Origin of the sequence: Nonomuraea sp. NPDC049607 (assembly GCF_040675375.1) — a bacterium.
GTDB lineage: Bacteria > Actinomycetota > Actinomycetes > Streptosporangiales > Streptosporangiaceae > Nonomuraea.
In genome coordinates this window covers 57672-115342 of sequence record NZ_JBFAOV010000015.1, presented here as the reverse complement: position 1 = coordinate 115342, position 57671 = coordinate 57672, and the positions used below count along the sequence as shown (strand labels likewise).

The following is a 57671-nucleotide window of genomic DNA, read 5'->3' as shown; positions in this document are numbered from 1 at the left end:
GGGGTCGGCCGCGCGCCGAGGACGCCACGCTGGATGTCGTCCAGTTCGAGCGGGACCCGAGACTCTTCGCTCACCGGAGTGCGCCTTCCTGCCGTGCTACTTCGCTGTGACGAGGTTGTTCCAGAAGGCGCGCAGGCTGTCGTCCACGCCGAACAGCGAGCTGAAGATCGTGGAGTCGGCGAGGATCACGTCCCCGGCCCGGTCACCGCGCGGAGGCAGCCACAGGAACATGTTGAACTCGGTGTTCCCGGCCTCGACGAACGGGTGCGGCGGCCTGGTCAGGTCGACCGGCTGCCGGCCCAGCACCCGGACGGCGTCCGGGTCGTCGGTGGTCACGGCGTAGTGGGGAAGGTGCATGTGGAAGTTGAAGTGGGACACCCCGTCCAGCCACCCCCGGCTGTCCAGGTCCCTGGCGATGGTCAGCGGGGCGTTCGTGCCCGCGTCCGTCACCGCGGGACGCAGGCCGTATCGGTTCTCCACCGGCACGCCCAGCCCTTCCATCAGCGACCGGGTGTACCTGCCGAAGCGCTGCTGGCGGGGCACGAGCGCGTCGCCGTGATGGTGGTACTCCAGGTCGCGCACCGCCAGGTCGTCGGTCGCGCCGACGTCGTGATGCGGCCCCAGAGCCAGACACGTCCCTTCACGCGTGAGGAACTCGCGCAGCGCCTCGATCTCCGCCGGCGTGGCCTCCTGTCCCGTGATCATGTGGTCCAGCCCCCACACGAACAGGGTGTCGGTGTCGGCCAGCACCCGTTCGTCCAGCGGAGTGTGGAATCCGGCCTGGTCGACGCGCTGATACACGGGCACCGGGTACCCGGTGGCCTCCCGGACGAACCGCTGGAAGGGCAGCCAGCCCCAGAAGAACAGTTCCAGCCCGCCCGCGATGCCCTGCTGGAAGCGCATGGGGTCCGACCACTGCGGGTCCTCGTAGGCCGGCCACTGCACGCGGCGCACCTCGGTCATCGTGGAGAACCGGTTGTCCAGCACGGTCACGTCCCGGCCCGCTTCGGCCGGGTAGCTCCATGCGACGTAGATGCTCACCCGTCGCCGGCCGGGGGCGTACGGGCGCGGCACGTGGTCCTGGTTGTAGGTGCGCGCCGTCTTCGACTCACTCATCTGATCTCCTGCGCCGTGCGAGGCCGTCACTGCAACTGGTCGAGCATCTCCGACAGAGCGCCCTTGATCCGCAGGGCCTTCTTGATCTCGTCGGCGGTGACGTACGGGTACTCGCCGTACTCGATGAAGCTCGGGCAGTGATGCGCACGGACGAACCTGACGAACGCCTCGGGGTTGGTCTTCCAGTCCTCCGGGAAGCCTTCGAGGTTCTCGAAGACCGTGCTCACCCCCGCCCGGGTGAACAGCGCGATGGCGTCCTCGGTGTACTTGTCGAAGTCGGTGTCGAAGATCCCCTGGTACATGAAGCGGGTGTCGTCGTCGAACAGCACCCAGCGCAGGTAGTGCAGTTTCAGGGGGGCCAGCAGGGTCGGGTCGTCCCGCAGCGCCTCGGCGAGCGTGTCGCCGTAGCTCCGGATCGCGTCGGCCCGGCCGGGCTTGACGCCGGCGATGATGGTGAAGCCGTAACACGCGGGGCCGCGCGGGAAGACGGGCCCGTACTTGCCCTGTTCCAGGTGGCCGGTCTCCTTCGGGATGACGACCGCCTGCGGCCTGATCTCCATGGCCGTCCTCTCCAACGTCGTGCTCGTGGGAGGAGGGCTGAAGCGACCTGACTGGCTCCATCGTCCCATAAGGGTGCGCCGCGTCGCGGTATCACACGCGAACGCCGGCCGCCGGATCAGCGCGAGGAGTCGGGGAGGTGCTCGGCGCGGCGGGCCGCGAGGCGGTCGGGGGCCGGCCAGCGCACGCCTTGGGCCCAGCCCGCCCGCTCGAACCAGCGGATCAGCCGCGCGCTGGGGTCGAGCTGGCCCCTGAGCACGCCGTGCCGGGCGCAGGCGGGCTCCACGTGGTGCCAGTTGTGCCACCCCTCGCCGAGCGTCAGCATCGCCACCCACCACACGTTGGACGAACGGTCCCGGGTGCGGAACGGGCGGTCGCCGAAGGTGTGCGCGATCGAGTTCACCGACCAGGTGACGTGGTGCACCACGGCGTACCGGACCAGGCCGCCCCACAGGAGCCCGCTCCACGCGCCCGACCACGACATCGACCACAGCCCGCCGGCCGCGGCCGGGAGCGCGAACGACAGCAGGACGACCCAGGGGTAGGCGGCGTCGAAGCGGCGCACGTCCGGGTCGGCCAGCAGGTCCGGCACCCAGTGCCGTCGGCTGGAGCGCTGACGGGCCGTGTAGAACCAGCCGATGTGGGCGTGCAGCATGCCGCGCAGCAGCGCCGGGCCGCTGTCGCCGTAGCGCCACGGCGAGTGCGGGTCGCCCTCGCGGTCGGCGTACTTGTGGTGGCGGCGGTGCTCGGCGGCCCACAGCGTGAGGGGGCCCTCGACGGCCATGCCGCCGGCCAGCATGAGCGCGATCCGCAGCCCCCGGTTGGCCTTGAAGGCGCGGTGGGTGAACAGGCGGTGGTAGCCGATGGCGATCCCGAAGATGCTCACCAGGTACATCACGACCGCGATCACCAGGTCGCCGGGGCCGATGCCCCAGCCCCAGGCGGCCGGCACCGCGAGGGCCAGCAGCAGCACGGGCAGGACGACCAGGACGACCAGATAGGCGGTGCGGCGGCCGGTGGGGACCGTCACCGTCTCCGCCGTGCCCGGCTGCGGCATGGGTGACGTCACGTTTCCTCCGATGAGCGGCACGGGGCGATCAGGCTCCTTATTCAATGACCAGGCCCATGGACTGCGGCAATGTCCTGACAGTGACGGAGTAGTTACCGTGAGGCACCAAACAATGCACTCCCTCGTCATGAAGAAAGGCTGTGACGCCTCCCTAGATTGTGATTGCGCATCGTGATCATCCCTGTGCGCTCCGACATCAGGTGGAAGGTCCGCGGAATGGGTGCTGTCGATCAGGCGACGACGGGCGGCTATCTGGAGAGGTACGACGAGGCCCTGGCCAGGGACCCGATATCCGCGTTCGGCCTGGTCCGGGAGTGGATGCGGACCGACTGGCGGAGCCTGTTCGCCGAGTTGCGCGAGCGGCGTCCCGTCTTCGTCACCCCCGCCTTCACGGTCGTGACCCGCTTCGCCGACGTCGCCGAGGTGCTCTCCCACGAGCGGGTCTTCTCCGTACGCGCCTTCGGCCCGCGCCTGGACGCCGCGCTGGGCGCCCCGTTCATGCTCGGCAGGGACGCCACGCCGATGAACTGGCGGGAGAAGGGCCTGATGCGGCTCCTGCTCGCCCCCGAGGACGCGGCCGACGTGCGCGAGCTGACCGGCCGCCTCGCCGATGACCTGCTCGACGCCGCCCGGCCCGGCGGACGCCTGGAAGCGGTCCACGGGCTGTTCCGCCCGATCGCCCTCGGCGTGTGCGCGCGGTACTTCGGCGTGCCCGGCCCCGACCCGCGGACCCTGGGCCGGTGGACGCGGGCGATCGTCGCCGACGGCTTCGCCAACTTCGCCGGCGATCCCGAGCTCCAGGCGGCCTCCGTCAAGGCGGGCGCCGAGTTGGTCGGACACGTGCGCGACCGCCTCGCCGAGCACCGCGCCACGCTGAGCGCCGGAGGCGAACTCCCCGACGACGTCTTCGCCCGGCTCGTCCGCACGTGCCTGCCCGCCGGGTCCGCCGTGACCGACGACCGCATCGTGGTCAACATGGCGGGGCTGCCGCTGGGCTTCGTGGAGAGCGCGCCCGGGGCCATGGTCGAGGCGGTCGAGCAGCTTCTGCTGCGCCCGCGGGTGCTCGCCGAGGCCATGGCCGTCGCCGCCGACCCCGGGCGGTTCGATCCGTACGTCTGGGAGGCGCTGCGGTTCAGCCCGTTCTTCAAGCTGCTTCCCCGGCTGTGCGAGCGCGACCACGTCCTGGCAGCCGGCACCCCGCGCGCCACGACGATCCCGGCGGGCACGTTCGTGCTGGCGGCGCCGGCCTCGGCCATGTTCGACGACGCCGTGGTGCCGGAGCCCGGCGAGTTCCGCCTCGACCGTCCCGGCCATCATCGGCTGTTCTTCGGGTCCGGTCATCACGCCTGCCTCGGCGTGCACGTGGCCGACGTGGTGATCGCCGAGACCGTGCGCCGCCTGCTGCTGCGTCCCGGGGTGCGGCTGCTCCCGCCGCCGGCGGGCCGCGTCGAGCGCACGCTCGGCATCTTCCCCGACGCCTTCACCCTCGGCTTCGGCCCCGAACGCAAGGACGGCTGACGATGGCCCCCCGAGCACGCAGCATCGCCACGGACGGCCTGTCCAACCGGCTCAGGTTCCTGGCCCTGACCAGCGGCCGGCCGATCTGGGACCTGCTGCAGAGCAGCCGCCCGGTCCGCCGCCGGATCAACGCCTCGCTGATCGACCACGCGATCCGCGAGATGCCGCCGCGTCCCGAGCCGCTGAGCACCATGGCCGACTACACCTCATGGGCCTCCCTGACCGACCGCACCTACAGCGGCCGGCACCTGCCCCCGGTCGCCGTCGCCGAGGGGAGGCTGCCCGGCGCCGAAAGGGCCGCCGACCTGTTCACCCGCGGCGAGTCGATGATCCCCTGCCCGCGTTCCACGGTGCTGTTCGCGTACTTCGCCCAGTGGTTCACCGACGGATTCCTGCGCGGCGACACCAACGTCCCGCGCGATCCGCGCAAGAACAGCTCCAACCACCACATCGACCTCAACCAGGTGTACGGCCTCGACGAGGCGGCGACCGCCGCGCTGCGCGCGTTCGACGGCGGGCTGCTCAAGAGCCAGATCCTCAACGGCGGCGAGTTCCCGCCCTACCTGTGCGAGAACGGCAAGATCAAGCCGGAGTTCGCCCCGCTGAGGGTCGTCCGCTTCGACCACCTGTCGGACGCGCGGCGCGACACGCTGTTCGCCACCGGCAGCGACCGGGGCAACGGCCAGGTCGGCTTCACCATGCTCACGGTGCTGTTCCTGCGCGAGCACAACAGGGTGGCGCGGCTGCTGGCCCGGGAGAATCCGCGCTGGGACGACGAGCGGCTGTTCCAGACGGCCCGCAACATCCTCATCGTGCTGCTGATCAAGCTGGTCGTCGAGGAGTACATCAACCACATCACCCCCTACCACTTCCGGTTCACCCTCGACCCGTGGCTGCCGGCGCGCCTCGACCACGCGGCCTGGCACCGGCAGAACTGGGCCTCGGTGGAGTTCAACCTCGTCTACCGCTGGCACAGCCTGGTCCCGTCCCGCCTGTCGGTGGGCGGGCGCGAGCTGCCGATGGCCGAGACCTTCTTCGCCGGCGACCTGATCCCCGAGCCCGGCCTCGGGCGGCTGTTCGAGGACGCCTCCCGCCAGCGCGCCGGCCGCATCGGCCTGTTCAACACCGACCCCGTGCTGCGCGAGATCGACGTGGCCAGCATCGCCGACTCGCGGGCGCTCGGGCTGGCGCCGTACAACGGCTACCGGGAGCACTGCCGGTTCCCCGCCGTGCCCACGTTCGAGCAGATCACCGGCGACCGGCGGGTCAGCGGCGCGCTGCGCGAGCTCTACCGCGACGTCGACGACGTCGACCTGTACGTCGGGCTGTTCGCCGAGGAACCCGGCTCCCCCGAGGCGATCCTGCCGCCGCTGCTGACCAAGATCATCGCCATCGACGCGTTCTCCCAGGCGCTCACCAATCCGCTGCTGGCCCCGCGCATCTTCAACGCCGCCACGTTCTCCCCGCAGGGCCTGCGGATCATCGCGGCCACCCGCACGCTGTCGGACGTCCTGCGCCGCAACACGCCGGAGGACCCGGCCCCCCGCCAGGTCGGCATGTCGCGGCGGCCCCGGCCATGACCGAGCGGGACGATCCGGCCGCCGGGCCACTGCGCGACCTGGCCCGCGAGCTGGTGGACGTCGCGGTCACGATCCAGGACGCGGCGGCGCACGCCACGGCCGCGCTCACCGACGACGCGCTGCTGCGCGCCCTGCCGCGCGCTCCCGGGGCGGCCCGGCCCGCCTACCGCGCGCTGCTCCGGGCCACGACGAACCGCCGGGGCCTCGGCTACTCCTTCGCCGGCGGCCGGGTGGCCACCGCGGCCGCCAAGGCCGGCGCCATGCTGGGGGCCGAGAGCCTGGCCGTACGGGTGCTGGCCACGTCGCTGCGGCTGCGCGTGGCGGCCGTGGCGGTCACCCATCCGGAGCTGACCGGGGACCCCATGCTCGCCCGGCTCATCGACGCGGCCGCCGCCGACCGCGACCTGGAGGCCGTCCGGGCCCTGCGCGCGCTGTTCAAGGACCGTGGCGCGGTGCGCGCGCTCAGTCAGCTCGCGCCGGTCTTCGGCGAGGTCCTCGCGCTGCGCGCGCTGCTGGACGAGAACCCGCTCAACGACGCCACCGCCTGGCTCATCGCGACGGGGAGGGGCTTCGCCACCGCCGATCCGGTCATCGGCCTGAGCAACAGGGCGATCGCCGTCCTCGACGTCGGGAAGGGCGCCGCGCGCCGGGCCGAGCTGACCGCGGCCGAGTCCGCCCGGCTGTGCACGCGCGGGTCGCTGCTCGGCTTCCTGGCCAACATCAGCACGATCGGCACCACCGGGCGGGCCCTCATCCAGAGCGTCGAAGGCCCCGACGGCGTGATCCGTCACGTCCTCCACGCGCCGGGCATGCGCATCGGACGTCCCGACGGCGAGTCGCCCCAGGACCTGCTCGGCGCGTTCAGCAGCGCCGTCCTGGCCGCCAGCCCCTACAGCCGCGCCCTGGCCCTGGCCGTCGCCGACTACGGGACGCCGCCGGGCGCCGAACTGGCGCTCGTCGGTCACAGCGCGGGCGGCGCGGCGATCATGAACCTGGCGCAGGACCCCGCCTTCTGCGCCCGGCACACGGTCACGCACGCCGTCGCCGTCGGCTCGCCCGTCGACTTCAAACGGCCGGCCGACCAGCGCACCTGGGTGGCCAGCATCACCAACCAGCACGACATCATCCCCACCCTCGACGGGCAGGGCGCCGGCACCTGCTTCGACCTGCACCCCGACTGGTACGTGGTGGACTACTGCGATTCCACCCACCTGTTCCCGCAATGCCACAGCATCGAGCGCTACCTCGCCAACATCGCCGACGACCTGCCCGAGGCCCGCGACCTCATCGAGGAGCGGCTCGCGCCGTTCCGGGGGCGGGTCGTGCGTTCCCAGGCGTACCTGCTGTTCGACCGGCCGCCCGACCCGGCGGAGTTCCCCTTCCCTGCCGTGCCCGCCCACGCCGTGGACGGTCCTGGGGGCACCGCCGGCCTGCCTGTCAGGTGTCACGACGGCGACGCCCTCTCGGCGTACTTCGCCGTGAGCCCGGTGGCGGCGGCCGGCCTGCTGGAGGGGACGGGGCTGGGCCCCGCCGTCCAGGTGGGGGGCCGCGCGCTGGTCGCCGTGCACGCCGCGTGGAACCGGCGGACCAGCGCGGGGGGTTACGCGGAGATGCAGGTCGGCGTGGTCGTCCGCGGCCCGTTCCGCGCCCGTCCTGGGGGGTTCCGCGCTTCCGCGCGGTCCGGGCCGCCCGGCCTGATTCGGCGGGGTTCCGGCTGGCCCGGCGGGCTTGACCTGCTGCGGGAGGCCGGACACCGGCGCTCGGGAAGCCTTCTCGTCGGTTCCATGGTCGACTCCCCGGCCGTGCACGCGTTCGGCCCGCGGCTCTGGGGCGGCGAGACGTACCTGACGCCCCTGGAGCTTCGGCTCGGTGCCCGGACCGCCCATCTCGCCGCCGCGCAGGTCCTCACCCTGCGCGGACGGCTCGGCCCGGGGCTGTCCGTACGCGACCCCGGCCTGGTCGGTTACTCCGGCACGGCCGGTGACGTCCTGCGGTCCTGCGTACGTGCCCGCGGGCGGGCCCGGCTGCACGTGGCGCCGTCACTGCGGCTGACCGTCGAGCCCGGCTCGGACCATCCACTGGCCGGACGGCTCCGCGAGCTGGCCCTCGACGGCGCCCGCCCGCTGCTGTGCCTGTCGGCCACCACCCGCCGGACGCTCCGGGACGCCGCCGTCCCGGTGCCGCCGGGCTGACGGAGGAGCCATGTCCGCCCGGATCGCCGCGATCATCGCCCACGCCGAAGTCCTGCGTGCCGACGCCCGTGCCCTCACCGCCTGCGCCGAGCGCCTGCGCACGATCGAGGCGGGGCTGAAGGCCGGTGACGGGACGCCGCCCTGGCTGCGCGCGGCCGTGACCGCCCACCTGACGTCCTGCGTCACGGCCGCCGCCGACCTGGAAGCCTCCGCCCAGCACCTGCTCCGCTACGCCGACCGGGCAGCAGCCGCCGACCGGCGTGACCCGGGACGCCGCCCGTGGTCCCCTCACACCTGAACCTCGGCCCGCTGGTCACGACGATCCGGGGTCACGGTTCCGCGCCGCCGACGCGGGCGGCGTACCGCCGGACCTGGATCACGAAGCAGACCAGCGGCGCGATCAGCACCGCCATCGGCCCGCTGAGCTGCAGGACGGCCTGCCCGGCACGCAGTAGGCCACATGCCCGGCCACCGCCCCAGCGTCACCGGCAGCAGCGCCACCCCGGCGACGACGAACCAGGCGATCATCACTCCGGTCCGTCCTGTCCTTCCAGCGCCGCGCGCATGGCCTCGGCGACGAAGGCGTCCTTGCCCGCGGTCGCCTTGTAGAGATGGGCCCGCCCGACGCGCTCACGGGCCACCATGCCCTTGTTCGCCAGGCGCATCAGCACGGTCAGCACCGTCGTGACGGCGGGACCGGAGGGCGGGCCGGCCGCGAGGTCGTGCGCGAACATGCCCTCAGGATGCCGCCACAGGGCTCCCATGATCGAACGTTCGAGGTTGCCGAGCTGCACCCTCGCACCCTCACCTTCTACCTGGAGTAGAAGGTTACCGTGACCGCGACCGGCCCGGCCGGGACGACTGATCCCGGCTCGGGCGTCCGTTCGTCAGAGGGCGCGGCGCGGGCCCGCCTGGGCGCGGATGGCGGTGGTCGCGGCGTTCAGTTCCTGCTCGTCCTTGATGGTGCGGTTCTCCTCGTACGTGACCCCGGGCGGCGGGGCGTCGTGGCCGAGCGGGTCGGCGTCCCAGAAGTTGCCCCGGTAGACGACGTTCTCCAGCGGCGGGCCCACGTGCAGCACCGCCGTGTTGTCGGCGCGCGCGACGACGTTCTCCTCCACCCGCACCCAGGAGGCGCCGTAGTCGGTGTAGAGCCCGAAGTTGTACGGCGTGCGGGTGTCCTCGATGACGTTGCCCAGCACCAGCGCCCCGTCGTCATGGGAAGCGCCCTGCGGCCCCGACACGTACACGCCGCCGCCGTCGGCCAGCACCTGCATGGTGTCGGCGGTCCGGTTGCGGACGATCCGGGTGCCCTCGCCGGGCCCGGCGGTGATCCCGCAGTGCGGCACGTCCCTGACCTCGTTGTGCGCGACGACGCAGCCGGACGTCCCCATCACCGCGATGCCCGGTGAACCCGGATATTCGAGCCCGACGCCGCGTACCAGGTTGTCCTCGATCACCGTGCCCCGGCTGCCCGTCACCACGACGGCCCCCGCCGAGAGCGTGTCGAAGTCGCAGCCGCGCACGACCTGTTCCTCGCCGCCGGACACTCCCAGCCCGAACGCCCCCAGCCTGGTGAACCGGCACCCCTCGATCACCACGTCCGAGCAGTCCTCGAACGTGACGCAGGCGGGAATCGTCACGGAAGCCGTGGGATACGTCACGGACGCCCCCTCGCCCAGCTCCGCCACGCCGACGCCGCCGCCCTCGTAGAAGCCGCTGCCGTGATAGTGCACGAAGCCCTCGGGACGGCTCGGGCGCAACCAGGTCGCCTCGGCGAACGTCAGCCCGCGGAAGGTCACCCGCCGCGCGCCGGACCCGCGTACCAGGGTCTCCAGCTCCGGGGCGACCACCCGCGTACGCTCCGGGTCCTCGCCGGGAAGGGGCAGGTAGCGCAGCACGTGGTGGCCCGGCCGGGAGCGGTCGAGCACGAACGTGCCCGGCTCGCGCAGGAAGCTCGGGTCGTTCTCGATCCTGGTGGGCAGGCCGGGCCCGGCGGAGGTGGTGCCCTCCCAGGTGGAGTTGTACAGCTCGGCGGCCCATCCGAAGGCGGGCGCCGCCATGGTGATCACGGTCCGGTCGCCGTCCTGGGCGACGTCCGCGACGGGCAGGCGGCCCTCGGTCCACGGGTACACGCCGCGGTGGACGAACTCCACGTCGCGCGGGCTGGTCCAGGCCAGCGGCGCGGCGCTGTCGGTGACGTAGCCGGTGGCGGTCGCGGCCGGGGACGAACCGGGCAGTTCCTCGATCGCGGCCCGGGCGGCGCGGCGGCCGTCCACGTAGAGCTGGCGGGTCTCCAGGTCGCCGACGTCGGCCAGCCAGACGCCGTCGCTCACCTGCCAGCCGGTGATCGTCCGGCCGCCGCTCAGCACGGCGTCCTCCTGGTCGGGGGTGCCGTGGCCGTACGCCTGGTAGACGGTGCCCGAGTCGGCGTCGGTGAGCTCCAGCGGCTCGCTCAGCACGTGGACGCCACCCCTGAGGTGGACGACGGACTCCCCGCCGGACTCCCTGGCGGCCTCGCGGGCGCGTTCAAGGGTGGCGAAGGGGCGTTCGAGGGAGCCGGGCCAGGAGTCGTCCCCGCCGGGTGCGACATGGAAGTGGAACACAGGTTTCCCCTTTGCTGTTTATGGCGTACACGGAGTAATACACCATAAACGAGGGAGGTGCCAATGGCACGAGGTGTGGCGGGGGACCCGGACCACGGGGTCGAGCTGCTGTGGCGGGACGCGGAACGGGAGCCGCGGCCCGGCCTCAGCCTGGGCCGGATCGTGCGGGCCGCGGTCGAGCTGGCCGACGCCGAGGGCCTGGAAGGGTTGTCGATGCGCAAGGTCGCCGACCGGCTGGGCTTCACGACCATGTCCCTCTACCGCCACGTCCCCGGCCGCGACCAGCTCGTGGACCTGATGCGCGACGAGGTGCTGGGCGAAGCCCTCGTCGCCGCCCCGGACGCCGGCCCAGAATCCGCCCCGGACGCCGCCCCGGACGCCGGCCCGGACGCCGCCCCGGACGCCGACGGCGGCTGGCGGGGGCGGCTGGAGGAGGCGGCCCGGCGGGCGTGGGAACTCCGCATCCGCCACCCGTGGCTGGCCGAGGTGCGCGGCTCCCGCCACCTGCCGGGCCCGAACGCGGTCGCCCACTACGACCACATGCTCGGCGCGCTGACCGGCACCGCGCTGCGGCCGTCCGAGGTGGTCGCGGTGGTCGGCCTGCTCGGCCGGTTCGTGGACGCCGAGGCGCTGCTCCTGGCCGAGACCCGGCGCGAGGAACGCCGCAGCGGCGTGTCCGAGCAGGAGTGGTGGGGCGCCCGCGACTCCCTGTACGAACGCCTCGACCGCTATCCCGCCCTCTCGCGCCTGTGGGAGACGGGCGGCTGGGACGACCCGGAGGACTCCTTCACGTTCGGCCTGCGCCGCCTCCTGGACGGCGTCGAGGTGCTGATCCGAGAGCGTGACGAAAACCGTGACGAAAAGTGCCCCGAGTGCGGCACACCACTGGAAACCGCCCCCTCGGGCCGCCCCCGCGTCTACTGCTCGCGGGCCTGCCAACAACGCGCCTACCGCAAGCGCAGGTCCACCGGCTGACCCAGCCCGGCGGCCGTCCCCGCCGACCTGCGACCAGGCCGCCACCCGGAGGCCTGGATCTCAGTCGTCGCCGGAGGTTTAGCGATCTCCGTGCATGTCAGGGGAAAGGACATGACGGACGACTTACAGCCCATGCCCGATGACTGGACCAGAGCCCTGGCCGTCGTGGCCCACCCCGACGACATGGAGTTCGGCAGCGCCGGCGCCGTGGCCGCCTGGACCGGGGCCGGCAAGCAGGTCGGCTACCTCCTGCTCACCCGCGGCGAGGCGGGCATCGACTCGATGCCGCCGGAGCAGGCGCGGAAGGTGCGGGAGGAGGAGCAGCACGCGAGCGCCGCCATCGTCGGCGTCTCGTCGGTGGAGTTCCTCGACCATCCGGACGGCGCGATCGAACGTTCCCCCCGGCTCCGGCACGATCTGGTGGCGGCGCTGCGCAGGCACCGGCCCGAGCTGGTGATCACGTTCAACCACCACGACCTCACCTTCACCGGCAAGTGGAACAGCCCCGACCACCGCGTCACCGGACGGGCCGTGCTGGACGCGGTCCTCGACGCGGGCAACCGCTGGATCCTGCCCGACGCCGGCGCCGAACCGTGGGACGGCGTCAAGTACGTGGCGATCGCCGGTTCCGTCCGGCCGACGCACGCCGTGGACGTGACCGGGTACCTGGACGCGGCGCTGGCCTCGGTCGAGGCGCACGCGGCGTACCTGTCGGCGCTCGGGGTGCCGCCGGGCGGGGCGCGGGTGCCGCTGGAGGGGTTCGTGAACGCCGCCGGTCAGCGGTTCGGCGGCCGTCCGGCAGTGCCGTTCGAGCTGATCGCCTGCTGAGCGGCCCCCCGGCCCGGCTTGTCACCGCCGGGCCGGGGGCGGACCCGTCAGCCGACCTCGTCGACGTATTCGGCCAGGCGTTCTTCGTTCACGACCAGGAACGGGTCCGAGGTCGGCAGGACCAGGCCGGCGTCCTTGAAGCGTTTGAGAAAGAATCCGACGCGCGACCGGGTGGTGCCGACCATGCCGGACAGTTCTTCCTGGGTGATGCGTTCCTCGATGGCCCGCACATTCGGGGCACGGTGCTTACCGATCTTTCTGGATAAGCGCAGAAGAACGGAGGCGAGGCGCTGCTCGCTGTCCATCGTGACCATTGTCGCGATCACTTCCTGCTGTTCTCGCAGGCGTAACGCGAGATAGTCGATGAACCCGTCCATGAGCTCGTTCTCGGCCATGGCGGCGCGGAAGCGGGCGGCCGGGATGCGGCGAACCCAGGTGGTCCGCATGGCGGTGGCGGTCTCGCTGCGATCGGCCCCGAGCAGGGAGGACTCGCCGAAGATGTCGCCGGCGGTGAAGATCGACAGCAGACACTCCTTGCCGCAGCGGGCGTACATCTGGGTCTTGATCTGACCGCTCTCGATCACGTAGATGTTGCTGTCGCGCTGGCCGCAGTTGTAGATGTTGGCGCGTCTCGGCACCCGGATCGAGCAACCGCCGGACGTTTCCTGCGAGACGAGGGAGCGCAGTCCGGATCTAAGTCGCGCGACGTCGGATGACTTCATTTTTCCGCCCCTCGGCTTTATTTCATGTCGCCGTTGCCTCTACCCATCAATCGACTGATTAACAAGGCGTACCACAATTCTCTGACATGTCCGGAGAATTGCCTGGAGGCGGATTTCGGTCTTTATCGGGCCGTCGCGGAATCAATAAAGTCGCGCGCCATATCCATCAACTCCGGGTCACCCTTGAACAGCGAGATGTGATCGCCGTGCGCCCGGAGATGCAGGACGGCGTCCGGCAGCGCGGCCGCCACCGCCTTCGACCCCGCGGGGTGGGCGGTCTCGTCGTCATGGCTGGAGACCACCAGGACGGGCTGGTCGATCGCGCCCAGCCAGGGGCTCACGTCCGTCGTCATGATCTCGCCGTTCAGGCGGCAGTAGCGGTGCAGCAGCTCGGGCGTCGCGTACGGATAGACCACCAGGTGCGCCAGGTCGGGCGGCACCGAGGCGAGCATCGTCTGGCAGAGCACAGGATGGATGGCGGCGGCCCGGTCGGGGCCGGTCGCGGCCATCTCCATGAGCGCCACCAGGTTCTGCTGGTGGTGGGTGCGGTCGGCGCCCTTCACCGCGGCGAAGTCGCCGTGCCAGAGGCTGAGGGACTCGACGCGGCCGGGGTCGAGGTGCGCGGCGGCCAGGCCGATGACGGCTCCGCCGCACAGGCACATCACGTGAGCGCGGCGGACGCCGAAATGGTCCATGACCGCGAACAGGTCACCGGCCTGCGCCGTCACCCCCACGTCGGGGACATCCGCCGACGGGGCCTGCCCGAACAACGCGCGGGTCTCCCAGGTCAGCACGCGATGGGTGCGGGACAGGAAACGCATCCACTGCTCGCACAGGCGGGCCGGCATGCCGCAGGCGGCCACGATCACGACCGCCGGGGCCGCCGGGTCGCCGGCCGCGTAGGCGGCCAGCGGCGGGCCTCCGTCCGCCGGTGCGACCTCGTCGCGGACGCACAACCCCTCGAAGCCGTCCCGCGCCGCCTCGTCCACGACCTCGTCGGCGACGGCCGGCGGCAGGTCCTCACCCATGCCGTCGCGCAGCGCGAGATGGTCGCTGACCAGGCGCTCGAAGGTGTCGAGCGAACCGCGGTCGTCCAGTGCGAACTCCGGTGCGCCCAGCCGTCGGGTCACACGGCCCAAGAGGGAGGCGAGGCCGGGCGGGCCGGCCAGGCGCACCGGATGCCGCAGGACGTCCACCAGCGGGCGCGCCTCCTGCACGGCCCGGGTCAGACGTCTCAGTTCGGCGGCCACGAGATGATCACCGCATTCCGTGGGTCGGGGAAGGCCGCGCGGTCGCCGCGCGACGGGGACAGAGACGGGGAGAGACCACCGGGGGCCTCATCGGGTGGTGAAGGGGTGGCCGGTGGTGGTCGCCGTGGCGATCCGGTTGCCCGGGTTGGTGTTCCGGCCGGTGACCAGGACGGCGCCGTACCGGTCCAGGCTGACCCGGCCGCCGTACTCCTCGATCTCGTCGGTGTCGGGGTAGACGTCGACCTTGGTCGGGACGTACCGCGCGGCGAAGCCCAGGCGCATCTCGTCGGTCAGGCCCTTGTGCGGCAGCGAGGCGTGCATGAGCGTCGACCAGAACAGGATGGCCTCGCCCGGCCGCATCACCATGGAGACGGCCTGCGACTCGTCGGGCTTCCAGTCGGGGTCGATCTGCAGGTCGCGGTAGTCGTAGCCGAAGAAGCCGCGCCGGACGCCGTCCTTGTCCTCCTGGTTGATCTTGTTAGGGTCGTAGTGCATGCGCTTGGTCTCGTCGTAGAACATCGTCTCGTGGGTGCCGGGGATGAACTGCAGGCACCCGGTGTCCTCGTTCGCCTCGGTGAAGGCGGTCCAGACGGTGATCGTGCCGCCGAACTCCTCCGCCTGCGGCCAGACGATCTGCGGCTTGCCGGAGGCGTTGGCGAAGGTGTCGGCCTGGTGCCAGTCGGTGCCCTCGTCCCCGGGGTACTTGGGGAAGAACTCGGTGCGCCAGCAGAGCACGTCCGGGCCGAGCACGCTGACCACGCGGTCCACGATCTGCGGCCGGCTGATGTGGTCGGCCAGGAAGGCCGAGTCCAGGTGGCGGTCGTAGTTGGAGATGTTGGTGTTGCCCGAGGCGGCGTCGTCGCGGTAGACGGCGTTGCTCCGGTCCATGAGCCGCATCCGCTCGCGCCGCCAGTTCTGGCGCATCTCGTCGATCTCGTAGACCTTGAACGGGCCGAAGTAGCCCTGGGTGTGGAAGGTCTTCAGCTCCTCGGGGGTCATCGAGTGCTCGCCCCGGAGTGTGGTCTCGTGCATGGTCTATCCCCTCACGGTCAGTCGTTCCTCGACGCAGGAGGCCAGGGCGGCGACCGACGCCTCCTCCTCCAGCTCGCGTCCCGTCAGCTCCAGCCCGAAGCGCTCGTTCACCTGGGCGATGATGCGGGTCATCGCCAGCGAGGTGGCGCCCAGGTCGAACAGGTCCACCTGTGGTGGCACCTCGTCGCGTTCGAGCACGTCCTCGGCGATGCGCTGCACGACCTTGGCGGCCGACGATGCCTGCGCGGACCTGGCCAGAGCGGCGCGGTCCGCCTTTCCCTGCGGCGTCATGGGGATCTCCGACACGATGTGGTAGGTGGACGGGCGGGCGTGCGCCGGCAGCCGGCTCGCGGCCCGCTCGGTGAGCTGCTCGATCAGGTCCGGCCCCGCCTCGCCGTCGGGGACGACGAAGGCCAGCAGCCGGACGTCGCCCTCTCCGTAGTCGCGGTGGGCCACCACCGCGTGGGCGACCCGCGGATGGCCCAGGAGGCACAGCTCGATCTCCCTGGGCTCCAGGCGGAACCCGCGGACCTTGATCTGGTCGTCGGACCGCCCGAGGTAGGCGTACTCGCCGCCGGGCAGCCGGGTGACCACGTCGCCCGAGTCGTAGCGGCGCCCGCCGTCCGGCAGGGCCCTGAAGCGCTCGGCGGTCAGCTCGGGCCGGTCGAGGTAGCCGCGGGCGAGCCCGGGGCCGGAGACGTGCAGGTTGCCGGTGGTGGCCGGGCGTCCGTGCTCGTCGAGCACGTCGAGACGCAGGTCCGGGATGGGCACGCCGATCGGGCTCAGCTCCGGGTGGTCGAGGTCGGCCGCGCGGACGCGGCGGTAGGTGACGTGGACGGTGGTCTCGGTGATGCCGTACATGTTGACGAGGTGCGGGCGGTCGTCGCCGTAGCGGTCGATCCACGGGGCGAGCAGGTCGACGTCCAGCCGCTCGCCGCCGAAGACGACCCGGCGCAGCCGGTACGGCGAAGGCCGCTCCTGCCGGGCGTCGGCGGCCACCAGGTGCCGGAACGCGGAGGGCGTCTGGTTCAGCACGGTGACGCCCTCGTCCAGCAGCAGCCGCCGCAGCGACTCGGGCGACCTGGCCACCTCGGCCGGGACGATCACCAGCCGGCCGCCGTACAGCAGCGCGCCCCACAGCTCCCACACCGAGAAGTCGAAGCTGACGGAGTGGAAGAGCGTCCAGACGTCGTCGTCGGTGAAGCCGAACCACTGCTCGGTCCGCTCCAGCAGGCGCACGACGTTGCGGTGCTCGACCAGCACCCCCTTGGGCGCGCCGGTCGAGCCCGAGGTGTAGATGACGTAGGCCAGGTCCTCGTCGCCGGCCGTGGCCGCGGGACGGCCCTGCGGCGGCTCGGCGTCGGCCAGCACGACCTCGCCGGGCAGGACGCCGCCGAGCCGGGCGGCCACGCCGGACGTGGTGACCACCGTGCACACCCCGCTGTCCTCCAGCAGGTACGCGATCCGCCCGGCCGGGTAGCCGGGGTCGATCGGCACGTACGCGCCGCCCGCCTTGAGTATCGCGAGCAGCCCCGCCACCAGGTCGATGCCGCGGTCCGCGCACAGCCCCACCAGCACGCCGGGGCCGGTGCCCGCGGCCTGGAGGAGGCAGGCCAGCCGGTCGGCCCGGTCGTCCAGGTCCGCGTAGGTGATCTCCTCGGTGCCGCAGGTCACGGCGATCCGGTCGGGGGCCTTCGCGGCGCGCTCGGCGAAGATCTCGTGCAGGCAGCGGCCGCTCATGTCGCGTACATCCCCCAGTGGTGCGGGGTGAGGCCGGTGTCGGTCATGCTGCCGGGCACGAACATCCTGGCCCAGGTGCCGCCGCCGCGCTCGGGCGCGATGCGCTGCTGGAAGTACAGGTCCCGCACCTTCTCGTCCTTCACGTGCAGCGCCAGGACCTTGTAGTAGGTGCTCAGCGACTTCATGTGGATCAGCCAGTGGATGCGGTCGGCCGCGCCGAAGGCCTCCTCGTAGACGAAGACGGTCGCCTCGCCGGGCAGGTTCTCGTTGATGGACTCGGCGGCCTCGCGGGCGAACGTGCGCCCCTCGGACCGGAAGTCGTAGTCGAGCTGGGCGGTCCGGTGCAGCAGCAGGCCGCAGTTGCCCGAGTGCACGAGCTGCTCGTAGGGCTGCGGCACCTGCTCGCGGGCACCGGGCAGCCCGGTGATCTCGCCCTCCTGGAGGTAGACCGTGGACTGCTTCTCGCGCTCGCCGTCGACCGCGGTGCCGTACATGCCCCAGAACTGCGGCAGCAGGACGGTCTCGGTCATGCTGCCGTCCACGAAGATCTCGTCCCAGCCGCTGTCGGCGGTGTTGTCGCGGTACTCGCCGTCGGAGGTGCCCATGTGCACCATCTGCTCGTACGCGTGCAGCGAGCTGAGGTGGATCAGCCAGTGCAGCCGGTCCTTGGTCCCGAACGTCTCCTCGTACAGGAAGACGCTGGCGACGCCGACCTGCTTGGCGGTCACCATCTCCGCCATCATGCGGGCGAACTTGCGCCCCTTGGCGTGGGAGCCGTTCCTGACCTGCGCGGTCCGCTCGACGATCACGCCGGCCGTGGCCGAGTTGATCAGATCCGCCGCGGGTACCGAGGTCTGCTGCTCGGCCGGCGGGATGACGGGATTCGGGTTGGTCATCGTTCCACTCCGTCTGTCGGCTTGTTCGTCACGCTAATGAGGGGCCGCCGTGCTGCCTGCTCAATAGTGAGCAGGGGCTTCACAGCGGGATGTTGGTGTGGTCGCCGCGCAGCGGCACGGCCTTGAGCAGGGCTTCGGCGAGCCTCAGCCGGGTGCCGGCGGGCTCGATCACCTCGTCCACGACGCCGATCTCCACGGCCTTGCCGACGCCGCCGGCCTCCCGTTCGTGCTCGGCGACGAGCCGGCGGCGCAGTTCCTCGCGGCCGTCCTCGGGGCCGTCGCGCAGCTTCCTGCGGTGCAGGATGTCCACGGCGGCCTCGGCGCCCATGACGGCCACCTCGGCGGTGGGCCAGGCATAGACCGCGGAGGCGCCCAGGGCTCGGGAGTTCATGGCGACGTACGCGCCGCCGTAGGACTTGCGCAGCACCAGCGTCACCCGGGGCACGACGGCCTCGGCGAAGGCGTGCAGCAGCTTGGCGCCGCGCCGGACCACGCCGTCCCACTCCTGACGGACGCCGGGCAGGTAGCCGGGCACGTCCACGAGCACCACGAGGGGCACGCCGAGCGAGTCGCACATGCGGACGAACCGCGCGGCCTTCTCGGCCGCCGCCGCGTCGAGGCAGCCGCCCTTGCGCAGCGGGTTGTTGGCGATGACGCCGACGGTCCTGCCGGTCAGCCGGCCGAGCGTGGTGACGAGGTTGGGCGCCCACTTCGGGTGCAGCTCCTCGCCGGGGCCGTCGAGCAGGCGGGCGACGATGGGGTGCACGTCGTAGGCGCGGTTGGCGCGTTCGGGGAGCAGGTCGCCGAGCCCGGGGTCGGCGCGGGCCTCCCAGGGGCGCAGCTCGCCCTGGCCGCCGAGCAGGGCGGTGATCCGGCGGGCGGAGCCGATGGCGCCCTCGTCGTCCGGGGCGGTGAGGTGGGCCAGGCCGCTGCGCCTGCTGTGCGGGACGGGGCCGCCGAGTTGCTCCATGTCGACGTCCTCGCCGGTGACCTTGCGGACGACGTCCGGGCCGGTGACGAAGACGCGGCCGCTCTCGCTCATGATCACCACGTCGGTGAGCGCCGGTCCGTAGGCCGCGCCGCCGGCGGCCGGGCCGAGCACGACGGAGATCTGCGGGACGACGCCGGAGGCCCGGACCATCGCGGCGAACACCTGCCCGACGCCGTCGAGCGCGGTGACGCCCTCGCCCAGCCGGGCGCCGCCGGAGTGCCAGAGGCCGACGACGGGCGCCCGCTCCCGGACGCCGAGGTCGATCGCCCGGACGATGCCGGCGCAGCCCTCCGCGCCCATCGCGCCGCCCATGCGGCCGGGGTCGGTGGCGTAGGCGACGGCCGGGCCGCCGCCGATGCTGCCCCGGGCGGCGAGCACGCCGCAGCCGTCGTCGCCGGGCAGCGGCCGGACGGTGCCCGGGTCGAAGAGCGCGCGGACCCGGTCCCGCGGGTCGCGGCTCATCCCCAGGTCACCGGGAGCGCGTGGACGCCGTACACGAACATGTCGGAGCGGAAGGGCACCTCCTCCAGCGGCACCGCGAGGCGCAGCCCCGGGAGCCGGGCGAACAGCGTGGACCAGGCGACCTCCAGCTGGGCGCGGGCCAGGAGCTGGCCCATGCACTGGTGGATGCCGAAGCCGAAGGACAGATGCTCCTGCCGATCGGCGACGTCGCCGAAGCGGCCGAAGTCGAGCCGGTCCGGGTCGGCCCAGACCTCCTCGTCGCGGTTGGCCGCGGCCAGCACCACGACCACGCCCTCGCCCTTCCTGACGAGCCGGCCGCCGACCTCGACGTCGGCGGTGGCCGCGCGGCGGGCGCCGTAGTCGATGACGGTCTGGTGGCGGATGATCTCCTCGATCGCGGCGGGCAGCGCCTCTGGGCGTTCGCGCAGCTCGGCCAGACGGGCGGGGTTCTCCAGCAGCGCGACGGTGCCCACGCCGATCTGGTTGGCGATGGTCTCGTAGCCGGCCACCATCAGCAGCGTCGCGATGCCGACGACCTCCTCCCGGCTGACCTTGGCCGCCTCGCGGTGGGCGCCGAGGCGGCTGAGCAGGTCGTCGGCGGGCCGCTGCTCGCGCTCGGCGACCAGCCGCTCCAGGTAGTGGCGCAGGTCCTCGCGGACCTTCATGCGCTGCTCGGGCTCCACGTTGCGGTCGCCGATGACCTTGGTCGTCTCGTGGAAGTAGTCGCGGTCCTCGTACGGCACCCCGAGCAGCTCGGTGATGACCTGGGACGGCAGCGGCAGGGCCAGCGTCTGGACCAGGTCGGCCGGCGGGCCCTGGGCGGCCATCTCGTCGACGAGCGTTTCGGTGATGCGCCGGATTGCCGGGCGCAGCGCCTCGACGCGCCTGCGGTTGAACTCCGGCAGCAGCAGGCGGCGCAGCCGCGAGTGGTCGGGCGGGTCCATCCTGATGAAGGTGCCCGGCCCCGGGGGCTGCGAGGTGAGCCGGGCCGGGAAGCCGGGGGTGGCGAAGTCGGAGCTGAAGCGGGCGTCGCCGAGCACGGCGCGGGCGTCCTCGTACCGCGTCACCAGCCAGACCTCGCTGCCGTCGAAGTCCAGCCGGACGCGCGTGATGGGCCGCCCCGCCTGAAGGTCCCGGTACTCGGACGGCGGGTCCAGCGGGCACGTCCTGGGGAGGGGGTAGGAGTCCATGCCAGCAGCCTCGCCCGCGCGCCCGCGCCCGTCTGCTCAACTGTGAGCAGGCCCGTACGAGCGGGCCCGTACGAGCGGACATGGCGATGGCGGGGCCGCGCACGGCCCCGCCACCCGGTGGACCGGGGTCACGCCCTGGCGGCACGCCCCTGGTTGCGCGCGGCCTGCTGGTCCGCCTTGCCCGCCTTCGACCTGCCCATGGACATGTCGCGCAGCGGGACCTCCTTCAGGAACAGGCTGGCCACCAGGCCGATGCCCACCGCGATCGCGCAGGCGAGGAACAGGTCGCCCAGCGCGTCGGCGAGCACCGCCGGCGCGACGCCCTCGCCGCCCTGACCGGCCACGCCGAGCCGGGACGACATGATCGAGCCGAGGATCGCCAGCGAGACCGGCCCGGCGATCATCCGCCAGAACTGGATCTGGCTGGTGCCGACGCCCACCTGCTCCATCGGGATCGCGCTCTGCGTGACGGCCGTGGCCATCGGGAACGCGATGCCGATGCCGACGCCGATGAGCACCATGGCGACGATCGGCAGGCCCTGGCCGCTGTCCGGCCCGACGGCCGACAGGATCAGCAGCCCGGCGACGATGGCGGCCATGGCGAACACGCCGAGCAGCCGGTAGCGCGGCATGGCCGTCATCGCCTTGCCGGCGATCGGGGCCATGAGCATCAGGCCGAGCATCATCGGGATCAGCAGCGTGCCGGAGTGGGTCGCGCTCACGCCGAGCACGCCCTGGTAGAGCAGCGGCACGTAGAAGGCCGTGCCCATCATGGCGAACGCCGAGAAGAAGGCGATCACGGCCATGACGGACACCTGGTTGCTGCGGAACAGCGCGAACGGCACCAGCGGGTTCTTGGCCACCCGCGTCTCGACGAAGTAGAACACGACGAGCAGCACGGCGCCGCCGACCAGCAGCGCGAGCACCTCGGGCGAGGTCCAGGCGTGACCGTCGCCGGTGAGCGTGAGCCCGACCAGGATCGGGACGAGCCCGGCCACGAGCGTGACGACACCGGCGAAGTCGATGTCGCGCCAGCTCGCGCCGCTGCGCACGAACGGCACGCCGATCAGCACGGCGGCGATCGCCAGCAGCCCGACGGGCACGTTGACGTAGAAGACCCAGCGCCAGCTCCAGTTGTCGGTGATGAGCCCGCCGAGCGGCGGCCCGATCACCATGCTGAGACCGGAGAAGCCGAAGAAGACGCCCTGCATCTGGGTGCGGCGCTCCGGGGTGTAGACGTCGGCGAGCAGCGTGAAGACGTTGGCCATCAGCACGCCGCCGAACAGCCCCGCCAGCCCTCTCGCCCCGACGAGCTGGGGCATCGTCTGGGCCGCGCCGCACAACCACGACGCCACCAGGAAGCCCGTCAGGCCGACGAGGAGCACCGGTTTGCGGCCGAACATGTCGCCGAGCTTCCCCGCGATCGGCACGACGACGGCGGCCGCGACGGCGTAGGAGACCCCCACCCACGCGTACATCGACAGGCCGTGCAGGTCGGCGGCGATCCGGGGCATCGCCGCCCCCACCACCGAGACGTCGATCGACGCCAGGGCCAGGGCCAGGAGTGCGCCGATGGTGGCGAACAGCTGGCCGCGCGTACTCGAACCGGTTTGGTTCATGTCATCGCCTCCCTTGTTCTTGGCAGCCGTCCCACTTCTTCGCGGACCCATGCCGCATCAAGCCCACACGAGATCGCCCTCCGGGTCTGCTCAACACTGAGCATCCGGGGAGCGCCGGGCTTCCTACCATCGGCCGCATGACGACGAACCCGGCAGAACTGGTCAGCGCCCGTGCGGGCGATCACGTGGCACTCGTCGTGGACGGCGAGCGCGAGCTGCGGGTGGCGGACTGGACCGCCCGGTCGGAGGAGCTGGCCGCGCGGCTGGCCCCGGTCCGGACGGCGCTGCGGCACGACGACTGGATCGAGCACGCCGTCGCCGCCGTCGCCGTGCACCTGGCCGGCGGCACCGTGCTCGGCCTGCCGCCCGCGCTGCCGGAGGACGAGACGCGGGCCCGCCTGGCCGAGTGCGGGGTGGGCCAGGTCCTGCCCGGCCCTCTGGGCGACGCGGCGGGCGCGCGGGACGACGACGTCGCCGAGATCCTCTACACCTCGGGCACGACCGGCCGTCCCAAGGCCGTGGCGGTGCCCGTCGCGAACCTCACCTACGGCCACGAGGGCCGCGGGAAGCTGTTCACCGGCGTGGACGGGGTGCTGGCGGCCGTCCCGCTGGGCACGAACGCCGGGCACAGCGCGCTGATGACGGCGATGACCGCCCCGGCGACCACGCACGTGCTGACCGACCTCGGGCCGGAGAACGTGGCCCGCATGCTGGACAAGCTGCGGGTGCCGATGGCGATCGTGCCGCCGTCCACCGCGACCCGGATGGTGGCGCACGGCTGGCACGAGCGGTACGACCTGTCCGGCCTGCGGGCGCTCATGCTGGGCTCGGCGCCGGTGCCGATGGCCACGGTGGCCCGGCTCATGGAGGCGCTGCCGGGCGTGCGGATCGTCATCGGCTACGGCTCGACGGAGTCGGCCCCCGCCTTCGTGCACCGCCCGATCGAGACCGCGCCCACCGAGGCGGACGAAGGGCTGCTGGGCCTGCCGAGCGCGGGCACCGAGGTGAAGATCACCGACACGGGCGAGATCTGCCTGCGCTCGGCCGCCCCGCGCCGCCGCTACCTGAACGACCCCGCCGCCGACGAGAGCACCTTCCGCGACGGCTGGACCCACATGGGCGACCTGGGCGAGCTGGACGGTGAGGGCCGGCTGCGCGTCTTCGACCGCGCCGCCGACGTGATCACCGCCGGCGGTCGCCGGATCTCCTCGCTGCGGGTCGAGCACGCCCTGCACTGGCATCCCGAGGTGGTCGAGGCCGCCGCGTTCGAGGGGCCGGAGGGCGTCACGGCGGCCGTCGTGCTGCGCTCCCCCGTGCCCGAGGACGAGCTGCGCGCCTTCGCCGCCGACCGGCTGGAACCGGCCGAGCGGCCGGCGCGGTACGTCGTCACCGGGTCGCTGCCGCGCGGGCCGATCGGCAAGACGCTCAAGCGCCTGCTGGCGGGTTAGCCGGCGGCCAGTTCGTGCAGCTTGGAGACGGTCTTCCAGTTGCGGGCGGTGGCGGTCACGCCGAGCTTCTTCTCCCAGAAGGAGTAGGACAGCTTGGTGTTGCGCACCCCGTCGGGGCACCAGACGTAGATCTCCCTGCCGACGTGCCGGAACACGTCCGGCTTGAAGGCGTCGGGGTCGAGGGCCTTGATCGGCTTGCCGTCGGGCCTGCTCGACAGGAACGTGACGAGGTAGAGGGCGTCGTCGGCGGCGACGTCGCCGAGCGGGTTCGCCTTGAGGATCTCGCCCAGCTCGGTGCCCGTCCTGGCCAGGACGGGCACCTGGACGCCCAGGTCGCGGGCGAGCGTGGCCCGGATCTCGGCCGCCGCCTCGTCGGGGCTCTTCCCGCTGGTGTAGACGACGTTGCCGCTCTGCAGGTGGGTTCTGACGTCCTCGAAGCCGAGGCCCTCCAGCAGCTCGCGGAGCTGGGCCATGCTCACCATGTTCCGGCCGCCGACGTTCACGCCGCGCAGCAGCGCCACCTGCCTGGACATGTCGCTCAACCCCTTCTGCCCGCCACCGCCTGGGGACGGAACTGCCTGATGCGCTCGACCAGATAAGCCGCGTCGTCCTTTACCCACCAGATGAGCGCCGAACCGTAGGAGTGCTGGCACTGCATGCCGAGGACGTACAGGCCAGGGGCGGCGGTCACGCCGCGGTCCTGCTCGATGCCGCCGCCGTCCGCCACGACGGGCGCGTGCACCCAGGAGTAGTCGTAGCGGAAGCCGGTCGCCCAGACGACGGCGTCGACGTCGGCCGAGCGGCCGTCCTCGAAGCGCATCGTACGGCCCTCGGCGTCGACCGTACGGCCCACGAGCTCGAAGCGGTGCCGCTTGGCCAGCTTCTTCAGGCTGGGCCCGACCAGGATCGTCTTCTTGTGCAGCCGGTCGCGCTCGCCCATCAGCGGCTTGGCGATCAGCCCGAACTTGTCGCCCCACCAGTGCAGCCCCTTGCCCAGGAAGCGGCGGCCGAAGTGCGGCAGCGGCGAGCCCTGCGACAGCAGGACGCGGCGCCCGGCGGCCAGCTCGGGCGCGATCTGGGCGCCGGAGTTGGCGGCGCCGACCACGACGACGGTCCCGCCCGGCACCTGGGACGGATTGCGGTAGCGGCCGGTGTGCACCTGGAAGACCTCGGGGTCCAGCTTGCCGGCGAGGTCGGGCAGCTTCGGCACCCGGTAGGCGCCGGTCGCGATGATCACCTGCGGCGCCTCGTACGTGCCCTTCGTGGTCTCCAGCCGGTAGCCGCCCTCGATCGGCTCCAGCGACGTGACGCGGGTGCCGAGCCTGACCGGCAGGTCGAACTGCTCGCCGTACGCCTCGATGTAGTCGGCCATCTCCTCTTTGCTGGGGAAGCGGTTCTTCCCGCCGGGGAAGCGCAGGCCGGGCAGGGCACAGTACTCGGCGATCGTGAACAGCTCCAGGGAGTCCCAGCGCTGCCGCCACGCCGCGCCGAGGCGGGGTTCCTCGTCGAGGATGACGAAGGGGATGCCGGCCTGCTTCAGGTAGTAGCCCGCGACGAGCCCGCTCTGGCCGCCACCGACGACGATCACTTCAGTGTCCATGCGGCCATCGTCGCGCGCGGGCGCGAGGCGGTCTGCTCAACACTGAGCAGATCCTGACATGCGAGTACGCGGGGCCCCCGGCCCCGCGTACTCGCATGTGTCGGCCCTACTTGAGGTTGAAGTTGAGGGTGACCTCCGCCGAGCCGTCGGTCTTGGAGACGTATCCTCCCTTGCCGCTCAGGCCCTTCAGCTCGTCGGTGCCGGAGTTCGGCACGACGGACCAGTCGGCCTTGGCCACGCCGCCGTCGAAGGTGCCCGTCGCCTGCAGCACGAAGGAGCCCTTCTTGCCGCGTATGCTCCCCACGACCTTCTGCAGGCCGACGAAGCTGGCCTCGGTGTCGCTGGCGTAGGCCATCAGGTACTCGGCGTGGCCCTCGCCCTCGATGTCACCGCTCCAGGCGTTGGTGACGTGGGCCTGACTGAGCTTGGGCTGGCCTTTCTTCTCCTCGTAGGGCTTCTCGTCCCATCCGGTGATCTGGTACGAGCCCTTACCTTGGGTGGTCATGTCAGCTCCCTTTTTTGCTCTCTTTTTCGCTACCCCTGACCCTGGGCGCTATGCGTCGGCCGTCGGTCAACGCTCACGCCCGAGGACTATGCAGGTGTTGAAGCCGCCGAACCCGAAGCTGTTGGACAGCGCGTAGCGGATGTCGGCGGCGCGCAGCCTGCCGGGTGCGAGCCGGCAGTCGCGGTTGATCGGATGGCGCAGGTTGAGGTTGGGGTGGACGAAGCCGCGGCGCATCTGCACCACGGTCGCGATCGCCTCCACCACGCCGGCCGCGCACATGCAGTGGCCGACCAGCCCCTTGGTGGAGTTGACCCACGGCCGGCCGAAGCTGTCCCCCAGCGCCCTGCGCAGCGCGGCCAGCTCGGCCACGTCGCCGCTGGGCGTCGCCGTGGCGTGGGCGTTGACGTAGTCGATGTCGCGTGGCCCCACTCCGGCGTTGGCCATGGCGTTGACCATCACCTTGGCCTCGCCTTCCTCGCGCGGGTCGGGCAGGCTGTTGGCGTCCAGCTTCAGGTCGTAGCCGCACAGCTCGGCCAGCGCCGTCGCGCCGCGGGCGGCGGCCGAGCGGGCGCTCTCCAGCACGACGCACCCGGCCCCCTGACCCGGCACGAACCCCTCGTGGTCCTCGTCGAACGGCCGGCACCTGGCCTGCTGCGGCTCCTCGACGCCCGCCACCGCGCCCAGCGTGGCCAGGCCGCGCTTCTCCATCGGCGACAGGTCGGTCATGGCGCCCACCACCAGGCAGACGTCCACGGCCCCCGACTCCACCAGCCGGCTGCCGTTGATGATCCCCACGTTGCCGCTGGCCGAGGCGCCGCCCACGGTGTAGCCCTCGCCCCTGATGCCGAACACCTGGCTGAGCGTGCCCACCCGGTCGGTGTCCATGAAGTGCAGGGCGAACCTGGCCGGCAGGTGGGCGGGGTTGTCCTCGTACTTGGGGTGCAGGTCGTGGGCGTAGCCGGAGCTGAGGTTGTGCCCGGCCACGACCAGGCCCATCCGCTCCGGGTCGGCCCGCGCCTCGTGCAGCCCCGCCTGCTCGTACGCCTGCATGGCGGCGACCAGGTCCATCTGCAGCGGCTGCGGCGAACGGCCGGCCGCGCGCAGGGCGCTGCGCGCGATCTCCTCGGGCAGGCGGCGGGCGGCCACCGCGTTCTGGAAGCGGAAGCCCCTGACCAGGGCGGCCAGCCGAGGGCCGCCGTCGCCGGGGTCGGGCACCGGCCCGATCCCGCACCGTCCCGCCCGCAGCGCCCTGGTGAACGACGGGACGGTCGAGGCGATCGAGCAGACGACGCCCATGCCGGTGACGACGACCCTCATGCGTGCCTCGCCAGCAGGTCCACCAGGGACCGGATGTCGTGCACCTCCTGGAACTCCGACACCGGCACGGTCAGCCCGAGGTCCTCCATGCTCATGGTGACCACGTCGGCCCGGTCGACGCTGTTGGCGCCCAGGTCGGTCAAGGTGCCCTCGGTCGTCACGTCGCCGGGCCGCAGGTCCGGCAGCACCTTCAGGACATTCTGCTTGACGGTCTCGAAAATCTCCGTGTCGGTCATGGTGCCAGCCATTCGTAGGTTCGGTGGTAGTCCTTCGTCCCGGTGTTCACCAGGAGGTCGCGGTCGAAGCGGGCGCGGCTGAGCAGGTGCTCGTACGCGCCCACGTCGACCTGCCTGTCCCGCTCCGGCACGAGACAGGTGAGGGTGTCGGGCAGCAGCGCCGCGTACTCGTCGAAGCCGAGCTCGCAGCGGCCGTCCAGGTGTTCGCCGATCCGCATCCCGGCCAGCGTGCTCGCCGACTCCTCGTCGACCAGGCCGCTGAAGAACTCCGACGAGCAGCCCGAGCCGTAGGAGTAGAGGCCGACCCGGGCCGGGCCGTCCAGGGCGGCGTGGTCGATCAGGCTGGCCAGGGCCAGGTAGACCGAGCCGGAGCAGAGGTTGCCCACCCGTCTCGGGTAGGCGAGCGAGGGCAGCACCCGCCGCTCGAAGTCCTCCTCGATCGACGCCGTGCCGCCGCCCGACTCGCGCATCAGCTTGCGGTGCGCGGCCTTGACCATCCCGGCGAACGGGGTGTGCATGGCCAGGTGGTCGAAGGTGGTGGCGAAGTCGGCGTCCTCCACCCTGGACCGGTAGCCGGCCAGGCAGCTCGTGAGGCAGTCGAGGTAGGCGAACAGCGAGCGGTCGGAGTCGGCGATGTCGAACGTCGGCCCCGGCCGCGCCGAGTCCATCGTCTCGTAGCTGTGGTTGCCGAACGCCCCCAGATCCAGGTCCAGGACGCGCGGCCGGTCGCTGATCAGCACGGCGGCGGCCCCGGCGCCCATGGCGGGCTCGGCGTAGGCGGCCCGCTCGTCCACCAGCGCCACGTCCGTCGCGATGACCAGCGCCTTCGCGCCGGGCGACACCCCCGAGGCGACGTACGCGGCGGCGAGCTGGACGGCCGCCGTGGCCGCGTAGCACGCCTGCTTGACCTCCACGACCCGGCAGCTCCTGGGCAGGCCCAGGTACTCGTGCACGTAGGAGGCCACCGACTTGCTGTAGTCGAGCCCGGACTCGGTGGAGGTGATCAGGATCTCGATGCGGTCCTCGCCGGCGGCGATCGGCCGGGCGGCGTTGACGGCGTTCGTCACGGGGTCCTCGAAGGGCAGGCCGACCGAGCGGTTGCGCATCATCAGGTTGCCCAGGCGCTCGGCGTCGAGCCCGCGCCCCTCGAACAGCTCCGGCACCGGGATCTGGGCCAGGCCGCAGTAGACGTTGAGTGCCTCGATTCCGACGTTCACCTCACACGCTCCCACAGGAAGTCGACCAGGGCGTCGACGCTGGGCACGCCGCCGAAGGAGGACAGCGGCTCGCGGACGCCGAGCCGGTCGAGCACGGCCATGATGATCTCGACCCGGTCCACGGAGTCCGCGCCCAGGTCCTTCAGGTGCGCCCGGCCGTCGATCTCGACGCCGGGCAGGATCTCGTCGATCGCCTTGTGCACGACGCCCTCGACGTGTTCACGCGTCGCCATCGGTGTCTCCCCTCCTGAGCACGCGCAGGGTGCTGACCGCGATCACGCGGCCCCGGTCCTCCATGACGAGGTTGACGATCTCCTCGTCCTCGCCCTCGCCCTCGCCGTCCGGCGCCGGCCAGCACTCCAGGCGCAGCCGCAGCACCGAGTCGGCGTTCGCGTTGCCCAGGTAGCAGAGCCGCTGGTCCAGGACGACGCGGCGGAGGAAGTCGGCGACGCCGAGCCCCCTGTGCCGCCAGAAGCGCAGCAGCACCCAGTCGACGATCGCGAAGTAGGAGGCGAAGTAGAGCAGGCCCACGCCGTTCAGGTCCCTGGACGGCTCCACCGGGTAGTCGGCGGTGAACGTGACCGGATCGTCCGGTTTGTGAGCCAGGAACGTGCCGGTGCTCCTGGCGTGGCCGTACACCTTCCTCGGCGAGTACGCGCCGGGCAGCGTCGGCAGGTGCTCGTGCCTGAAGTCCACCGGGGACGACTTGACCAGCCCCTCGTTGCTGCCGGGCGCGCCGCGCGAGATCCACCGGTTGAAGGTCTCGACGTAGATGCAGCCGGGGTCGTCGAAGGCGTAGAAGCGGTCCGGGTCGAGCTCGCCCGTCCGGCCGCCCGCGCGGCCGATGCGGTGCAGGGCCAGCACCGACTCGCTGCCGAAGCCGAACAGCCTGGACGTGACCGCCAGCTCGTCGCCGAACGTCAGCGCGTTGACGTGCAGGTCCCGGCTGCCCCTGACGTGGAAGTAGTAGAACGACAGATACGTCGGGTCGCCGGCGGCGTTGCGCGCGTCGAAGGCGTTGGTGCCGCACAGCGCGCTGACCGTGTCCCAGGTCCAGTCGCCGACCTCGCCCATGAACAGCGAGCTGGGCCCGCACATGCCGGGCTTGACCACCTCTGTCCTGGTCACGGTGCTGTCGTCAATTCGTTTCATCATGGAACTCGCAGATCAGCCGGTTGACGTGGTCGGGGCTGGTGAGCTGGGGGAAGTGACCCGCGTCGGGGATCTCCTCGTAGCGGGAGTCGGGGATCATGGCGTGCAGCAGGTGCGCGGTCTTGGCCGGGATGACGGTGTCGTACCGGCCCTGGACGATCAGCGTGCGCGCCCGGATCTCGGCCAGCCGGTCGCCCAGGTCCGGGCGTTCGGCGAACACGTCCAGGTAGCGCAGGCCCACCTGCGGGGCCATGCTCTCCGCGCGCAGCAGCAGCCGCATCAGGCCGGCGCGCCGCTTGCGCAGCCGCTTCGATCCGCTGCCCTCGACGACCCGGTCGAAGTCCTGGGTGGCCACCACCTCCAGCTTGTCGATGTCGCCGACCCGGTTGCCGATGCGGCAGGAGCTGCCGATCAGGATCAGCGACTCGGTGTCGTCCGGGTGGTCGAGCGCGTACGTCAGGGCCACCAGCCCGCCGAACGACGCCCCTGCCACGTGCGCGGGGCCGCCCGCCACGTCGTGGCAGAGCCGGGCCAGGCCGCCGAGCGACAGGTCGGCGGCGGCGGTGGTCGCGCCGACGCCCGGATGGTGCACGGACGTCACCCGGTAGCGGTGGGCCAGGCCCTTGAACTGGGCGGCGTAGACGCCGGCGCCGATGTTGAACGGGTGCATGAGCAGCAGCGGCGGTCCCGAGCCTGCGCTGAACAGTTCGACGTCGCCGTCCGGGGTGGTGAGGATCTCGTGTTCGACGTCGGGGTTGTGCTCGCGCAGGATCGCCAGGTTGGGGTTGCCGGCGTCGCCGCGGCGGGCTCCGGGTTTGCCGCGGGTTCCCCGGGGGTTGTCGGCGGCTTCGGAGGTGGTGGGGGCCAGGAGGGTGGAGAGGCGGGCGGCGGCGTCCTTGGCGTCCTCGACGCTCAGGCCGACCGGCACCGCCAGGCGCACCACGCCCTCGCGGCCGAAGTGCGGAGCGCCCCTGATGCCCGTCTCCCGGAAGATCCGTACGTGGTCGGCGTCCTTGAGCAGCACGCAGTGACCGCCGGGCGGGCCCTCCAGCGGAACGCCCGCCTCCGACAGGCCCTGCCGCAGCGCCGCGACCGCGTCCCCCCGGGCGCGCACCTGCTCGGCCACCGTCTCGCGGTCCTCCAGCGCGGCCGCGATGATCCGGCGGTTGGCCAGGCCGACGTCCCTGCCCCAGGTCTCCAGCCGTTCGGCGACCCGCTCGCGCAGCGCGTCGTCGCGGGTGGCGAGCAGGCCGCCGAACGGCACCCCGAAGTCCTTGGACAGGCTGATCGTGGCGCTGTCGGCCAGTTCGAGGATCTCGCGGACGACCTCCCACACGTCCCGGCCGTCCGCGACCGCCACGGCGTTGTCCACCACGCGGGCGCCGTCGACCACCAGCGGGACGCCGTGCCGGGCCGCGGCCTCCTTGACCGCGCGCAGGTTCGCCAGCGACGTCGGCGCGCCGCCGGCCGCGTTGTTCCCGACCTCCACGCAGACGAACGACACCGGCTCGTCCCCGGCCAGCTCCGCCCGCAACGCCTCGACGTCGACCTCCGGGCCGCCGGGGAGCTCGACCGGCTTGAAGCCGTGGTCGGCCAGGTTCAGGAACCACGTCGGGAACAGGCCGTTGTGCAGCACGCGTCCCGGCCGGCCCGGCCAGGACCGGCACAGCAGCGCCTCGGCCGCCCGGCCGGAGCCCGTCGGGACGATGCAGGGGAACGGCAGGCCCGTGATCTCCGGGTCCGGGCGGGCGGCCGACCGGTCCGTCAGCCGTCGCAGCCGTTCGGCGATCCAGGGGGCGTCCAGCTCGGCCCAGGAGTCGGTGATCAGGTCGGTGGTGACGTGGTGGGCGGGGACGCGGGCCGGCTCGCCGCCGTACCGGGCCAGCAGCTCGACCCGGGCGGGCTCGGCGTCGGCGGGCTCTTCGTTCGCAGACCCTTTTTCGGTGGGTTCGTTGTCGGTGGGTTCGTTGTCGGTGGGGGTTGTGTCGGTGGCGGGGCGGAGGTCGGGGTCGGCGATCATGAGGATGATCTCCGACACCGGCGTGCGGTCCTCCCCTTCCGGCTGGCACAGGTAGATGGGGACGTTCACCGGCCGGAACTTGTTCTTGAACTGGAAGTTCCCCTCGCCGAATATCCCCGCCGACCGCAGCTCGTCCAGCGCCTGCCGCACGTCCGGGGCGGCGTTGGCCGACTCCTCCGTCTCCACGCCGAAGCTGGCGCCGAAGCTGAACATCGAGCATCCCTCGTCCACGAGCTGCTCGATGATCTGCACGATCGCGAACTCCAGCCCGCCGAGCGGCATGCCCTTGGGGTAGAACTCGACGTCCAGCAGGTATCCGTTCTCCGACGGGATCTTCGTGATGACGACCGCGTTGGCCACCTCGTCGTCCAGGTAGGTGACGAAGACCCGGTGCCTGCGGTCCAGGCGGCCCTCCTCGATCTCCCGCCGGACGACCGACACGTACGGGTTGACCATCTGCTTGCGACCGGCCCACTCGTCCACCAGCCCGGCCAGCCTGCGGTCCATCGCGGGGTCCTCGCCCGAGCGGTACTCGGCCGTCCGGCACTCGCCCGCCTTGCAGAAACGCCGGACCATGTACCGCAGGCGTTCCATCCGCCCGCCCCTCAGCGTGAAGGACCCCAGGTCCTCCAGCCGCTGCACGGCCCCGAACGGCGTCGCGCTGTACGGCTCCCCGCCCACCTCGCGCACCGGCAGGAGGGACAGGAAGTTGGGCCGCAGGCCGCGCGCCTTCGCGTAGGCGGTGTACTCCTCGACCAGCTCGTGGAAGTACTCCTCGGAACCGGCGTAGCTCCAGGCCAGCAGGTTGCCGGCGTTCTCGGAGACGTGCAGGTAGCCCTTCCTGGCCGAGCCGATGAAGGCCAGGGGCGCGATGTCACGTCCGGCCAGGCCGCCTTCCTTGGCGTGCCGGCGGTCGATGTCGGCCACCAGGTCGCGCAGGTCCGGGTGCCGGTGCAGGTCCCGCTTCAGCAGCACGGCCGGCTCGCCGTCGCGTGCCCGCGTCTCGTGCGTGGCGAGCCCGTCCTGCTCCTGCGGGGGGTGCACGGACTCGACGCCGCGCTCGTCGTGCAGGTGCGCGGCCAGGTCGGCGAGCGTGGGATGGTCGAACAGGAGGGTCTTGCGCAGCGCGCCGACCTGCTTCTCCAGGACGCTCACCACGCGCAGCATCTCGAAGGAGGTGAGGCCGTTGTCGGCGAAGCTGCGGCGGGGGTCGAGCGGGCGCTCGGTGATCGCGCCCACCAGCTCCGCGAGCCGGCCCTCCAGGTCGGACGCCTCCTGTCGCGCGGGTTCCGGGGGCTTCCGTCGCGTGGATTCCGGAGCCTTGCGTTGTGCGGGTTCCGGGGCCTTGCGTCGCGCGGGGTCAGGGGCCGGTTTCCTGGTGGGCTTCGGGGCGGGGTCGGGTTCTCGGGTGGGGGCGGTGGATTCGGTGATGGCTGATTCCACGGCGCGGGCGAGCCGGTCCACCGTGTCGTACTCGTACAGCTCGGCTGCCTGGAGGTCGAGGGAGAAGGCGGTGTTGATCGCCTTGACCAGTTCCATCCGGAAGATGGAGTCGAGCCCCAGCTCCTCGAAGGGGGTGTCCACGTCCACGCCGTCGGGGTCGGCGTCCAGGATCGTGGAGAGCCGCTCGCGCAACATCTCCTCGACCCCGGCGGGCCCTCCGGCGGGCGCGGCCGGCGTCTCGTCCGGCCGCGTGGCCTCCGTACGCGCGGCGGGGGCGGGCGCGTCCGGCGTCCTGCCGCCCTTGGCTGCGCGCAGGCGCACCTTCCCGTCGCTGGTCCGCCGCACGGCCCCGCCGTTCCGAGCGACGGGCGGCGCGGCCGGCCCGACGGTCCCGGCGTCCGACTCGGGGGCGGTGAACCAGTGCTCGACGCGGGCGAAGGGCGGGCCGGGCAGCGAGACCCGCACCGGGCGCGGGCCCTGCCACAGCCCCTGCCAGTCCACCTCGCTGCCGGAGACCCACGCCTCGGCCAGGTCCTCCGGCCCGGTCCCCCACGGCGCCGGGGCGTCCCTGCGGGCGGTGCCCCTGTGCACGCCCGCCGGCTCGCCGCTCAGCGCCCGGACCGCCTGCTCGCGATCCGTGACCACCACGGCCAGCCGTTCGGCCAGGTGGCGGCGTCCGTTCTGGAGGGTCCAGGCGATGCGGTCGAGGCCGATCTCCGGATGTTCCCGGATGTGACGGGCGACGTCCCGCGCGTACTCCTCCAGGGCTTCGCGGCGGCCCGCCGACAGGACCAGCACCCGGGGCTCCCCTGCCGTCTCCGCCGGGATCGGCTGCCGGTACGCCTCCAGCACCACGTGCGCGTTCGTGCCGCCGAAGCCGAACGAGCTCACCCCGGCCACCCGGTCCGCCCCGTCCCACGGCGTGAGCCGCGTGTTGATGGTGAACGGGCTCCCCTCCAGCCGCACGTACGGGTTGGGCCGCTCGTAGTGGATCGACGGCGGCAGGGCCCCGTGGCGCATGCAGAGCAGCACCTTGAGCAGCCCCGCGATGCCGGCCGCCGCCTCCAGATGGCCGATGTTGGTCTTCACGGTGGCCAGGGCGACGTGCGGGACGTCCGGCGCGGGCCGCCCCCGGTCGGCGTACAGGCGGGCGAACGCCTTCTTCATGCCCTCGATCTCGATCGGGTCGCCGAGCCTGGTGCCGGTGCCGTGCGCCTCGATGTAGGTGACGCGGGAGGGGTCGACGTCCGCCTTGCGGTAGGCGTCGACCAGCACGCGCGCCTGCGCCTCGGGGTTGGGCGCGGTGAGCGAGCTGGCCCGTCCCCCGTGGTTGACCGCGCTGCCCCTGATCACGGCGAGGATCTGGTCGCCGTCCTCCAGCGCCGTCTTCAGCGGCTTGAGCAGGACGGCTCCGCAGCCCTCGCCCCGGCCGTAGCCGTCGGCGCGCTCGTCGAACGTCTTGCAGACGCCGTCCTCGCTGATCATGCCGGACTTGGCGAACGCGATGTAGAGCCCCGGGCTCAGCGTCAGGTTGACGCCGCCGGCGATGGCCGCGTCGCACTCGCCGTCCTCGATGGCGCGGACCGCGTGGTGCAGGGCGACGAGGGAGCTGGAGCAGGCGGTGTCGACCGCCTCGCTCGGGCCGCGCAGGTCCAGCAGGTGGGAGACGCGGTTGGCCAGGATGCAGTCGGCCACGCCGCTGGCCGTGTGGGCCTCGACCGGCACGCCGTACTCGCGCAGCAGGTCGTCGTAGTCGCACGCGGACACGCCCGCGAACAGGCCCGTCCTGGTGCCGGCCAGGTCGGCGGGGCGGTGGCCGGCGTCCTCGACGGCCCGCCAGACGGTCTGGAGGAACAGTCGCTGCTGCGGGTCCATCATCGCCGCCTCCTTGGGCGAGATGCCGAACAGCGCGGCGTCGAAGGAGCGGACGTCGTCGAGGAACCCGGCGCGGACGTTCGCCGTCTCGGGGTTCTCGCGCAGCTCGCGCCGGTCGTCGGGGACCGGGCGGGTGAGGTCGTGGCCCTCGGCGAGGTGGCGCCAGAAGTCGTCCAGGTCGGTGGAGCCGGGGAACAGGCCCGCCATGCCGACGATCGCGATCCCGCCCGTCACGGCCCTCTCCGTCACGGTGCTGTCTGTCGCGGTGCTGCCCGTCGCGGCCCTCTCTGTCGCGGTGCTGTCCGTCGTGGCCGGGGAGGTCCCGGCGCCGGGGGGTGGGGGCATGGTCACGGTCTCCGGCGCCGGGCCTGGCTCGGCGTCCTCCTGCCGCGCGGCAGGGGCGGCGGGAGGTTCTTCGGCTGGTCTCTCGGGAGGGCTGGGTGAGGTGTGGGCGGCGGCGAGCTCGGCCGGGTGCTCGGCGAGCAGATGCTCGCAGAACGTGGCCAGATCGGTCGCCTCGAAGAGCACGGTCGGCAGCAGGTCCAGCTTGTACCGTTCGTTCACCTGGTCCACCAGCTCGGCCATGGAGATCGAGTCGAACCCCATGTCCATCAGCTCGGCGTCGAGGTCCACGTGCTCCTCGCCCACCAGCAGGAATCCGGCCGCCGCGCGGCGCAGCTCCGCCCGGACCGCCTCGGTCAGATCGTCGTCGGGCCCGGTCGTCTCCGGCGCGGACATGGGCTCACTCATCTCCATAACCTCGGATTCGCGGGTCGCGGGCGGCTGGGAGCGTTCGGGGGCGGGCTCGGAGGGGCCTTCGACGACGGCGAAGCTCGTCTCGGCCCCGGCCAGCCCTCTGGCGAAGGCGGTCAGACCGGCGGCGGTGCTCATCGGGACGCTGCCCCAGCGGCGTGCGAACAACCGGCGGGTGGCGTCGTCCACCTTCATGCCGCCCTCCTCCCACAGCGGCCAGCCGACGGCGAGCGTCCTGCCGTGCCCGAGCCGCTCGCGCAGCTCGGCGAAGTGGTTGAGGAAGGCGTTGGCGTAGGCGTAGTCGATCTGCCCGATGTTGCCGGTCTCGGCCGCCACCGACGAGAACAGCGCCAGGAAGTCCGGCGGCTGCCCGCGCAGGGCCTCGTCGAGCAGGACGGTGCCGAGGATCTTGGGTCCCAGCACGGCCCGCGTGTCCTCGGGACGTTTGCGCACGGCCCGCGCGTCCAGGTGGATGCCGGCGGCGTGGATGACGCCGTGGAAGGGGCCGTACCGGTCGCACAGGTCGCGCAGGTCGGCGGCCGAGCAGACGTCGGCGCGCACGTACACGGCGGGCAGTCCGGCGATCCGGCGCGCGATGTCGTCGCCGGGGTCGGACCGGCCGGTCAGGACCAGCTTCGCCGCCCCGCGCTCGGCGAGGAAACGGGCGAACGCCAGCCCGATGGCCCCGGCGCCGCCGGTGATCAGGTACGTGCCGTCCTGCCGGACGTCCAGCCCGGGTGGAGGCGGCTCGTACGGTTCCATGCCCTTCAGCAGGCGGGCGCCGTCGCGGTAGGCGACCTCGGAGACCCGCTGCTCGGGGGCGGTTCCGGCGGCGGGCGCGCGCAGCTCGGCCGCGACCTGCGCCGGGGTGGCGCCGGTGACGCACACGCCGCTGAATCCGGTGTGCTCCAGGGCCAGCGTTCTCAGGGCGGCGGCCAGGGCGGTGTGGTGAGGCTCGCCGGCCTGGACGGACACCACGACCCGGAGCGGGCCGCCGTCTCGCAGGACGGCTGTGGACGTCCGGAGCAGGGCCTCGAAGGCGGCGGTCCCGGGGAACGGGTCGGACGGGGCGATCACGATCGCGTCCGGGGCCCGGCCCAGGTCGCCGACCGAACGTGCGCCCCTTGCGGCGTCCGTCGGAGATGCGTCGCCGGGGTGGAGCCGGAGGCCGCCGAGTGCTTCGGCGAGCCGGTCGTCCTCGGTGAGCACTACGAGCGCTTCTGGTTCCCGGGTTCCTTCGGGGAGTGGGGCGGGCGTCCAGAGGGGGCGCAGGTAGGTGCAACGCCCGTCAGCGGCTCCCGTCTCGCTCGGGGAGCCCTCTCCAGAGCCCGGCTCGGGGGCCGGACCGGCGGCCGTCGCGGACGTCAGCCCAGAGACGGGCTCCGGAGCCGGCGCGGCGGCCACCCCGGAGCCAGGCTCGGGGGTCGGCTCAGGGGTCCGAGCGGAGGTTGCCGTGGACAGGCTGGGGGTGGGGGTTTGGTCGGAGGTGGGGGTGGGGGTGGAGGGGAGCCAGTAGGGGCGGTGGTCGAAGGGGTAGGGCGGGAGGGTTACGCGGCGCGGGTGGGGGGCGGGCCATTTGCTGCCCCAGTTCACCCGGGCGCCCGCGACCCACCCCGCCCCGAGCCCCTCCGCGCCGTCCTCCGGCGGAGGCTGGTCGGCGCCGGTCTCCGCCGTCCCCACGAGGACGCCGTCCGCCTCGCCGTCGTCGGCGAAGGAACGCAGCCGGGCGGCGAGCTCGTCCAGGGTGGCGGCCCGGACGGCGAGCCGTTCGGGCAGCTCGGCCCGGCCCACCTGGGTGGTGTAGGCCAGTTCCGCCAGCCCGGCCCGCCCGCTCACCGCGACGTCGGCGACCCGGCCGGCCATGGCGCGGAGCTGGTCGCGGGTACGGGCCGACAGCAGGATCACCTGCTCGGCGGCGTCGGCGGGCTCGGACGGCGTCCCGGCGGTGGGCACGTACTCCTCCAGGACCACGTGCACGTTGGCCCCTCCGGCGCCGAACGAGCTGACCCCCGCGCGGCGCGGGAACGTCTCGCCGTCGAGGACGGGCCGCCGCCAGTCGGTCAGCCGGTCCGGCGGCCGGAAGGGGGACGCCGAGAAGTCGATCTTCGAGTTGGGCGTCTCCAGGTTCGCGCAGGGAGCCACCTGGCCGTGCTGGAACTGCAGCAGCACCTTCGTCAGCCCGGCGATGCCCGCCGCGCCCTCCAGGTGCCCGATGTTGGCCTTGACGGAGCCGACCAGCCGGTCCACGCCGTCCCCATCCCCGTTCCCGGCCTCGTTCCGGGGAGCGTGGGAGGTGAAGGCTCTGGTCAGGCTGGCGATCTCGATGGGGTCGCCGAGGGCGGTGCCGGTGCCGTGCGCCTCGACGTAGGAGATGGTCCGGGGGTCCAGCCCCGCCCGCCGGACCGCCTCGGAGACCAGGTCGGCCTGCGCGCTCGGATTGGGCACGGTGTATCCGGCGGTCTTGCCCCCGGCGTTGGCGAAGGCGCCCTTGATGACGCCGTAGATCCGGTCGCCGTCCGCCTCGGCGTCGGCCAGGGGCTTGAGCAGCACCGCCCCGACGCCCTCCCCCGGTACGAACCCGTCCGCCGCCTCGTCGAACACCTTGCAGGCGCCGTCGGCGGCGAGCATGTTCAGCGAGCAGAGCGCGACGAAGTGGGCGGGGTGCAGGATCAGGTTGACGCCGCCCGCGATGGCCTGCGCGCACTCGCCACGCCGCAGGCTCTCGCAGGCGAGCTGGAGGGCGGTCAGCGACGACGAGCAGGCCGAGTCGACGGCGAGGCTCGGCCCGCGCAGGTCGAAGAAGTACGACACCCGGTTGGCGATCGACCAGTACGCCGAGTGCGCCCCCGCGTACCTGCCGTCTGGCCAGCCCTCGGCCGCCGCCATGCGCCCGTAGGAGCCGTACATGGTGCCGACGAAGACGCCGGTGCTCGGCTGCCTGGTGTGCTCGCTCAGGTAGCCGGCGTCTTCGAGCAGGGTCCAGGCGGTCTCCAGGAACAGGCGTTCCTGCGGGTCGGTGATCTCGGCGTCGCGCGGCAGGATGCCGAAGAACGGCGCGTCGAACTGTTCCACGCCCTCGATGAAGCCGCCCCACTTGCTGTAGGTGCGCTGCTTGCGTCCGCGTTTGGGGTCGTACAGGGCGTCCAGGTCGAAGCGGTCCGCCTCGGTGATGCAGTTCGCGCCCTTCGCGAGGTTGCTCCAGAAGGCGTCCAGATCGGGGGAGGCCGGGTAGCGGCCGGTCATCGCGACCACGGCGATGTCGAGGGCCTGCGTGGCGGGCTCGCGTCGCGTCGCGGCCCGCGCCGGCTCCTCCCGCGCGGGCTGGTCTCCCAGGGCCGCGCGCAGGCGCTCGCCGTGCTCGCCCTCCAGGTACGCGGCCAGCTCCTCGATCGTCAGGTTCTCGAACAGGAGCGTGGACGGCAGCGGCCCGAGGTCCTGCTCGAACCGGTGGATGACGTTCTGGCTCACCAGCGAGTCGATGCCGAAGGTCTCGAACGTGGCGCGCTCGTCCAGGTCGGTCGTGCCGTACTTGAGCACCTCGGCGAACACCCGCTTGACGTAGTCGCGCGCGCCGGTGGCGGCGGTGGTGGGCGCCGTCTCGCCCACCAGGACGCACTGGTCGAGCTCCTCGACGGGCGTGCCGGGGATGCCGAGGGTGCGGGCGGGGGTGAGACCGGCCTCCCTGAACGCCCGCTGCCACTGGACCGCGCCGAGCAGCGGGCTGTGCGGCAGGCGCAGTTCCTCGTCCGTGAAGCGCCACCATCCCGGCGTCAGCCCGAACGTGAGGGTCAGGAAGTCGGCCGCCCTGGTCACCTCGTTGACCAGCAGCCGGCCGCCGGGACGCAGCAGCGCGGCGGCGTTGCGCAGCGTCCGGCCGACGTCGGCGGTGGCGTGCAGGACGTTCGTGGCCAGTACGACGTCGTAGGCCCCGGTCTCGAAGCCCTGCTCGGCCGGGTCGCGTTCCACGTCGAGGAGGGCGAGGACGAGGTCCGGGCGGCGTCCGGCGAACTCGCGCTCGCCGTGGCGCAGGAAACCGGCCGAGATGTCGGTGTAGGTGAACTCGACGTCCTGGCCTTCGAGGGCGTCCAGGACGAAACCGGTGCTGGCCCCCGTACCGGCCCCGATCTCCAGGACGCGGCGGGGGCCGCCGCGGGCGGCCTCCTCGGCGAGCAGGCGGTTGAAGTGGTCCGAGACCGCCTGCCCCTTGTAGACCTGCTCGACCAGGCTCATCGAGCCGCCGGGGAACAGCACCTCCATGGGGTCGCGCTCGCCCGCCAGCACGAAGGGCAGCGCCTCGACGCAGGCGGTCAGCAGCTTGACGTGCGGCTCCAGGTCGGGGAACCGGGCCAGCACCTCCTCCGGCGACGCCTCCCGCCCGGGCCGGTCCAGCAGGTCGAGGACGGCGGCACCCAGCCGCCGGCGGTCCTCGCGCACGTTCCCGACGGCCCTGACCCGGTCGGCCGACCGGCGCAGCAGCCCGCGGGCCAGCTCGTCCAGCTCGGCGAACGCCGCCCGCGCCCGCGCCAGCTCCCCTCCACCGCCGGTCCGGGAGTGCTCAGAAGTGAAGTCCGGGGTGCGGACGCCGATGTGGGCCAGGCCCTTCGCGTCCGCCTTGACGACGAGCGCCTGCCGCGCGCCCGACCTCAGGACGGACTCCAGCGCCGCCATACCCTCCCCGGGCTCGATCGAGCCGATGCCCAGCTCGGCGAACCGGCCGTCGTAGCCGCCTCCGGAGACCGCGCCGACGCTCCCCCAGTAGCCCCAGTTGATCACGCTCACGGGCCGGTCGCGCAGGCTCAGCGCGTAGGCGTCCTCGAACGTGCCCGCGGCCGCGTAGTTCGCCTGCCCGCCCACCTCGACGAACGAGGCCGCGGACGAGAAGTAGGCCAGGAAGTCGAGCGGCAGGCCCGCCAGCGCCTCCGCGAAGACGGCGGCACCGGCGACCTTGGGCGAGAGCACCTGGGTGAACGCGTCGTCGTCCATGTTGGCGAGCGTCATGTCGCGCAGCACCAGAGCGGCGTGGAAGGCGCCGTGGAGCTCGCCGAACCGCTCCCGCGCGGCCTCGACGGCCCCGGCGAACGCGGTCCGGTCGGCCACGTCGGCCCGCAGGTACACGGCCCGCCCGCCGAGCGACTCGATCTCGGCGAGCTGCTCGCGGATCTCCTGAGTGATCGCCCGCCGTCCGACCAGCGCCAGCCGTGCTCCCACGGTGGCGGCCAGATGCCTGCTCAAGGTGCGTCCGAGCCCGCCGGTCCCGCCCACGATCAGGTACGCCCCGCCGTCCCGGTACGGCCCGTCGCCCTCGGCGGGCAGGGGCAGGGGTTCCAGGGTGCGGACGTGGCGGTGGCCGTCGCGGAGGGCGACCAGCTCGTCGGCGCAGCTCTCGGCGCGTACCAGGCGGGCGAGGTCGGCGGGCGGCCATGGCCCGGTGCCGACGTCGATGGTGGCGACCGTCCAGTGCGGGTGCTCGGCGGCCAGAGCCCTGGTCAGGCCGATCACGCCGGCCGCGTGCGGGACGATCTCCTCGTCCCCGGCCCGCACGGCTCCGGCGACGACCACCTTCACCGTGGGCGTCCACCCGCCCCGGCCTCGCTCGGAGAGCCGCTTGACCAGGCGGAAGACGTCGTGGGTGGTGGGGTCGTCGGCGGGCGGGCCGTCCGGGCCGGTCAGGGCGAGGACGTACACCGTGTCGTACCGTCCCTCCGGCGGGGCGGGCGGGGCCAGCGGCGCCAGGCGGCCGTCCTCGTGCTCGTCCAGCAGGGCGCGGGCCAGCGGTTCGGCGGCCGGGGTGTGCAGGACGAGCGCCCGTCCGCCACCGGCCTCCGCGGAGGCGACGGCGGGTCGCGTCCTGTGCCAGACCGGGGCGAAGGTCATGCCCTCCGCCGACGGACGAGCCGGTCGGGCCGGTCGGGTCCGCAGGACGACCCCGCGGAACTCCGCCCTGACCTGCCCTTCGGCGTCGGCGAGGCGGACCGTGTAGCCGTCCCGGCCCTCGTCGGTGACGTGGGCGTAGGAGGGGCCGGTGATCGGGCCGTCCAGCTCGGCCGACTCCACGCTGAACGGCATCGCGGGCTCGCCGCCCTCGGGACGCAGCGCCGCGACGGTCTGGAGGGCGCCGTCCAGGAGCACCTCCCAGCGAGCGCCGTCGCGCAGCACGCCGAGCGCCTCGCCGTCGCCGACGCGGACCTCGCGCAGCACCCGGAACCCGGGCCCGTAGTGCAGCCCGGCACGGTCGAAGGCGCGGTAGAGGTCGTCGGCCGATCGACTGTCCGCGCAGCGCGCCCCGATCGCCGCGACGTCCAGCGGGCGCAGTGCGCCGTCGCCGGTCCGCAGGGTGCCGCGCGCGTGCCCGTCCAGCTCGAAGCCGCCGTCGTCGTGGACGACCACGTCCAGGGGACGGGCCTCGCGCACCTCGAACGGGCGCAGCCACCGTACCCGCTCGAACCGCACCGGACCGGACAGCCCGCCGCGCTCGGCGGCGATCGTCAGGAAGGCCACGCCGGGCAGCACGGGGGTGTCGCCGATCCGGTGGTCGGCGACCAGCAGGTCGTCGGGGCGGATCCGCGTGTCTCCGGTGGGCGGGGTCGGGTGGCCGTCGCGGCCCACCCAGTGGCGCCGGTCGTCCGCGAACGGGTGTCCGGGCAGCGGCACCCGCCGTCCGCCCGCCGTCAGGTCGTCCCAGTCGTCCCAGGAGAGGTCGTCGCCGCCGGTGTACCGCGCGGCGAGGCGTCCCGCCTCGCCGGATGCCGGGCGGGCGCCGTCGCGCAACTGGCCGCGCAGGTCCGCGAGATCCCCGGCGACGTACGCGCACCGGGCCCCCGCCAGGTGCGCCCGGCCCACGGCGAGCGTACGGGCGACGTCGCGCACGTCCAGCTCCGGGTGGGCGTCGAGGTGGCCGGCCAGGCCGGTGCGCAGCCGCGCCAAGGTGCTCTCGTCCGGGGCCGACAGGGGCACGACGACGTCCTCGCGCCCGCCGGCACGCGGTTCGCGGGAGGGCGCCTCGGCGACCACGACGTGGCAGTTCGTCCCGCTGAAGCCGAAGCTGCTCACGGCCGCCACCCGCTCGCGCGAGCCGCCGGCCGTCCAGGGCGACAGCTCGGTGACCACTTCGAGCGCGCCGTCCGCGAAGTCGATCTTCGGGTTGGCCCGGGTGAACCCCGGTGACGGCGGCAGCTGCCGGTGCCGCAACGCCAGCAGCGTCTTGAGCAGCCCGCCGATCCCGGCCGCCATGGTGGTGTGGCCCACGTTCGCCTTGAGCGACCCGATGCGGCACGGGCGCTCCCGGTCCGCGCCGAACACCTTCGCCAGTGCCTTGACCTCGATCGGGTCGCCCAGCTCCGTCCCGGTGCCGTGCGTCTCGACGTAGTCGACCGCGCCGGGGCCGATCCCGGCCCGCCGGTGCACCTCGGTGAGCAGTTCTGCCTGGGAGGAGGCGCTGGGGGCGGTGATGCCGTTGCTCGCGCCGTCGCCGTTGACGCCGCTGGCCCGGATGACGCCGTGGACGTGGTCGCCGTCCGCCAGCGCCCGGTCCAGGCGCTTCAGCACGACCACGCCGACGCCCTCGCCCAGCACGATGCCGTCGGCCGACTCGTCGAAGGGCGCGCACGTCCCGGTGGGCGAGAGCATCCCGGCCTTGCTGCACCAGATGTGCATCCTCGGGGTGTTCATCACCGCCACCCCACCCGCGATCGCCGCCTCGCACTCGCCGCGCCGGATGCTCTCGCAGGCCAGGTGCACGGCCACCAGCGAGGACGAGCACGCGGTGTCCACGGCCATGGTCGGCCCGCCGAAGTCCAGCAGGTACGCGATCCGCGCGGGCAGCACCGACGAGGCGTTGCCGAGGAAGGCGTGCCCGGTGTCGTCGCGGCCGGCCGCCGCGAGCAGGCTCGCGTAGTCGCCGGCGCCGCAGCCGACGAAGCAGCCCCACGGTCTGCGGCCGGACCTGCCCGCGTAACCGGCGTCCTCCAGGGCGTGCCACGCCTCCTGGAGGAACAGCCGCTGCTGCGGGTCCATCGTCTCGGCCTCCAGCGGCGAGATGTTGAAGAAGCCCGCGTCGAAGGCGTCGACATCGGTCAGCATGGCGGCCCATTTGCTGTACGTCCGGCCGGGCGCCATGCGGTCGGCGTCGTACACCCGCGAGACGTCGAACCGCTCGGGCGGGACCTCGCGGATGCTGCACCGGCCGTCCGCCAGGTTCCGCCAGAACGCCTGGAGGTCGGGCGCGTCGGGGTAGCGTCCGGCCATGCCGATGACGGCGATGTCCTCCTCGCGGGCGGCGGGCTTCTCGGGCTTCCCGGTGGGCCGCACCGCCTCCAGGGTGATCGTGCCGGTGCGCTCGGGGGGCTCCTCCGCCACGGGTTCCGGCTTCGCGCGGTCGCCGTCGAGCGAGGGCAGCCGGACCCGTCCCGCCTGGTCCGGGGTGGGTTGCTCGGGGACCAGGGGGCGCTCCTGCGGGGTCTCCTGTTCGGGGGCCGGACGCGGTGGGGGCACGGTGAGGCGGTCGGCGGCCACGGCGTCCCGGACGGCCTCCACCAGCGCGGGGACGGTCGGATGGTCGTAGACGGCGACGGAGTCCAGGTCCAGCCCGAAGCTGCGGTTCAGGTCCCGGACGATCTCCACGGCCCCGATCGAGTCCAGCCCCATCTCGCTGAAGCTCAGCGAGTCGTCCACCTCGTGGGCCTGGAGGTAGAGGTGGCTCATGAGGGTGCCCTCGATGACCCGCCGCACCTCCCCCGGCTCGGGGCCGCCCTCGGGGGCCGCCGGGTCGGCAGGCGTGGCCGGGTCGGAGGGCGTGGCCGGGTCGGAGGGCGTGGCCGGGGTGACGGCTGCGGCCTTGGGGGGCGCCGGGGTGACGGCTGCGGCCTTGGGGGGCGCTGGTTCGGCGGGGGTGGTCGGTTCGGTGGGTGCGGCCTCGGGGGTGGCGGCCGTCGGAGAGGTGCCCTTGAAGGTGTCCACCTTGGCGAAGTAGTCGTCGACCCGGGCCAGCGACTCCTGCCCGAGCACGCGCTCGTGCATCCCCGACTCCCCCGCGATGACGCCGGGCAGCCGGTCGAGCACCCGTCCGGCCAGCTCGGACTTGAGCGCCCGCAGGGCGGGCAGCGGCAGCGCGGCGATCGAGCGGGCGTGCCTGAGCGCCGCCTTCAGCACGGCGGCCTGCGGCAGGACGGTCACCCCCGCCCCCCGCCGGGCCAGCTCCTCACCCGTGACGGAACGGCCGGTGTAGAGCATCTCGTGCGCCGCCGACCGGCCGAGCCGCTCTTCGAGGATGTACGTCGCGCCCATCCCCGGCGTGAAGCCGAACTTCATGAAGTTGGCGCTGTAGACCCCTTCGGCCGCCATGACGACGAGGTCGGCGAACAGCCCGAAGGCCAGCCCGCCGCCCGACGCGTGCCCCTGGACGGCGGCGATGACCGGCCGGTCGCACCGCAGCAGGCCCTCGTACAGGAAGGGCACGTCCGTGAAGCGACCCTGGCCGCCGGCGAGCGTGCGCAGCGCCTCCGGGGTGGCGCCCATGCTGAAGACGTTGCCGCTGCCGGTGAGCACGACCGCCTTGACGTCCTCGCGCCGGGCGATCTCGGCGAACGCGGCCTGGAGGTCGTCGATGAGCTCCCGGGTGAACATGGACGCCCCGGACCCCATCACCACCAGCGCCACCCCTTCGGGCAGCACCTCGAACCGCACCCCTTCGCCGTCCGGCACGAGCTCCACGGCCTCCTCCTCCGGCATGTCCACGGCGAGCGGCCCGACGGGCGTGATGGCGGGCGTGTCCGGCGAGGGCGAGGTGGCGGGCGCTTCCACAGCGGGTGTGGCGCCCAGGGGCGCGGCAGGCGTGGTGGAGCGTTGCCAGCGGCCGAGCCAGCAGCTCTCCTCCTGGAACGGGTAGACCGGCGCAGGCATCAGCCGCCCGCCGTCGTGGCACTCGCGCCACGGCACCTCGGCTCCCGAGGCCCAGGCCGCCGCCACCTCCTCCAGCCGTCCGGCCCGGAACAGCCGGACGCAGTCGTCCGCCGACGGCGTCCCGTCCCCGCCGCCGGTCGAGGAGCCGGTCGAGGAGCCGGTGAAGGAGCCTGGGCCGGGGGTCTCGCCTCGCGCGTACGCCTCCAGCCCGGCCCGCAGCCCGGCCAGGTCGTCCACGACGAGCGCCAGCCGCTCCGCCATGCCGGTACGTCCGACCTGCGAGGTGTAGGCGAGGTCGGCCAGGTCCGTTCCGGGGTCGGCCAGGTCGGCGACGGTGTCGTCCAGCGAGAGCCCGCGCCCGAGCTGGATCAGCGCGGCCGGGTCGAGGCCGAGGTCGCCCAGCGAGTCGGCCGGGTCGAGCTGGTCGGCGGGGATGCCGAGCAGCGCGGCCACCCGTTCCGCGCCGCCCGGGGACCGTCCCTCCGACGGGAACCCCGGAGAATCGGCCTCCGCCAGGAAGCCGGTCCAGGCGCGGGCGTAGTCGCGCAGCGCCTCCGGCGTACGGGCGGAGAGCACGAACAGGCAGGGCCCGCCCGCGCCCGGCCCGGGGGCGGGCTCCGGGGCCTCCTCGACCAGGACGTGCGCGTTCGTGCCGCCCGCGCCGAACGCGCTGACCCCGGCCCGCCGGGGCGTGCCGGCAGCGCGGGGCCAGGGTTCCAGCGCGCGCTGCACGTGGAAGGGCGTGGCGTCGAAGTCGATCTTCGGGTTCAGCTCCTCCGCGTGCAGGGACGGCACCAGCCGCCCGTGCCGGAGCTGGAGCAGCACCTTGGTGAGCCCGGCGATCCCGGCGGCGCCCTCCAGGTGGCCGATGTTGGACTTGACCGAGCCGATCGCGCAGTCCGCGTCCTGCGGCAGGGCCTGGCGCATGCCCTCGACCTCGATCGGGTCGCCGAGCGAGGTGCCGGTGCCGTGCGCCTCGATGTAGCCGATGCTCGCCGGATCCCAGCCGGACCTGCGGATCGCCGTGCCGATGAGCGCGGCCTGCGAGCGCGGGCTCGGGACCGTGGCCCCGCTCGTCCTGCCGGTGTGGTTGACGGCGGTGGCGGCGATGACGCCGTAGATGTGGTCGCCGTCCGCCCTGGCCCGCGAGAGCGGCCTGAGCAGGACGGCCCCGACGCCCTCGCCGGGGACGTACCCGCTGCCGCCCGCGCCGAAGGCGCGGCACCGGCCGTCCTCCGACAGCCAGCGTCCCTGGGCGAGCTGCAGGTACTTCTGCGGATGGACGGTCGCGTTCACGCCGCCGGCCAGGGCGAGGTCGCACTCGCCGCGCCGCAGGCTCTCGACGGCCAGGTGCACGGCGGTCAGCGAGGAGGAGCAGGCGGTGTCCAGCGCGATGCTCGGGCCGTGGAGGTCGAGGGTGTAGGAGACGCGGTTGGCGATGGAGGCGTGCATGGCCGTGGGGGCGACGCCGCCCTCCCCGCCCTCGACGAGCTGGTAGTGGTTCCACATGACGCCCGCGAACACGCCGACGCTGTGCGCCGACAGCGACTCCGGCGGGTGGCCGGCGTCCTCCAGGGCGTGCCAGCAGGTCTGGAGGAACAGCCGTTCCTGCGGGTCCATGCGTTCGGCGTCGCGGCGGGAGATGCCGAAGAAGGCGGGGTCGAAGCGGTCGACGCCGTCGAGGAAGCCGCCCCATTTGCCGTACGTCCTGCCCCGGGCGCCCTTCTCGGGGTCGTAGATCTCGTCGTGGTTCCAGCGGCCGTCCGGGATCTCCTCGATGCAGTCGCGTCCCTCGGCCAGGTTGCGCCAGAAGGTGCGCAGGTCGGGGGCCTGGGGGTAGCGCCCGGCCAGCCCGACCACCGCGATGGGCTCCTCGACGCGTGCTTCCCGCTCCTCGGTGTACGCCACGGAAGACGCAGGCCGGGGGGCCGGTCGCGGTGGCGCGGCGGGCAGCAGGTCCGGGATGCGGCCGGGGTCGCCGTGCAGCACCGTCAGGACGTCCCCGGTCCCGCTCAGGGCGCGGTCGAGCACGTCGAGGGCGGCCTCGGTGGGCAGCGGGACCATCCCGGTGGCCGTACGGGAGCGCTCGACCGTCTCCGGCCCGACCCGCATCCCGCCCTCGGCCCAGTACGGCCACGCGACCGCCAGGGTCCGGCCCGGCCGGTCCCCCCGGGCCGCCCGCCGGCGCGCGAACTCCTCCAGGTACGCGTTGGCGAACGCGTAGTCGGCCTGCCCCGGGTTGGCCAGGGACGCCGACACCGACGAGAACACCACGAAACAGTCCAGGTCGTCGTCCTTGGTGGCGGCGTCCAGGTGGCGGGCGCTGAGGGCCTTGGCCGCCACCACGGCCTCGATGTCGGCGGCCCGCTTGCCCGGGTAGAGCCCGTCGCGGTTGACCCCCGCGCAGTGGAAGACGCCGTCGATGCGGCCGTGGCGCTCCCGGACCGTGGCGAGGGCGCGTTCGACCTGGTCCGGGTCGGTCAGGTCGGCGGAGATCTCCGCGTTCCTGCTGACGGGCACGGCCCTGGCCTGGTGGCGGCGTTCCAGGTGCTCGGCGAGGACGCGGCCGATCCCACCCGTCCCGCCGGCGATCACGTACACGCCGCCCTTCCTGACCGGGACGGCTCCGCCGCCCTCGGAGGGCTCGGCCGGGAGCCAGCGGCGCACCAGGCGTTCGCCCCGCCGGTAGCGGATCTCGGGCTCGGCGGAGGCGTCCCGCAGCGGGTCGGCCTGGGCTGAGGTGGGGGCGGCGGCGGTGTCCAGGCGGATGCTGCGGCAGCGGATCAGCGGGGTCTCGGCGGTGATCGTCCGGGCCAGCGCGCCGACGGCCTCGTGGGCGGGGTCGTCGCCGGTGTGCGCGTACGTGAGGGTGACCGGCCGCTCCGGCTTCGCGTCGAGGACGGCCTTCGCGGTCTCCCAGACGGCCAGGCACGGGTCGGCGGGCTCTCCGGGCGTGGCCCGGATGAGGAGGTGCCGGGAGCCGTCGTACCGGGCGCCGGGGGTGATCTCGCGGTACTCGCCGGGGTCGTCGCCGTCCTGCGGCAGCGGCACCCAGACGTCGCGGAAGCACAACGTCTCGCCCGGCCCCGACGCCGGCTCCGGCGATGGCTCCGGCTGTTCCAGGGTGAGGTCGTAGGCGGAGGAGAGGTGGGCGGCGAGGCTGTCGATGTCGCCGTACTCGAAGAGCAGCGTCGGGTAGAGCCGCCGCCCGACGATCTTCTCCAGCCGCTCGCCGATGTCCACGAGCGTGACGGAGTCCAGGCCGAGGTCGTAGAAGCCGGTGCCGGTGGGCACGTTGCCGGGCGAGCGGCCGAGCGGCCCGGCCACGAGCTCGCGCAGGCGTCCGACCAGGTCGCCGGAGCCGTTGCGGCCGGTGGCGGGCGGCTCCGGACGTCCGGGGTCGCCGAGCAGCCGCTCGATCAGCCGGGGCGACCTGATGCGCTTGCACGACAGCCCGCCGAACCCGGCGACGAAGTGTCCCCGCTCGTCATAGAGGCCGAAGTCGTTGGTGATCACGTCGCCGGACGGCGCGATGGTCTCCGGACTCGGCGCGTACACGTGGAAGGCCGCGTCGAGCCGCCGGGGCGCGCGGAACTCGGCGATGTAGACGGGGATGAACGGCTCCTGCCCCGACGCCTGGGTCTGGCCCAGCCCGGCGAGCGTGGCCGCGTCCAGGCGGGCGGGGTGCAGGTGGAAGCCTTCGTGGCCGGGGGCGGGCGACTCCTGCCGCAGCTCGGCGAGCAGGTAGCCGTCGCCGTGGTGCAGCCGGCCGGTGCACTTCATGGGCTCGCCGTGGCTGATGTCCTCGGCCCTGGCGCGGGCGTACAGGTCCTCCATGTCGCCCTGCCGCCGCGCGCCCCGGCGGAGGGCGTCCAGGTCGATCGGGGCGGGCGCGGGGGTGCTCGGCGTGCCCACCTTGCCGGTGAGGTTGCGCCGCCAGTCGGACAGCGGCTGCCCGTCCCTGCTCCAGCGGCTCTCCGCCCGCACGTCCTCGCCCTCGACGGTGACGCGGATCTCGCGGTCGGCCTCCGGCTTGGTGACGATCGCCTCGGTGAACAGCACCTCGCGCAGGACGATCTCACCGGGGTCGCGCCCGGTCGCCATCAGCGTGCGGAACACGAGATCGAGGAACGTCACCCCGGGCATCACGGAGACGTCGTGCACCCGGTGGTTCCGCATGATGAAGTCGGTGTGCTTCAGCGTGGTGTGACACTCGATCGCGGGCATGGAGTCAGCGCCTCCCCGTGGTGATGTTCAGGTCGAGCAGCGAGCTGGCGTCGTCCGGCGGGCCGGGATCGGGCCTCCGGCCAGGGGCGGGGCTTGGGGCGGGGTCGGGGCTCCGGCCGGAAGCGCTGGGCGGGGCGGGGTCGCGCTCCAGCCACAGCCGCCTGCGGCGGAAGACCGGCGCGGGGGCGGGCTCGCGTACCGGCCCCGCGCGCAGCCGCGGGTCCGGCTCGCTCAGCACGAGGTGCGCGTTGGTGCCGCCGAGCCCGAACGAGCTGACGCCGGCGACCCTCGGCGAGGGCCAGTCCCGCGGCTCGGTGACGGGCTCGAAGGGCGAGGCGGCGAAGTCGAACCGCGGGTTGGGCCGCTCGCAGGACAACGTCGGCGGGATCCGTCCGTGCTCGACGGCCAGCGCCGCCTTGATCAGCCCGGCGATCCCGGCCGCGCTGAGCGTGTGCCCGATGTTGGTCTTCACACTGCCGATCGCACACGTGCCCGGATCGCCGCCCTCGTGGAAGACGCGGGTCAGGGCTCGCAGCTCTATGGGGTCGCCGATGAGGGTGCCGGTGCCGTGCGCCTCGATCAGGCCGATCTCCCTCGGCCTGCGGCCGGCCGCCGCCAGGGCCCGGCGGACCACGTCGGCCTGGGCCTCGGGGTTGGGCGTGGTGACGCCCATGGTGCGGCCGTCGTTGTTGACGGCGACCGCCTCGATGACCGCGTGCACCCGGTCGCCGTCGGCCAGCGCCGCGCTCAGCGGCTTGAGCAGGACGACCCCGCAGCCCTCCCCCGGCACGAACCCGTCGGCACGCTCGTCGAACGTGTGGCACAGCCCGGTGGGCGACAGCGCCTTGGCCGCGCTGAGCTGGAGGTAGTCGTTCTCGTCCAGGAGCACTTCCACCCCGCCCGCGAGGGCGACCTCGGCCTCCCCGTCGAGCAGGCTCTGCGCGGCGAGCTGCACGCCGACCAGGGAGGAGGAGCACGCGCTGTCCACGACGAGGTTGGGGCCGCGCAGGTCGAAGTGGTGGGCGACCCTGGCCGCGATGAAGTTCTGGTCGGAGGCCAGCCCGCCCGGCCGGATGCCGACCCGGCGCCCGTAGTCGGACATCCGGGCTCCCGCGAACACGCCGGCCCGGCGTCCGCGCAGCTCGGCGGGGTCGTAGCCGGCGTCGGCGAGGCAGGTTGCGCAGCACTCCAGGAACATGCGGATGGCCGGGTCGAGGGCGCGGGCCTCGTCCTCGCCCAGGCCGAAGTAGTCGTTGTCGAAGTCCTCGATGCCGTCGACGAAGCCGCCCCACTTGCTGATGCTGCGGCCGAGGGCGGGCTCGGGCGCGTACAGCTCGCGGTGGTCCCAGCGGGAGGCGGGAACCTCGCGCACGTCGCACCGGCCCTCGGTGAGGTTCCGCCAGAACGCGGCCACGTCGGGGGCGCCGGGGAACCGGCAGGCCATGCCGATGATCGCGATCCTGCGATCCTCGGAGCCTGCCGGTCGGACGGGCTCCAGAGCAGGGGCAGCGGCCGGGGCAGTGGTCGGGGCAGCGTCCGGCGCGGTCTCCCGGGGCTCGTGCGGGACGGTCTTCTCCGGGACGCCCAGGCGGTCGCGGAGCTGTTCCAGCGTCGGGTGGTCCAGCAGCAGCGACGGTTCCAGGCTCTCCCCGAGCCGCTCCTCGATGCGCTGCACCAGCTCGGCCAGCATCACCGACTCGACGCCGAGGTCCCCGAACTCCGCCGTCGGGTCCAGCGCGTCCACGGGGATGCCGATCGTCTCGGAGAACAGCTCGGCCAGCCAGTCAGGCTCCCCGGCCGGCGCGGGTTCGGGGACGGGACGGCGGTCGGGCCGTTCCGGCAGCCTGATCAGCGCCGGGACGTCCACCGAAACGCCGGACGGCGGGCACGGCAGCACGGTCGCGCCGCGCGGCAACCCGATCACCCGGTCCAGCACCCGCAGCCCCTCCCGGTCGCCGAGGGACGCGAGACCGACGGCCTCGCCGACGTTCGGCTTCCCGCGCGCCCCGCCGGACTCCCGCCATTGCGGCCAGTCGACCGACCGGAACTCGGCCCGGCCGGACCGCCGCCTGACCCCGGCGCAGAGGTCGAGGAAGGCGTTGGCGGCCGCGTAATCGGCCACCCCGGCGGCCAGCGCCGGCACGGCGGCGCAGACGGAGGAGAAGGTGACGAAGAAGGCCGGACGGTCCCCGGCGCACGCCTCGTCCAGCGCCTCCAGGAGGTCGGCCTTGGGTGCGAGCACGGCCCGCAGGTCGTCGTCGGACTTGTGGGCCAGCGACGGGCGGCCCTGGCTGGAGCGTCCCGCGCAGTGGACGACGCCGCCGATCGGGCCCAGCTCGCGCCGTACGCCGTCCAGGAAGGCGGCCACCCCGGACGGCGGCCCGGTGTGCACGACCACCCGCGCGCCCATGTCTTCCAGGCCGAGGACGGTGGCGACGGCCTCCTCGCCGGAGCCGTCCCACTGGTCGCGCGGCGGCAGCGGCCGGACACCGAGCAGGGCGAGCCGGCGCGCGCCGCGTCCGGCCAGGTGGCGGGCCACCAGCGCGCCCAGCCCCCTGGTGCCGCCGCTCACGACGTAGACGGACTCGGGATCGAGGTCCGGCTCCACGTAGGGCGCGGACAACTCCCGCAGATCTGGACGGAACCGCCCGCCGTCGCGGTAGCAGACCTCCCCGTACGGCTCGGCGGACGCCCACTCGGCGCGGATCTGCGCGGCCGAGGGCCGGTCGCTGTCCAGCACGGTGGCCGTGACCGACGGGTACTCGGCGGCCAGCATCCGCACGAACCCCGCCATCCGCGCCCCCGCCAGGCTCGGCGGCGCGCCGTCGAGGTCCAGCAGGCCGCTGGTGACGTGCAGGATCCTCAGCGGGCGGCGCCGGGCCAGGGCGTCCCGCAGGACGGCGAGCCGTCGCAGCTCGTCACGCGGGTCCGCCTCGCCCAGGTCGCACAGGTCGATCCAGCCGGTGAACTCCTCCGGGACGGGGTCGCCCGCGCGTACGGGCACGACCTGGTCGCCGAGCGAGCGCGCCAGCTCCTCGGAGTCGTCGCCGTACAGGCACACCACGGTCCCGCCGTCCAGGGTTCCCGGGTCGCGGGCGGGCCGCTCGGACGCCGCCCACGTCCGCTCGAAGAGCGGCGTCTCGGACACGGCCGATTCCGGCACCCCGGACGCCGGCACCCCGGACGCCGGCTCCTCTGACGCCGGCTCGCCGGACGCCGCCGGTTCGAAGGGCCAGCACCGCATCCGGTCGAACGGGTACGACGGCAACCCCACCAGCCGCGCGCCCGGAGGCGGCGTCCAGTCCACGTGACCGCCCTCCACCCAGTACCGCCCCACTTCCAGCAGCTCACCGGGCGTGCCGGGCTTCCCGGACGACGGGTCGCCGGGCTTGCCGGATGGCGGGGTGCCTGGGCGGGTCCGGCCGCGGAGCACGTCGGCGGGCTCCGACCGGGCGAACCGCTCCAGCCGTCCGCACAGCTCCCCCACGTCCGGGACGACCAGCGCGAGCCGTTCGCGCAGCGGCTCCCGTCCGGTCTGGAGGGTGTGGGCGACGTCGGCGAGGCTCTCGGGCGTCGCGCGCAGGTGCCCGGCCAGCCGGCCGGCCATGGCGCGCAGCCGCCTCTCGTCGTGGGCCGACAGCACGATCAGCTGCGGCCCGGGGTCGGACGTGCCGGATTCGGCGGGCGGGGGCTCCTCGACCACGGCGTGCGCGATCGTCCCTCCGGCGCCGAACGAGCTGATGCCCGCCCGCCGGGGCGCGCCGCCGGGCCCCTCGGGCCAGTCGGCCGCCTCGCGCTGCACGCGGAAGGGGATCTCGTCCCAGGCGATGTCCGGGTTGAGGTCGTCGGCGTGCAGGGAGGGGACGAGCCGCCGGTGCCGGAGCTGAAGAACGATCTTGGTGAGCCCGGCGATGCCGGCGCCCGACTCGACGTGCCCGAGGTTGGACTTGACCGAACCGATCGGGATGCTGCCCGGGGCCGCGCCCGTCCGTCCGAACACCCGCATGAGGGCGTTGATCTCGATGGGGTCGCCGAGCGCGGTGCCCGCGCCGTGGCATTCCAGGTAGCCGATGCCGTCGGGGTCCACGCCCGCGTCGGCGAGCGCGCGGGCGACGAGCTCGCCCTCCTCGACCGGGCTCGGCACCACCCAGCCGTTCGTACGGCCCGAGTGCACGACGGCGGTGCCCCTGATCACGGCGTGGATCCGGTCGCCGTCCGCCTTCGCCCTCGCCAGCGGCTTGAGCAGGACGACCCCCGCACCCTCGGCGGGCACGAAGCCGTCGCCGCCCGCGCCGAAACTGTGGCAGCGCCGGTCCCCGGCGGTGAGCCGCATGCGGGCGTGCTGGACGAACTTGTTCGGGTGCAGGTTGAGGTTGACGCCGCCGGCGATCGCCAACTGGCACTCCCCCTGGCGCAGCGACCGTACGGCGAGATGCAGCGCGGCCAGCGACGACGAGCACATCGTGTCGACCGACATGCTGGGCCCCTTGAGGTCCAGGTGGTAGGAGACGCGGTTGGCCACGCCGCCGAGGGTCGCGCCGGTGTCCTGGGACGTGCCGCGCAGGCTCTGCTCGACGCCGAAGAAGGGGTACTCGTTGTACATCACGCCCGCGTAGACGGCGACGTCGGAGCCATGCTGGTCGCGCAGGCGGGTGCGGGGGTAGCCGGCGTCCTCCAGGGCCTCCCAGGCGACCTCCAGGAAGACGCGCTCCTGGGGGTCCATGAGGGCCGCGTCGCGCGGGGTGATGCCGAACAGCAGCGGGTCGAAGTCGGTGACGCCGTCGAGGAAGCCGCCCCACATGAGATCCACGGGCCAGCCGTCACGGGTCCGGTCGCCGGGGACGCGGGAGAGCGAGTGCCGTCCGGCGGCCAGGTTCTCCCAGAACGCGGCCAGGTCGGGGGCGTCGGGGTAGCGTCCGGCGATCCCGATCACGGCGATCGCGCCCGCGTCGTCGGGATCGTCGGCTTTGTCGGGCCGGTCGGGCCGGTCGGGCTGGTCGGGCTGGTCGGGCTGGTCGGGCTGGTCGGGCTGGTCGGGCTGATCGGGGCGGTCGGGCTGGTCGGGGCGGGGCGTCGGCGGGGCCGGGGCTCTGGCGGCCAGTGCGGCGGCGACCCCGGCCAGGTCCTTGTGCTCGAAGAAGAGGGTCCGCGACCGCTCCCCCAGGTCCCGTTCCAGCCGCGCGTTGAGCTCGACGATCTGGTACGACGTCAGCCCGTACTGCTCCAATGGCACCCGCACCCCGAGCCGGTCGGCGTCGATGCCCGAGACCTCGGCGTAGACGCCCTTGAGGTACTCCTCCATGTCCCCCGTGGCGGCCCGCGGCGCGTCCGGCTCCGTCCGCTCGATCCAGTACGGCTCGGCCTCGAACGGGTAGGACGGCAGCGCCACCCGTCCGGGCGGCTCCGGCCAGAACCGTTCCCAGTCCACGTCCTGCCCGGTCACCCAGGCGGCGGCGGCCTCGGCCTCCGTACCCGCCGAACCGGCGCCTCCGCCGACGCGACCGGCGAGCACGGACGGATGCGCCCGGCCCGCCGCGAACGCCTCCAGCCCCTCCCTCAGCCCGGCCGCGTCACGGCAGACCACGGCGAGCCGGTGCGCGAGGGCGGAACGTCCGGTCTGGGTGGTGTAGGCGATCCGGCGCACGTCCTGCTCCCCGGCCCCGGCGGCCAGGCGGCGGGCGGCGGTCACGAGCTGCTCCGGCGTCGCGGCCGAGACCAGGACGGCGTGCTCGCGGCCGTCGTCGGCCGCGCTCCCCCCGGTCTCCTCGGGCAGGGGCGCGCGGACGACGGCGTGGGCGTGCGTGCCGGTCGCCCCGAAGGCGTTGATCAGCGCCCGCCGCTCACCGGTCCAGGGCCGGGCCTGCTCGGGCACGCTGACCGCGTCGGTGGGCGGCTCGGCGACGAGGGTGGGCGCCAGCCGTCCGTGCCGGAGCTGCAGCAGCACCTTGGCGAGCTGGGAGGCGCCGGACGCGGCTTCGAGGTGGCCGATGTTCGGCTTGAGCGTGCCCGCCTCGACGGGCTCGGGCCGTCCGCCGAAGACCTCGGCCAGCGCCTCCGCCTCGGCCGCGTCGGCCAGGACGGCCCCGGCCGCGGCGCACTCGACGTAGGAGACGTCGCCGGGCCCGGCGCCGGCCCGCTCCAGGGCGCCGCGCATGGACGCCGCCATGGCCTCGGCGCTCGGCGCGGTGAACCGCCCGGTACGCCCGGTGTGCGCGACCCAGGTGGCCTCGACCACGCCGTGGACGGCGTCCCCCGCCCGGACGGCGTCCGCGACGGGCCGCAGCAGGAAGGAGCCGACGCCCTCGCCCACCGTCCAGCCGGGCCGGTCGGCGTCGAAGGCGGCGGCGCCGGCCTCCTCGGCCAGCAGGCCCAGCCCGGCCAGCAGCGCGGCGTGGTAGGGGTCGGCGAGCAGGTTGACGCCCGCGACCACGGCCGCGTCGCAGTCGCCCGCACGGATGGCCTGGGCGGCCAGGTGCAGCGCGGTCAGCGTGGACGAGCACGACGTGTCCACGGCGATGCTCGGCCCGGTGAACCCGAAGAAGTACGAGACCCGGTTCACCATGTCGGACGCGGTCGCCGACACCACGGCCGGGCCGCCCGCCTGCCAGGCGGCGGCGCCCGCGTGCTGGTAGTCGTGCCACATCGAGCCGACGAAGACGCCCACCCTGGGGGCGGTCCGGCGCAGGGAGTCCGGAGTGTGCCCGGCGTGCTCCAGGCACTCCCACACGCTGTGCAGCAGGAGCCGGAGCTGCGGGTCGAGCGTCGCGGCCTCCTTCGGCGAGATGTGGAAGAGCAGGCTGTCGAAACGGTCGATGTGCTCCAGGTAGCCGCCGGGACGCTCGCCCCTGGGGTCGGGGCGCAGGCTGCGGGCGCCGGTGCTGAGGTTGTGCCAGAAGCCGTCCAGGTCGTCGGCGCCGGGGAAACGTCCGGCCATGCCGATCACGGCGAGACCGGCCGCCGGCTCCGCCCGCCGCGCGGGCTCGGGGCGAGGGGCCGCCGGCTCGGGGTGCACCGCTGCCGGTTCCGTCGCCGGGGTGGCGAAGACGGGGGTGGCGTCGCCGGTCGCGTGCTCGGCCGGGCCGCCCAGGAACGCCTGGAGGAAACGGTGGCCGTCGTCGAGGTCGAACTGGTCGCGGACGCGGTCGAAGGCGACCTCGCCGATGGGGCAGAGCCCGATGCCGCAGGCCGCCTGGCCGGTCATCAGGAGCTGGCCGAGGTAGCCCGCCTCCAGGGTCAGGTAGCGCAGGCTCTGCTCGCCGTACAGGGGTTCGATGCCCTTGGCCTGGCCGATGAGGTAGAGGCTGAAGCCGGCGCGGTCGTACAGGTCGCGGTTGTAGACGAAGTGGACCGTACGGTCGAGCTCGGGGTGGGCGTTCACCAGGTGGAGGGCGTGCTCGCTCGGGTTGTAGTAGTAGATGCCCTCGGGGACGCCGTCGATCGCGCCCCTGGTGACGTGCAGGTACGCCTGCACGGCGTAGGTGTCCCCGGCCGACGGGTACAGGTGGCGCTCGCGGTCGCCGAGCCGCCGTTCGCGCAGCAGGCCGAGCAGCCGGCACAACGACCGGTACGGCAGTGAGCCGGGCTCGAAGTCGCGCACGCTGGCCCGCCAGGCGAAGTGCTCGTCGGGCACGTCGAGGCGG

At 73.3% G+C, this 57671-nt stretch carries 31 protein-coding genes (2 of these 31 cut by a window edge); 7 read left to right on the top strand and 24 right to left on the bottom strand.

All coding sequences use genetic code 11. The annotated features are described in order from the left end of the window. From AB0J97_RS27705 to AB0J97_RS27690, 4 genes are all read right to left on the bottom strand, one after another. A protein-coding gene (locus AB0J97_RS27705; RefSeq protein WP_364093456.1) for a Dyp-type peroxidase crosses the window boundary here: on the bottom strand, positions 1 to 74 show its start. The gene continues 1261 nt to the left of window position 1, outside the view; 74 of the gene's 1335 nt are visible here — the first part of the coding sequence; it begins with the start codon at positions 72 to 74; the stop codon falls past the left edge of the window. Positions 75 to 96: 22 nt separating this feature from the next. Then, positions 97 to 1116, bottom strand: coding sequence for a hypothetical protein (locus tag AB0J97_RS27700; RefSeq protein ID WP_364093453.1), 1020 nt, complete (start codon positions 1114 to 1116; stop codon positions 97 to 99). 26 nt (positions 1117 to 1142) lie between these two features. Beyond that, the gene (locus tag AB0J97_RS27695; protein ID WP_364093451.1) at positions 1143 to 1676 is read right to left on the bottom strand and encodes a hypothetical protein; all 534 of its coding nucleotides are present in this window, start codon (positions 1674 to 1676) and stop codon (positions 1143 to 1145) included. A gap of 116 nt (positions 1677 to 1792) precedes the next feature. Further along, entirely contained in the window at positions 1793 to 2743 is a 951-nt protein-coding gene (locus tag AB0J97_RS27690) for an acyl-CoA desaturase (protein ID WP_357703587.1), read from the bottom strand. A gap of 216 nt (positions 2744 to 2959) precedes the next feature. Between AB0J97_RS27690 and AB0J97_RS27685 the strand changes: the two genes are divergently transcribed. From AB0J97_RS27685 to AB0J97_RS27670, 4 genes are read left to right on the top strand one after another with little or no spacing between them, the layout of a single operon-like run. Continuing rightward, on the top strand, positions 2960 to 4261 hold the full coding sequence (locus AB0J97_RS27685) for a cytochrome P450 (RefSeq protein ID WP_364093448.1): 1302 nt from the start codon (positions 2960 to 2962) through the stop codon (positions 4259 to 4261). 2 nt (positions 4262 to 4263) lie between these two features. Continuing rightward, positions 4264 to 5841 (top strand): peroxidase family protein, encoded by a 1578-nt coding sequence (locus tag AB0J97_RS27680; protein ID WP_364093445.1) that lies wholly within the window; start codon positions 4264 to 4266, stop codon positions 5839 to 5841. Next, on the top strand, positions 5838 to 8033 hold the full coding sequence (locus AB0J97_RS27675) for a hypothetical protein (protein WP_364093442.1): 2196 nt from the start codon (positions 5838 to 5840) through the stop codon (positions 8031 to 8033). The genes AB0J97_RS27680 and AB0J97_RS27675 overlap by 4 nt, the downstream gene beginning before the upstream one ends. 10 nt (positions 8034 to 8043) lie before the next feature. Next, positions 8044 to 8331 (top strand): hypothetical protein, encoded by a 288-nt coding sequence (locus AB0J97_RS27670; RefSeq protein WP_364093440.1) that lies wholly within the window; start codon positions 8044 to 8046, stop codon positions 8329 to 8331. A 229-nt stretch (positions 8332 to 8560) separates the two neighbouring features. Here AB0J97_RS27670 and AB0J97_RS27665 read toward each other — a convergent pair whose 3' ends face one another. Further along, positions 8561 to 8827 (bottom strand): BlaI/MecI/CopY family transcriptional regulator, encoded by a 267-nt coding sequence (locus tag AB0J97_RS27665; protein WP_364093437.1) that lies wholly within the window; start codon positions 8825 to 8827, stop codon positions 8561 to 8563. A 93-nt stretch (positions 8828 to 8920) separates the two neighbouring features. Beyond that, positions 8921 to 10636, bottom strand: a complete 1716-nt coding sequence (locus AB0J97_RS27660) for a right-handed parallel beta-helix repeat-containing protein (protein ID WP_364093434.1) — start codon at positions 10634 to 10636, stop codon at positions 8921 to 8923. A 63-nt stretch (positions 10637 to 10699) separates the two neighbouring features. Between AB0J97_RS27660 and AB0J97_RS27655 the strand changes: the two genes are divergently transcribed. Both AB0J97_RS27655 and AB0J97_RS27650 read left to right on the top strand, forming a co-directional pair. After that, the gene (locus AB0J97_RS27655; protein ID WP_364093431.1) at positions 10700 to 11611 is read left to right on the top strand and encodes a TetR/AcrR family transcriptional regulator C-terminal domain-containing protein; all 912 of its coding nucleotides are present in this window, start codon (positions 10700 to 10702) and stop codon (positions 11609 to 11611) included. Between the two features lie 111 nt (positions 11612 to 11722). Further along, positions 11723 to 12439 (top strand): PIG-L deacetylase family protein, encoded by a 717-nt coding sequence (locus tag AB0J97_RS27650; protein WP_364093428.1) that lies wholly within the window; start codon positions 11723 to 11725, stop codon positions 12437 to 12439. Positions 12440 to 12486: 47 nt separating this feature from the next. Here the strand turns inward: AB0J97_RS27650 and AB0J97_RS27645 are convergent, their stop codons facing one another. The 8 genes from AB0J97_RS27645 to AB0J97_RS27610 form a co-directional block, all read right to left on the bottom strand. Then, a complete protein-coding gene (locus AB0J97_RS27645; protein ID WP_357703608.1) occupies positions 12487 to 13161 on the bottom strand; it encodes a Crp/Fnr family transcriptional regulator in 675 nt (224 codons plus the stop codon). A 122-nt stretch (positions 13162 to 13283) separates the two neighbouring features. Further along, the gene (locus AB0J97_RS27640; RefSeq protein WP_364093423.1) at positions 13284 to 14411 is read right to left on the bottom strand and encodes an alpha/beta hydrolase; all 1128 of its coding nucleotides are present in this window, start codon (positions 14409 to 14411) and stop codon (positions 13284 to 13286) included. Between the two features lie 87 nt (positions 14412 to 14498). Further along, the gene (locus tag AB0J97_RS27635) at positions 14499 to 15443 is read right to left on the bottom strand and encodes a chlorinating enzyme (protein WP_364093420.1); all 945 of its coding nucleotides are present in this window, start codon (positions 15441 to 15443) and stop codon (positions 14499 to 14501) included. Positions 15444 to 15446: 3 nt separating this feature from the next. Next, positions 15447 to 17183 (bottom strand): amino acid adenylation domain-containing protein, encoded by a 1737-nt coding sequence (locus AB0J97_RS27630; protein ID WP_364093417.1) that lies wholly within the window; start codon positions 17181 to 17183, stop codon positions 15447 to 15449. Then, entirely contained in the window at positions 17180 to 18079 is a 900-nt protein-coding gene (locus tag AB0J97_RS27625; RefSeq protein WP_357703618.1) for a DUF6039 family protein, read from the bottom strand. Before AB0J97_RS27625 ends, AB0J97_RS27630 begins: the two co-directional genes overlap by 4 nt. Before the next feature lie 79 nt (positions 18080 to 18158). Then, the gene (locus AB0J97_RS27620) at positions 18159 to 19532 is read right to left on the bottom strand and encodes a carboxyl transferase domain-containing protein (RefSeq protein WP_357703620.1); all 1374 of its coding nucleotides are present in this window, start codon (positions 19530 to 19532) and stop codon (positions 18159 to 18161) included. Then, on the bottom strand, positions 19529 to 20722 hold the full coding sequence (locus AB0J97_RS27615) for a cytochrome P450 (protein ID WP_357703623.1): 1194 nt from the start codon (positions 20720 to 20722) through the stop codon (positions 19529 to 19531). Before AB0J97_RS27615 ends, AB0J97_RS27620 begins: the two co-directional genes overlap by 4 nt. 128 nt (positions 20723 to 20850) lie before the next feature. Then, complete coding sequence (locus AB0J97_RS27610) at positions 20851 to 22341, bottom strand: MFS transporter (protein ID WP_357703626.1); 1491 nt, start codon at positions 22339 to 22341, stop codon at positions 20851 to 20853. Positions 22342 to 22478: 137 nt separating this feature from the next. On the opposite strand from AB0J97_RS27610, the gene AB0J97_RS27605 reads away from it, so the two are divergent. Beyond that, the gene (locus tag AB0J97_RS27605) at positions 22479 to 23789 is read left to right on the top strand and encodes a fatty acid--CoA ligase family protein (RefSeq protein ID WP_364093411.1); all 1311 of its coding nucleotides are present in this window, start codon (positions 22479 to 22481) and stop codon (positions 23787 to 23789) included. Here the strand turns inward: AB0J97_RS27605 and AB0J97_RS27600 are convergent. From AB0J97_RS27600 to AB0J97_RS27555, 10 genes are all read right to left on the bottom strand, one after another. Beyond that, positions 23786 to 24322 (bottom strand): DUF1697 domain-containing protein, encoded by a 537-nt coding sequence (locus AB0J97_RS27600; protein WP_364093408.1) that lies wholly within the window; start codon positions 24320 to 24322, stop codon positions 23786 to 23788. The two genes, AB0J97_RS27605 and AB0J97_RS27600, sit on opposite strands and share 4 nt — an antisense overlap. Positions 24323 to 24327: 5 nt before the next feature. Continuing rightward, a complete protein-coding gene (locus tag AB0J97_RS27595; protein ID WP_364093405.1) occupies positions 24328 to 25389 on the bottom strand; it encodes an NAD(P)/FAD-dependent oxidoreductase in 1062 nt (353 codons plus the stop codon). A 106-nt stretch (positions 25390 to 25495) separates the two neighbouring features. After that, positions 25496 to 25894 carry a DUF3224 domain-containing protein gene (locus AB0J97_RS27590; RefSeq protein WP_364093402.1) on the bottom strand — a complete coding sequence of 133 codons (399 nt, stop codon included), beginning with the start codon at positions 25892 to 25894 and terminating at the stop codon, positions 25496 to 25498. Positions 25895 to 25960: 66 nt separating this feature from the next. Next, a complete protein-coding gene (locus AB0J97_RS27585; protein WP_364093398.1) occupies positions 25961 to 27211 on the bottom strand; it encodes a beta-ketoacyl synthase N-terminal-like domain-containing protein in 1251 nt (416 codons plus the stop codon). Continuing rightward, the gene (locus AB0J97_RS27580; RefSeq protein WP_364093395.1) at positions 27208 to 27447 is read right to left on the bottom strand and encodes a phosphopantetheine-binding protein; all 240 of its coding nucleotides are present in this window, start codon (positions 27445 to 27447) and stop codon (positions 27208 to 27210) included. Before AB0J97_RS27580 ends, AB0J97_RS27585 begins: the two co-directional genes overlap by 4 nt. After that, the gene (locus AB0J97_RS27575; RefSeq protein WP_364093392.1) at positions 27444 to 28664 is read right to left on the bottom strand and encodes a hydroxymethylglutaryl-CoA synthase; all 1221 of its coding nucleotides are present in this window, start codon (positions 28662 to 28664) and stop codon (positions 27444 to 27446) included. Before AB0J97_RS27575 ends, AB0J97_RS27580 begins: the two co-directional genes overlap by 4 nt. Beyond that, positions 28661 to 28897 carry a phosphopantetheine-binding protein gene (locus AB0J97_RS27570; RefSeq protein WP_125645256.1) on the bottom strand — a complete coding sequence of 79 codons (237 nt, stop codon included), beginning with the start codon at positions 28895 to 28897 and terminating at the stop codon, positions 28661 to 28663. Before AB0J97_RS27570 ends, AB0J97_RS27575 begins: the two co-directional genes overlap by 4 nt. Then, positions 28884 to 29792: an LnmK family bifunctional acyltransferase/decarboxylase gene (locus AB0J97_RS27565; protein ID WP_364093388.1), complete on the bottom strand. Its 909-nt coding sequence runs from the start codon at positions 29790 to 29792 to the stop codon at positions 28884 to 28886. The genes AB0J97_RS27570 and AB0J97_RS27565 overlap by 14 nt, the downstream gene beginning before the upstream one ends. Before the next feature lie 10 nt (positions 29793 to 29802). After that, positions 29803 to 50031, bottom strand: a complete 20229-nt coding sequence (locus tag AB0J97_RS27560) for an SDR family NAD(P)-dependent oxidoreductase (protein WP_364093385.1) — start codon at positions 50029 to 50031, stop codon at positions 29803 to 29805. A 4-nt stretch (positions 50032 to 50035) separates the two neighbouring features. Then, positions 50036 to 57671: the 3' portion of an amino acid adenylation domain-containing protein gene (locus AB0J97_RS27555; RefSeq protein ID WP_364093382.1), read on the bottom strand. It continues 4691 nt past the right edge of the window; the window shows 7636 of its 12327 coding nt (coding positions 4692-12327); its start codon lies off the right edge, out of view; its stop codon occupies positions 50036 to 50038.

Bases quoted from the DNA above. Each gene is read 5' to 3' on its own strand.
- AB0J97_RS27700 (WP_364093453.1), bottom strand. From the start codon at position 1,116: ATGAGTGAGTCGAAGACGGCGCGCACCTACAACCAGGACCACGTGCCG.
- AB0J97_RS27695 (WP_364093451.1), bottom strand. From the start codon at position 1,676: ATGGAGATCAGGCCGCAGGCGGTCGTCATCCCGAAGGAGACCGGCCAC.
- AB0J97_RS27685 (WP_364093448.1), top strand. From the start codon at position 2,960: ATGGGTGCTGTCGATCAGGCGACGACGGGCGGCTATCTGGAGAGGTAC.
- AB0J97_RS27680 (WP_364093445.1), top strand. From the start codon at position 4,264: ATGGCCCCCCGAGCACGCAGCATCGCCACGGACGGCCTGTCCAACCGG.
- AB0J97_RS27675 (WP_364093442.1), top strand. From the start codon at position 5,838: ATGACCGAGCGGGACGATCCGGCCGCCGGGCCACTGCGCGACCTGGCC.
- AB0J97_RS27670 (WP_364093440.1), top strand. From the start codon at position 8,044: ATGTCCGCCCGGATCGCCGCGATCATCGCCCACGCCGAAGTCCTGCGT.
- AB0J97_RS27655 (WP_364093431.1), top strand. From the start codon at position 10,700: ATGGCACGAGGTGTGGCGGGGGACCCGGACCACGGGGTCGAGCTGCTG.
- AB0J97_RS27650 (WP_364093428.1), top strand. From the start codon at position 11,723: ATGACGGACGACTTACAGCCCATGCCCGATGACTGGACCAGAGCCCTG.
- AB0J97_RS27645 (WP_357703608.1), bottom strand. From the start codon at position 13,161: ATGAAGTCATCCGACGTCGCGCGACTTAGATCCGGACTGCGCTCCCTC.
- AB0J97_RS27635 (WP_364093420.1), bottom strand. From the start codon at position 15,443: ATGCACGAGACCACACTCCGGGGCGAGCACTCGATGACCCCCGAGGAG.
- AB0J97_RS27630 (WP_364093417.1), bottom strand. From the start codon at position 17,183: ATGAGCGGCCGCTGCCTGCACGAGATCTTCGCCGAGCGCGCCGCGAAG.
- AB0J97_RS27625 (WP_357703618.1), bottom strand. From the start codon at position 18,079: ATGACCAACCCGAATCCCGTCATCCCGCCGGCCGAGCAGCAGACCTCG.
- AB0J97_RS27620 (WP_357703620.1), bottom strand. From the start codon at position 19,532: ATGAGCCGCGACCCGCGGGACCGGGTCCGCGCGCTCTTCGACCCGGGC.
- AB0J97_RS27615 (WP_357703623.1), bottom strand. From the start codon at position 20,722: ATGGACTCCTACCCCCTCCCCAGGACGTGCCCGCTGGACCCGCCGTCC.
- AB0J97_RS27610 (WP_357703626.1), bottom strand. From the start codon at position 22,341: ATGAACCAAACCGGTTCGAGTACGCGCGGCCAGCTGTTCGCCACCATC.
- AB0J97_RS27605 (WP_364093411.1), top strand. From the start codon at position 22,479: ATGACGACGAACCCGGCAGAACTGGTCAGCGCCCGTGCGGGCGATCAC.
- AB0J97_RS27600 (WP_364093408.1), bottom strand. From the start codon at position 24,322: ATGTCCAGGCAGGTGGCGCTGCTGCGCGGCGTGAACGTCGGCGGCCGG.
- AB0J97_RS27595 (WP_364093405.1), bottom strand. From the start codon at position 25,389: ATGGACACTGAAGTGATCGTCGTCGGTGGCGGCCAGAGCGGGCTCGTC.
- AB0J97_RS27590 (WP_364093402.1), bottom strand. From the start codon at position 25,894: ATGACCACCCAAGGTAAGGGCTCGTACCAGATCACCGGATGGGACGAG.
- AB0J97_RS27585 (WP_364093398.1), bottom strand. From the start codon at position 27,211: ATGAGGGTCGTCGTCACCGGCATGGGCGTCGTCTGCTCGATCGCCTCG.
- AB0J97_RS27580 (WP_364093395.1), bottom strand. From the start codon at position 27,447: ATGACCGACACGGAGATTTTCGAGACCGTCAAGCAGAATGTCCTGAAG.
- AB0J97_RS27570 (WP_125645256.1), bottom strand. From the start codon at position 28,897: ATGGCGACGCGTGAACACGTCGAGGGCGTCGTGCACAAGGCGATCGAC.
- AB0J97_RS27560 (WP_364093385.1), bottom strand. From the start codon at position 50,031: ATGCCCGCGATCGAGTGTCACACCACGCTGAAGCACACCGACTTCATC.